This window comes from Salipiger marinus (genome assembly GCF_900100085.1).
GTDB lineage: Bacteria > Pseudomonadota > Alphaproteobacteria > Rhodobacterales > Rhodobacteraceae > Salipiger > Salipiger marinus.
Map to the genome: position 1 here is coordinate 111,610 of NZ_FNEJ01000004.1, position 55,401 is coordinate 167,010.

The following is a 55,401-nucleotide window of genomic DNA, read 5'->3' on the forward strand; positions in this document are numbered from 1 at the left end:
CGCATCGTCGGGTCCGAAGGGCTGGCCGAGGTCGACAGCCAGCAGCGCGGCTATTTCGCCGCCCGCGCCGATGCCCCCGGCGCGCTGGAGGGGAACCCTTTCGGCGTTCTGGAACATGACCATCCGCTGTTCGGCCCCGTCACCGACGGCTATGTCTTCGAGGCGATCCGGCATTTTCTGGACGTGCTTGCGGCATGGCGGGACGGGGGCTCGGCCCGGGCGCTGGCCGGTCGCTATCCCGATGCCGCCTCCGCGCTGACGGCGATCCGTCTGGCCGAAGCGGTGGACCGCAGCCTTGCCAGCGGCGGCATCGAACCGGTCTGATCCCCGCCGCGTCTTGCGCGCCCCCTAAAGTCATGGTGCCGATCCGGGCCGGGTGTGCCGCCCCGCAGATCGGTCTTGTGCCGCGCCGCGAATCGTAACATATAAAGTTACATGAAAAGAGACAGCCGCCTTTCCTCCGTCCTTCACGCGCTGCTGCATATGGCAGAGCACCGGGCGCCCATGACCTCGGACCAGCTGTCGCTCTGCCTCGGGACCAACCCGGTGGTGGTGCGGCGCAGCATGGGCTTCCTGCGCCGGGCCAAGATCGTGTGCTCTGACCGGGGCCATGCCGGGGGCTGGCGGATCTGTCGCGACCTTGCCACGATCACGCTGCGCGACCTTTACGCCGCGCTGGAAGAGCCGGAGGTCTTTGCCCTCGGCCATCGCAGCGAGGCGCCGGAATGCCTTGTGGAACAGGCGGTCAATGCCGCGCTGGATCAGGCCTTCGCCGAAGCCGAGGCGCTGCTGCTGCAGCGGATGGGAGAGGTCACGCTGGCCGATCTTGCAGAAGATTTCACCCGGCGCCATGCGGCCCGCAGCGCCCGACAGGGGGAGCACACACATGACACATGATCTGATCGTCATCGGCGGCAGCTATGCCGGGATGGCGGCCGCGCTGCAGGTGCTGCGCGCGCGGCGGCGGGTGCTGGTGATCGACGCAAGCCTGCGCCGCAACCGCTTTGCCCGCCATGCGCATGGCTTTCTGGGGCAGGATGGCGTGCCGCCAGAGCAGATCGTCGCCAAGGCCCGCGCGCAGCTTATGGCCTATCCCGGCCTGACATGGCTGGAGGGCGAGGCGGTGGCGCTGCACGGCGCCCGCGATGCCTTCGAGGTCGTGCTGGGTCAGGGGCAGCGGGTCGCGGGGCGCCGGATCCTGTTTGCCACCGGGGTCCGCGACGCGCTGCCCGCGATCGAGGGACTGGAGGATCGCTGGGGGCGGTCGGTGTTTCACTGCCCCTACTGCCACGGCTACGAGCTCGACGGCGGCGCCATCGGTGTGCTCGGCAGCAGCCCGATGTCGGTGCATCAGGCCGAACTGCTGGGCGACTGGGGCCCGGTCACCTTCGTGCCCAACGGCGCGGTGCCGCTGACCGAGGAGATGCGCGCGACCCTGTCGCAGCGGGGCGTCACGCTGGACGAGACGCCGGTGCTGCGGGTGGAGGGCGAGGCCGACCTGCGCCTTGCCGATGGCCGCCTCCTGTCCTTCGCGGGGCTTTTTGTCGCCACCACCGTATCGCCCGCAAGCCCGCTGCCGGAACAGATCGGCTGCGAGATCACGCAGACCGCCATGGGCAGCATCCTGCGCACCGACGGCTCCAAGCAGACCTCGATCCCCGGCATTTACGCCTGTGGTGACGTGGCCCACCTGCCGCATTCGGTGTCGCTGGCCGTGGGCGATGGCGCCATGGCCGGGGCGCAGGTGCATCGCTCGCTGGTCTGGCCCGACATGTGACGCCAGACCGGTGACCCCGCCCGGGTCAGGAGCGGACGAGGCCCATGGCGCGGATCGGCATGGCGGCCCGGGCAACGGACAGCGCCGCCTCTGCCGCCTCCATCCCCTTGATCCGGAAATGGTTTTCGAAAAACCCGATGTGATCCGGGGTCGGCTGGAAATGATGCGGCGTCAGCGAGACCGACAGCACCGGCGTGCCGGTTTTCAGCTGCACCTCCATCAGGCCGGAAATCACGGCGGCGGCGACAAAATCGTGCCGGTAGATGCCGCCATCCACGACAAGGGCAGCGGCGACGATAGCATCGAACCCGCCCGCCTGCGCCAGACCCTGCGCGCGCAGCGGCAGCTCGAAAGCGCCGGGGACATCGAACACCTCGACCGTGGCCTCCTGCGAGGTCTGGGCGAGCCGTTCGTGGAAGCCGTCAAGCGCGCGGTCCACGATGCTGGCATGCCAGTTGGCCTTGACGAAGGCGAAGCGGAACGGAGCGGCGGGCATGGAAAATCTCCTTGTGCGAGGATGTTACGCGGGAAGGGCAGGGGGCCAGCCCCGGCTGTCCGAGCGGGCGAGCGCGCCCAGCAGGTCAAGCAGGACGCGCGCGTCCTCCTCGGCGAGGCGGCCCAGCAGATCGGCCTCGGCGGCCCGGATCGCGGCCACCACCCGGATCAGGGTATCGCGCCCCGCTTCGGTCAGGTGCAGCGCCGGATCGGGCGCGTCCGGCTGCGGATCCATGCGGACCAGCCCGCGTTCGGCCAGCGCCGCGCAGTCGCAGCGCCCCACCTCGGCCCCGCGCTGCGAGGCCAGCGGCAGGACATGGGCCAGCGGCAGGCCGTCGCGATGCCCCAGAAGTGTCAGCACCGCATAGTGCGGATCGGTCAGGTCCAGCTTCGCCCGCGCCTCGGCAGAGGCGGCGCGCAACTCGTGAAAGCTGCGCGACAGCAGCCAAGCCAGATTGCCCGCGCCCAGCGTTTCGGGGCGTTCGGGCGCGGCGGGGGTCGCGCGCTGCCGCACCAGCCGCCCGTATCTGCCGCCATGGAACAGCAGCGGTGCGGCATCAGAGCGCTGAAATCCGGTGACCTCTCCGACAAAGATCACGTGATCGCCGCCGTCATAGCGATAGACGGTGCGGCATTCGAACCGTGCGGCGCAGTGCCGGAGCAGCGGAATGCCCTCCGCGCCGCGCTCGGTCTCGAGCCCGGCAAAGCGGTCGGCGGATTTGCCGGCAAAGCGCCCGGACAGCTCGTCCTGATCCGCCGCCAGCACATGCACCGCAAAATGCCGCGCCTCGGCAAAGGCGGCATGGCTGCTGGAACTGCGCGCGAGGCTCCACAGGATCATCGGGGGATCAAGCGAGACCGAGCTGAAGCTGTTGGCGGTGCGGCCGATATCCTCTCCGGCCGCACTGCGTGTCGTGACGATGGTCACGCCGGTGGCGAAACTGCCCATCGCGTCGCGAAGGGCGCGCTGCGGCGTGGCTTGCGGATCGGCCATGGCAGTCTCTCCTGTGCTTCGGTCAGAGCGGGATGTCGATGTCGAGCACCGGCGCGTGCTGCTGGCAGCCATAGACATCGGTGTCGCCGATATCTCCGGCGGGAACGGCGCGCGGGAAGGTGATCTTGAACGCCGCCGCCGGGTCATAGGGAGTAAAGAGGATGTCCGCCTCCTCCACGCCGTAAAGCTGCGCGAACAGCGCGGGCGTCAGCACCCCCGTCGCCTTTACGGCGCGATACATGTCGTGATCCTCGAACAGGATGTCGACCGTGACGTTGAAGGGCCCGGCATTCTTGCTTTTGCAGATCTGGGCGATGTTCTTGATAAGCGCCATGGCTTAGACCTTTTCATGTTCGATGGGGAACATCGCGCAGGGATCCTGCACCGCGACGGTGTGGAACACCGAAAAGCGGTACATTGCCCCCATGGCGATGTCAGACGGGCTGAACGGGAAGGCCATGTTGCCCTCCTTGCAGAGCCGCCCCGGGAAATCCGCGTGCAGCAGCGAGGTGCGGGCCATGGCCAGCACGGCATCCGCGATCTCCTGCGTGTCGGCGACCACCTCGACCACGAAGCCCAGTTCATGCGCGGCGCTGTCCTGCTTCGGCTCCCACGGGCCCATGACGCCGTTCTTGCCATAGGCATGCACGATCATGCGATAGGCGCCGGGCGGCACGCCAAAGCTTTCCGCCTTGGCCGCCACCTTGGCCCGGTGGGTGTCCAGATAGCTGTCGATCTGGCCGATCAGCACCGGGTCGCGCGTGCCGCAGATGGTGATGGCGCGGTACCCGGCAAGCTCGACGCCCTCAAGCTTCACGGTATACTGCTCTGCCGGGGTCCATGTCATGCCGTCGATCTTCACGGCGCGGTCGCTGACGGCGGTGAAGCGGCAGGCGGAGGTGTCCAGCAGCCCCCCCGGTTCGGTATGGTGAATGGGGCTTGCGTTTTCATGCAGGGCGAAGTTCGACACCGCCAGCGGGGTGGAACGGCGGATCGGGTTCGGCGGTTCGCAGATGACGTGATCGTCGCGCACCCGCAGGAAGATGCAGTCCGGTTCTTTCGGCACGCTGGGTTCGGCGCCGCATTCCAGCATCTTGCCTGCATACCACGACGGCGCCGGAGCCATGCCCGCGCGGATCGCCGGAGCCGCCCATTGCGCGGGATCGCTGCTGCGCCCGGTCAGGATCACCTGCGCGCCTTCGTCCAGCGCCTTGGCGATGGGTTCCGGCCCCATCATGCCGACGATGCGGGTGGCGCGGCGGATCGTCGCCTCGTCCAGCGGCGGCATCTTCACCAAGGGCGCGGTCAGCCCCTGCGCCACCCAGTCCACCAGCGCATCGGCGGGCTGTTCGGAATGGATCAGCGCCATGTTGAAATGCAGCCCCTCCTCGCGCGCGATCTCGCGCACCAGCGCGGCGGTGTCCTGCAGATGCGGCTCGCCGCCCGCGCCGCCGGAGGTGCCGATGATGCAGGGGATCCCCGCCTCCACTGCCGCCATCAGCATCAGCCGCAGGTCGCGCTTGACCGAAAGGCGCGAGCAGAACGAAGTGCCCGATCCAAGGTAATGCGGGCCGGGATCGGTGCTGCCGCCATCGCAGCCGATCACATGCGGCTGCCATGACATGCCGATTTTCAGCGATTCCTCGGCATAGCCATAGCCAAGGATGCCGCTCGTCGAGAGCATTCGAAATTCGTCCAAGATTGTCTCCTCCTGCAACGCGGTCCGGGGCTCAGAGCGCCGGAAGTCCAAGATTTTCGCGCAGCGTCGTGCCGGCGTAGTCCTTGTGGTAGACGCCGCGGCGCTGAAGTTCGGGCACCACGAAGCGGGTGAAATCCTCGAACGCGCCGGGGGTGTGGGTGGCGGCCAGCACGAAACCGTCGCAGGCGCGGGCCTCGAACCAGTCCTGCATCTGGTCGGCGACTTCAGTGGGCGTGCCGCAGAAGATGGGAAATTCCGCGATGGTGCCGCGCTTCGAGAATTCGACAAAATCGCCGACGGTGGGGTTCTCCTTGCCGCTCAGCGCCACGACCCGCTCGCGGAACCCGGTCCACGAGATTTTCGCCAGCTCTTCCTCGGTGAATTCTTCCTCCAGCGACTTGCAGCCGAAGTCGAAATTCAGCGCCTCCGACAGCAGGCAAAGCGCGTCGATGGGCTTGGCGAGGTTCAGGATGAAATCGCGCTTCTGTTCGGCGATCTCGCGGGTTTCGCCCACGCAGACATAACAGGCGGGGCAGATCGCCACCTCGTCGGGGTTGCGCCCGGCCTTGGCCACCTCTTCCTTCACGGCGGCATATTGTTTCTGGCCCAGATCCTTGTTGGGATAGACCACGAAGATCAGGTTGCCCCATTTGCCCGCGAATTCGCGCCCGCGCCCGCTTTGGCCTGCCTGAATCAGCACCGGCTGGCCCTGAGGGGAGCGCGGCACCGGCAGCGGGCCCTTGCAGCTGAAATACTTGCCCTTGTGATCCAGCCTGCGGACCTTGTCCGGATCGGCGAAGCGTCCGCCTTCCTTGTCGAGCACGATGGCGTCATCGTCCCAGCTGTTCCAGAGCCCGGTCACCACATCCAGAAACTCGTCGGCGCGGTCATAGCGTTCGGCATGGGCCAGATGGCCCGCGCGCCCGAAATTCGCCGCCTCGCTGTCGTTGAGCGAGGTCACGACGTTCCATGCGGCGCGGCCCCCGGTCATCAGATCCAGCGTGCCGAACAGCCGCGCGACGTGGAAGGGTTCGTAATAGGTGGTGGAATAGGTGATCCCCAGCCCGATGCGGCTGGTGGCCATGCCGATGGCGGTGATGATCGACACCGGATCCATCTTGACCACGCGCACGCCGTTTTCCACCGCCTCGCGGTGGTCGTCGTTGTAGATGTCGGGCATGGCCAGCCGGTCGTCAAAAAACGCGAGGTGGAACTTGCCCTCCTCCAGAACCCGGCCCACGCGCTGGAAATAGTCGGGGGTCAGAAAATCGGTCGCCCCCGCAGGATGACGCCAAGACCCCGGCGCGATCGAGCAGTTCTGAGCCTGCAGGAATCCCACCATCTTCATCTGTCTGCCGGTCGCGGCCATATGTCCTGATCCTCCCTTGAATGCGGCGGTGCGCCGCGTAAGTTGCGCACACGTTTGCGCACTGTGTTCAAGCAATCCGACTGGTGTATAAAAGTCAAGGCTCGGTTATGGGATTTGGCGGTCGAAATGCGGCGCGCGCGGTGCTGCGGCCATCGCCGGAGGGGAGAAGACGCTTGAAACGCAAAGCTTTGCAGCACCCCGCAGGCAGTTCCGGGCTGCCCGGATGAGCCGCTCTGACGAGGAGGGTGGCACCCGCAGGCCCACCGTGGTCACGCTGTCGAAGCTGGCGGGGGTCGCGCCGTCGACGGTGACCCGGGCGCTGCGCGGCGATTCCCGCATCTCCAAAAAGACCCGCGACCGGATCCTCGCGCTGGCCAAGGGCGCGGGCTACACGCCCAACATCATGGCGCGCACCCTGTCCTCGGGGCGCAACGGGCTTTACGGGCTGGTGCTTGGCCCGCAGGACAACCCGTTTTACGCCCAGATCCTGTATGAAGCGACGGCCCAGGCCGAAGACCTTGGGTTCCGGCTGCTCATCATCCATGCCGGGCCCGGCCCGATCGAGGAAAGCACGGCGCAGGCGCTGCTGAACTATCAGGTGAATGGCTGCCTGATCTCCTCCGCCATGCTGTCCTCGCAGGCGGGGCGCATCTGCGAGGAGAACCGGGTGCCGCTGGTGATGGTCAACCGCGTCGCCTATCAGCAGGGCTGTGCGGTGACCTGCGACAATCGCGGCGGCGGGGCCGAACTGGCGCGGCATCTGCTGTCCCGGGGGCGGCGCAGCTTCGGCATCATCCGCACCTCGAATTTCAGCTCCACCGCGCGCGACCGCGAGGAGGGCTTCGCCGGGGCGCTGGCCGAGGCGGGGCTGGAGGTGATGCTGCGCTATGACGGCAAGTCGAATTATGACGGCGGGTTTGCGGCGGGCGAAGAGATCGCAAGACTGCCCGACAGCCAGCGTCCGGATGCGTTTTTCGCCCTCAGCGACATCATGGCCATGGGGCTGATGGACGGGCTGCGGCTGAACGGCCTGCGCGTGCCAGAGGATGTGGCGGTGGTGGGCTTTGACGGGCTGCCGCAGGCGGCGCGGCGCATCTATGACCTGACGACCATCGAACAGCCGCTGACGCTGATGCTGCGCCGCGCCTTCCAGATGGTGGAGGCGCGGATGGAGGATCGCAGCCTGCCGGAAGAGGTGGTCACCCTTCGCGGCAGGCTGATCGCGCGCGCCAGCGGGTAGCGCGCGCGCAGGCTCAGCTGGCGAAAGGCAGCCAGAGCACGATGGCCGGGAAGGCGTAAAGCACCCCCACCATGGCCAGCATGATCAGCGCATAGGGCACGACGCCAAGGATCACCTCCTTTAGATCGGCGCGGGCCACGGACTGGATGACGAAGAGGTTCATCCCCACCGGGGGCGAGATCAGCGCCAGTTCGATCATCAGCACGAAGAAGATGCCGAACCAGATCGGGTCGATGCCATGCACGCCAAGCGAGGGCAGCAGGACCGGCAGAACGATGAGGATCATCGCGATCCCTTCAAGGAACAGCCCCAGCACGATCAGCAGCAGCATGACCACAAGGATGAACATGCCCGCCGAGGTGATGTTGGCGGCGATCCATGTCGAGATGTCGAAGGGAATCCGGTAAAGCAGGATCGCCTTGCCAAAGACATTGGCGCCCCCCACGATCAGCAGCAGGTTCGCCGTGGTGGTCCCCGACTGGACCACAGCACCGCGCAGGCCGCGCATGTCCAGCGACCGGCGCAGGAACATCACGTAGATCACCGTCATCGCAAGCCCCACGGCGGCGGATTCCGTCGGCGTGAAGATGCCCGCATAGATGCCGCCGATCATGGTCAGCGCGATGGCCACGGTGGGCAGCGCCTTGAGCGAGACGCGCCAGCGCGAGCCCAGTTCGGCGGCGGAATCCTCGTGCACCGGCGCGCCGCCCATGAAGGACTTGATCACGCAATAGACCAGAAAGGCGCCCACCAGAACGATGCCCGGCCCCACACCGGCCAAGAACATGGCGGCGGTCGACTGTTCGGTGACGGCGGCATAGACGATGAGCGGAATGGAGGGCGGGATCAGGATGCCCAGCGTCGCCCCTGCCGCCAGCGTGCCCATGACAAAGCGCTGGTTGTAGCCGCGGCGGGTCATTTCGGGAATGGCGACGGTGCCGATCATCGCCGCCACGGCCACGGACGAGCCCGAGATCGCGGCGAAGATCGCACAGCTGAGGATGGTGGAGACAGCAACGCCGCCCCGGATGCCGCCGACCCAGCGCTGCACCGCGTCGAACAGATCGCGCGCCACGCCCGCCCGCAGCAGGATGTTCGAGGTCAGCAGGAAGATCGGCACGGCAAGCAGGATGAAGCTGTTGAAAGATCCCAGAAATTCCTCCGGGATGCCCGCCAGCGGGATGCCCTTGAAGAGATAGAGCGCGGCCCCCATCAGGGTCAGCGCAAGCCCCACCGGCACACCGGCAAAAAGGCAGGCGAACAGGGCCGTAAGAATGGCGACGGTCTGCATGTCAGATTTCCTCTTGGCCGAAGCCGGGCTTGAGACGGTGGCCGGTCAGCAGCATCGCCCCGATTTCGGCCAGCGCCTGCAGCAGGAACAGCACGAAGCCCAGAACGATCGGCAGGTAGAAGATCCAGTAGGGCAGCGACAGCGTGGTGTTGGTGCGCCGGTTGACCGAGATGGTCTGGATCATCGACTCGATGCCGTACCACGCGATCACCCCTGCCAGCAGCGTGAAAAGCACAAAGATCACAAGCTCTTGCATGAAGCGCGCCCGCGGGCCAAGCGCTTGGGAGACGATGGTGATGGTGATCAGCTGACGGCGGCTGAGGCAGGTGGCGAGGATCAGGAACGTGCCCCAGACCATGCCGAGCCGCGACATCTCTTCGACCCAATGGGTCGGGCTGTTGAACACGTAGCGCGAGACCACTTCGTAGACCACGCAGACGCCGATGATGAAATAGATCCACGATCCGATCTCGCCGGCGGTGTGGGACACCCGTTCGCACATGCGCAAAAGTCGCGGGTGCGGACCGGTGGGAGGGGAATGGGGGTCGGTGGGCATGGGCTGCTCGCTTGGAAAAGGGAAGGGAGCCGCGCTGCACCCGGTGCGCGCTGGTCCCCGGCAGCCACGGGGGCGCCGGGGACAGGGCTGCAGCAGGCGCGCCGTGCGGCGTGTTACTGGATCTTCTCGGCTTCCTCGAAGACCGTAACGGAGACGGGATCGGCGCCTTCGACAAACTGCCGGGCGATCGGGGCGGTGGCCTCTTTCCACGCGGCCTTTTCTTCGGGCGTCAGTTCGACGACCTCCATCTTGCCGTCCAGCTCCGCCTTGACCTCGTCGACCACGGCAAAGACCTCGTCCAGCAGCTTGCCTTCCAGATCCTGACCAACCTCGCGGAAGACCTCCTGATGCTCGGGCGACAGGCTTTCCCATGTGCTCTGCTTCATCAGGGCGAAATGGGTTTCATACATGTGGTCGGTGGTGACCACATATTGCGCCACGTCATAAAGCCTGCGTCCGGTGATCGAACTCCAGCCGGTCAGCCCGCCATCGACCAGCCCGCGCTGCAGCGCAAGGAACTGCTCGCCCCCGCTGGTCACGACCGGGGCCGCACCAACGGATTCGATGAATTCGCTGACGGTGGCGCCGAAGCTGCGGATCTTCTTGCCCTGCATCTGGTCGGGGGTGCGCACCGGATCGTCACGCATCACCATGGCGATGGCGCCATAGGGAATCCAGAACACGGCGTTCAGGCCGACATTGCGGATTTCGGCATCAAGCGTGTCCCGGATGGGCGTGCCGACGCTGACGGAATTGTCCAGCTTCTCGCGCGTGTCGAAATAGAACGGCACCGCAAAGATGTTGAGCGCGGGAATGGTCCCGGCAAGGATCGAGGCGGAGCCGACGCCAATATCGACGATGCCGCTGGCCACGGCCTGATCCATCTGCTGGTCGGTGACCAGCGACTGCGCCGGGTAAATCTCGAACGCGATGTCGCCGCCGGTCCGTTCGGTGACCTGATCGGCGAATTCGGCGATGCTGACCGTCAGGTAATGATCCTGCGGCACGCTGGTCGCGATGCGCAGGGTCCGCTCCTGCGCCCATGCAGCCGTCGATCCGACCGCAAGCACAAGGGCAGCCCCCAAGGTGACATGAGTTTTCATATTTCCTCCTCCGTTGTTGGTGGTCCGAAGTCCCGTGCCCAGCGTCTGGCCGCGCGCCGGGTCTCCCCTCCCGGGCGAAAACGGCTGGCGTTTATGCAAGCGTTTGCGCACTTCGATCAGAGAAGAAAAAGTTACATCCGTCAACCCGGTTTATGGGGGAGGCGGCGAAGTTCTTGTGGCAGCCCCCGCCCTGCCGCGCCGCTGGCAGCGGCCGCAGCGCCCGCAGTCCCGGCACGGTGACCGCCGCAAAGGGCGGGCCACGCGGCAGGGCTGCGGTCAATCCGTGACGGGCTGGGGCAGGTGGAACAGGTCGACAAAGCGGCGCAGCAGATCCGGATCGCCAAGGCAGCGCACCCCCGCCTGATCCGGCGGAACCTTGCCGTAGACCATCGCCGCAAGCGCAGGCGCGGCAGGCGCCTCGATCCGCAGGTCGGGCGAGGCCGCAGCGCCCCGCTCCACCGGCATGCCCCCCCCGGCCAGCCGCGCGGTGAACTGCGTGCGGTCGATCTCGAACACCACCGTCGCCGTCAGGGCCCGCGCCGCCCCGCCGTCAAGCATGGTGCGCAGCGACAGCATGAAGGCGGCAGGGGAAAGCGGCAGCGTCGGGTCATGCAGCGGCGAGGCGGCGGCCCAGCGTCCCAGATCCTGAATGATGGGCTCGGCGGCGTAGCCCCATGCGGTCAGCCCGTAAAGCTGCGCCGGGGCGGGGTCGGGGGCCGCATGACGGCGCAGCACGCCGCTCGCCTCCAGCCCCGACAGCCGCTCGGTCAGCACCTTGGCGCTGAGGCCGGGCAGCTGCGCGCGGATGTCGCTGAAGCGGCGCGGCCCGAACATCAGTTCGCGCACGATCAGCAGCGACCAGCGCTCGCCAAGGACTTCCAGCCCGAAGGCCGTGCCGCAGGCATCACCATACCAGCGGCCATGGGGGGTTTTCGCCTGCTCAGTTTCTTTTTGTAACTTCATGGTTGCTTTTTGTAATCGACTCCGCCTAGCCTGTCCATATCGAAACCGTGGCGTGCCCGGAGGCCAACATGTCGAGACTGATTTTCGTGAACCTGCCCGTGACCGATGTGGCGCGCGCCACCGCTTTCTACGAAGCCATCGGCTTCGAGAAGATCGCGGCCTTTTCCAACGAACAGGCCAGCGCGATGCGCTGGTCCGACGCGATCCATGTGATGCTGCTCGATCAGGCCTATTACGCCACCTTCACCTCCAAGCGCATCATCGATGCCAAGACGGAAAGCGGGGCGCTGCTCTGTCTGTCCTTCGACAGCCGCGAGGCGGTGGACAGCATCCATCAGCGCGCCGCCGCCGCAGGCGGGCACGAGACGCGCCCGATCGAGGATCAGGGCTTCATGTATGGCGGCGCCTTCGACGATCCCGATGGCCATGGCTGGGAAACGGTCTGGATGTCCCCCGCCGCCATGGAAAACGGCCCGGAGGCGGCGCAGGCCAAGTGATCCCGCCCTCCGCCCCGGCGGGCGGCTGACGTCCCGGGCCAAGACCCCGATCCCACAGGAAGGACCGATCATGCGCAACGAACACGGCGATTTCATCTGGTATGAACTGATGACCGACGATGCCCCCGCCGCGACGGCGTTCTACAGCCGGATCGTGGGCTGGCGCGCGTCTCCCGCCGATGCCTCGGCGGCGGAGGGCTACCAGCTGTTCCGGGCAGACGGCCCGCCCGTCTGCGGCCTGCTGCCCCTGACCCAGCAGATGCGCGCCTCGGGTGCCCGGACCGGCTGGCTGGGTTATATCGGGGTTTCGGATGTGGACGCCACCGCCGAGGCCGTCCGCCACGCCGGGGGCGCGGTGCTGATGCCGCCGGTCACGATGGAGGGCGTCGGGCGGCTGGCGCTTGTGCAGGATCCGCAGGGACTGCCCTTCTACATCATGCGCGGCGCGGTCGACATGCCCAGCCAGTCCTTCGCGCAGGATGCCCCGCGCGACGGGCATTGCGCGTGGAACGAACTGGCCACCCCCGATCCGGAGGGCGCGCTGGCCTTTTACGGCAGCTGCTTCGGCTGGGAGGTCGCGGACAGCCTCGATATGGGGCCGATGGGCGCCTACCGCATGCTGCGCAACCCGCCGCACCGGACCCTGCTGGGCGCGGTGATGAAGGCGCAGGAGGCGCCGCCGGGCTGGAGCTTTTACATGCGTGTCCCCGACATCGACGCCGCCGCTGCCGCAATCGCCGCGCAGGGGGGCAGCCTCTTGGCGCCGCCCGGCGAAATCCCCGGCGGCGAATTCACCCTTGCCGCCCGCGACCCGCAAGGCGCCGCCTTTGCGCTTATCGGCCCCCGGATGGCCTGAGGAGAAAGCCATGACCCAGCCGAAAGCCGCCGTCTTTCTGTGGTTCGACAGCGACGCCGAGGAGGCGGCGCGGTTCTATTCCGCGACCTTCCCCGACAGCGCCATCACCCAGATCATCCGCATCCCCGAAGGCCATCCCACCGCCGCGCCGGGGTCGGTGCAGGTGGTGGAGATGGTGCTGCTTGGCCTGCCCTATGTGCTGCTGAACACCGGGCGGCCGATGCCGCCCAATGACGCCTATTCGCTGCAGGTCTATACCGAGGGTCAGGCCGAGACCGACCAGCTCTGGGATGCGATCCTGAGCAATGGCGGCGCCCCGATCATGTGCGGCTGGTGCAAGGACCGCTGGGGATACCGCTGGCAGATCACCCCGCGGATTCTGATGGCGGCGCTGTCGCATCCGGATCCCGCCGCCTCGGCCCGGGCGCAGGCCGCGATGATGCAGATGCAGAAAATCGACATCGCGGGGATCGAGGCGGCGCTTGCGGGCGCGTCCTGATCCCGTGCGCGCGGCGGTCAGTCCGGGAACAGCTCCACATGGGTTTCGGCGGTGCGCCCGAAATAGACCACGCGGCGCCCGGGGAAGGACACCAGATAGCCCGCGCAGCCCGCAGCCTTGGCCCGTTCGGAAAAGCGGGCATAGCTATAACCGTCGGGCTGCGCCTGCGCCCAGCGGACAAGGCGCGCCATCTCGGCGGCATCAAAGCGCGGCGCGACCGGCGCCTCCGGCTGGTCCATTGCCAGCACAAGGCTGTCGCCCTCGGGCAGATAGAAGGTCTGGCTGGTGCGGCGGTAATCCACCATGTAGCCGTCAAATCCGGCGGCGATCAGCCTGCCGATGATGTCGGGAAAGCTCAGGCTGCCATCATGGGCGGCCTTCAAGCAGGTTTCGGCAACGGCACTCCGGTCCGCATCCATGGCGGGTCCTTTCGGTCTGGGGTGTGGGGGGGGCAGATCCGGCGGGTCAGTCCACCGGCGGTTTCGTCAAGCCCCGGCGTTCAGCAAGGGCCCGCAGGATCCGGTCAAGCGCGTCACGCTCCTCCGCGGTCAGCACGCCGAAATGCGCGGCGTCATTCTCGTCGGCGAGCCGCGCCAGCACGGGCAGCTTCGCCCGCCCTTCCGGCGTCAGCGTCAGGCTCTGACCGCGCCCGCCGGTGGCCGAGCGGCGCAGCAGCCCTTTCGCCACCAGCCGGTCAGCGAGCTTGCTGATCGCGCCGCGCGTCATGCCCATCCTGTCCGCCAGCGCGGTCGGAGAGGTGCCGTCCTCGCCATAGACAGCCCGCAGAAACGCCCATTCCGCAACCGTCACCCCCTCTGACGTGACCTTGCGGGCAAATTCCTGCGACACCGCATTGGACACCATGCGCAGCCAGTATCCGGTGTGGTCGGTCAGGTCAGAAAGGGGCATCGCGACTCGCTTCATCTTGTTGACTAGGAAACTAACCCGCGCGTGTTTCCTAGTCAACATGAAGAACCGCGCCACGGACCGCGGCCCGGATGCCTTGACCGCGCGCTTGGGGGCGTGTCACCTCGGACCAGCAACGGAGAGATCATGACGCAGAGCACAGAAATGGTGGCCGGGATGCCGGTCCTGTTCGTGATGGCCGCCGAGGCGGAATATGGCCCGGCGCTGCGCGCCCGGATCACACCGCTGATGACCGGCGTCGGCCCGGTGGAGGCGGCGGTGGTGCTGACCGCGACGCTGGCGGCGCTGCCGCAGCCGCCGCGTCTCATCGTCTCGCTGGGATCGGCAGGCTCGCGCCATCTGGAGCAGGGGCAGGTCTATCAGGTCTCCGCCGTGGCCTATCGCGACATGGATGCCTCGGCGCTGGGGTTCGAGCGGGGGCGAACGCCGTTTCTGGACCTGCCTGCGCGGATCGACCTGCCGCACCGGCTTCCCGGTCTTGCCGCCGCCAGCCTGTCCACCGGAGCGAATATCGTCAGCGGTCCCGCCTATGAGGCCATCGCCGAAGAGATGGTGGATATGGAAACCTTTGCCCATCTGCGCGCGGCGCAGCGTTTCGGCATTCCGCTGATGGGGCTGCGCGGCATTTCTGACGGCGCCGAAGAACTGCGGCACCTGTCCGACTGGACGCAGTATCTGCACGAGATCGACCTGCGGCTGGCCGAGGCGGTGGATCTGCTGCGCGACACGATCGCCGCAGGCGGGCTGCGGCCCTGATCCCGCGCCTAGCGCTGCGACCAGTCCTCCAGCGCTGCGACCACGCCCGCGCCGATGCCATGCGGCTTGGCCGTCAAGAGCGGGCAGGGGGAGGACAGGCGGTCCCGCGCATCGTCCATGTGAAAGCCGTCGGCGCGGTCCAGACCGGCCAGTTCTGCCCAGCTGACCGGCAGGGCCACGGCGGCCCCGGGCCGGGCGCGCAGGGCATAGGGCGCAATGGCGGTGGCGCCGCGTTCGTTGCGCAGCCAGTCGATGAAGATGCGGCCCTTGCGCTTGGCCTTGGACATGGTCGCGGTATAGCGGTCGGGATGGCGTTCGGCGAGGATGCGGGCGAAGGTCTGCGCGAAGCCCTTCACGGTGTCCCAGCCCGCGACGCGGCGCAGCGGCACCACCACATGCACACCCTTGCCGCCCGTCACCATCGGCGCGCTGTCGAGCCCCACCGCCGCCAGACCCTCACGCAGTTCCCCGGCTGCGGCGACAACATCGGCAAATCCCAGCGACGGGTCGGGATCAAGGTCAAAGACCAGCCGGTCGGGCCGCTCCAGCCGGTCGCGGCGCGCGCCCCACAGGTGGACCTCCAGCGCCCCCATCTGCGCGGCCCCGACCAGCCCTTCGGCTGTGGTCACATACATGTAATCGGCGGTCGTGCCGTCCTTTTCGCGGATCGGCACCGGCTTCACCGCATCGGGAAAGCCCTTGCCGGCGTGACGCTGGAAAAAGCACTCCGCGCCGATGCCATCGGGACAGCGCAGCAGCGACAGGGGCCGGTCCGCGGCGTGCTGCAGCATCCGGTCGGCGATGTCGGCATAATACTGCGCCACCTCGCCCTTGGTGACGCCCGCCCCGGGATAGACCACGCGCCCGGCGCTGGACACGCGCAGGCCCGCGATGTGGCGGGTTTCCGTCTCGCTGTCGGCTTCGGCTTCAGCCATGGCGCTGACCTCCTCTGCTGGCTTGTCCTCGCGCAGCCCCCGGAACACGCCGTGGCGCAGACGGCCCTCGCCGGTGAAATCGGCATAGGACACCTCCACCACCAGCCGGGGGGTGATCCAGCGCGCGCCGCGTGCCTCTTCCGGCAGGGTGCCGCCAAAGGGCGCGGTCTTGCGCGAAAGCGGCGCCATGGCCGCCGTCAACGCCTCAAAATCCCGCTCGGTAAAGCCCGATCCGACCCGCCCGCGATAGACCAGCGCGCCACCCTCGTAACTGCCAAGGATCAAAGAGGAAAACGCCCGCCCGCGCTTGTCCGACGGCGACCAGCCCGCCACCACGAATTCGGCGCGGCGCAGACATTTCGACTTGATCCAGCTGCCGCTCCGCCCGCCGCGATAGGGCGCGTCCAGCCGTTTTGACACCACGCCCTCGCCGCCCGCCGCGCAGACCGCTGCCAGCGCCGCCGCGCCATCCCCCGCCAGCACCGGACTCAGCCGCAAGGGGCCGCGCGGGGGCAGCGGCTGCATCAGCCCCTCCAGGGCGCGGCGCCGGTCCGACAGCGGTCGGGTGGTCAGGTCGACACCGTCCAGCGACAGGCAGTCAAAGGCGTAATAGGTCAGCGGCGCGCCCGACCTCAGCGCCTCCTGCAGGGCGCCAAAATCACCGCCATGGCCCGCGACCACCTCGCCATCGATCAGCGCCGCCGCGCAGGGCAGGGTGGCGGCAGGGGCGCAGAGCACGCCGAAGCGGTCCGACCAGTCCTTGCCGTTCCGGGTGTAAAGCCGCACGCCGCCCTTTCCGACCGCGATCAGGCAGCGGTAGCCGTCGAACTTCGCTTCGTGCTGCCAGCTCTCGCCCGCAGGCGGCGCCTCCTTCAGCGTCGCCAGCTGCACCGCGCGGAACCGCGGCGCGGGCTTGGTATGGCGGGCCTCAGCGGGGGGCTGCGCCTGCGCGATGGCCCGCATGGCGCGCCCGGTGGTGACGCTGGTCCGGTGGCGGCGGGTAAGCCCGTCCGGACTGCGCCCGGCAAAGCGGTCGCGTTCCTTGATCAGCAGCCAGTTCTCGGCCCGCTCGCGCGGCTTGCTCCGCATCCGCACCAGCGTCCAGCCGCCCTTCATCCGCGCGCCATGCAGGCGGAACTTCAGCTTGCCCGCCGCAAGCCCTTCGCCCGGATCGCCAAGCGGCTCCCACCAGCCGCTGTCCCACAGCATCACCGTGCCACCGCCATACTGGGATTCGGGAATGGTGCCCTCGAAAGCGCCATAGGCCAGCGGGTGATCTTCGGTGCGCACCGACAGGCGCTTCTGCCCCGGATCCGCCGAAGGCCCCTTGGTGACCGCCCAGGACAGCAGCACGCCCTGCCATTCCAGCCGGAAATCGTAATGCAGGCGGCTGGCATCATGCTTCTGCACGACAAAGGCAAGCTCCGTGCCCGCGGCCTCTGCCAGGTCGGCGCGGGGTTCGGGCGTCGCCGCAAAATCGCGCTTCGCCTCATAGGTCTCCAGCGATCTCATGACGCTTTCTTGCGGCGCGCGCCGCCCTGGCTGTCCTTGAGGCTTTTCTTCAGCGCATCCATCAGATCGACGACGTTTTCACCCTCGCCACCCTTGTCCTTGTCATCCGCCTTGGCGCGCGGCGTCTTGCGGGATCTGCGCTTGCGGTCGATCAGATCCTGCAGCGCCGAGGCATAATGATCCTCAAACGCGGTGGCATCAAACGGCGCCGTCTTCTTTTCGATCAGCTGTGTCGCGACCTCCAGCAGCTCGTCATCAGAGGCGGCATCGGCGATGCCTGAAAACATCGGATCCGCCGCGCGCAGGTCTTCCTTGTAATGCAGCGTCTCCATCAGCAGCCCGTCGCCGCAGGGCCGGATGGCACACAGATGCTCCCGCCCCCGCATGGTCAGCTGTCCGAGCCCGCATTTGCGGGTCTTGCGCAGCGCGTCGCGCACCACGCGATAGGCATCTTCGGCCAGCTCATCCGTGGGCACGACGTAATAGGGCCGGTCGAACCAGATCGGCGCGATCTCGGAGCTTTCGACGAACTGCACCAGCTCCAGCGTCTTTTTGGTGTCAAGCTTGATGGCGTCGATCTCGTCCGGGTCCAGCAGGATATACTCGCCCTTGTCGGTCTCGTATCCCTTGAGGATGTCGGCGCTGTCGACCGGGCCCACGCCCTCCACCGTCTTCTGGTAGCGCACCGGCTTGCCGGACGGCCCGTGGATCTGCCGAAAGGACACCCGCGCGCCGGAATTGCGGGCAGAGTAGATCTCGACCGGGATCGACACCAGCGACAGGCGCAGCTGACCTTTCCAAAGCGCTCTTGGGGCCATGTTCACGTCCTTTCCGCAGGCGGGGCCGGGCGCGCCCGGCCAGACACCTGTTCCAGACGTGAACCCGCAACCCGGCAGAAGGTTTCCGGAACCCTGCGGCGCGGGGGCGCGCTATTCGCGCCACGCCCGTTCGCTGACGGTGTAAAGAAAGGTCGCCGACCATGTCAGCACCATGAACCCGCCCAGCGACTGCATCATGCTGACAAGGCGGATCGGGCCGCTGGTTTCGATCTGCGTATATCCCAGCGTGGCGAAGTTCATCCCCGAGAAATAGACAAGCTGCCCCCAGTCCATCTCCTGCCCGGTGCCGATGCTGCCAAGCGCGCCCCAGTGCAGCAGGCCGCGATAGATCGCGGCAAAGGCCACGATTTCCAGCATATGCAGCGCCAGCAGCCCCAGAAACGCGATGGCGATGGCGCGCTGCGGCGCCTCGTTCGGGTTCGGTTTCAGCGCGCGCACGCCCCGCAGGCCAAACTGATGCGCAATCCCAAGCGCCGCAACAAGCAGGAAGCCGATGATGAGTGCCATGTCCGATCCTTTCGCGCGGGGCTGCCGCTGCGCCCCTAGCGGGTCGCGTTCGGGTCGGTCAACCGTAGGGCTGTCGCGTAGAGCGTTGCAGGGGTGGGAGGCGGCTGGCTCAAACTGGCGCGCACAGGTCATATGGACTTTACTTTACGGCCATATGGCCTATGCTTGCCCCAAAGGAGATCAAGATGCAGCTTGTCGCCGAAACCCGTGACTCCGCCCGGATCACTGCCGTCGCGCTCAAGGCCTATGCGCGCATAGTCGAGGCTTGGGCGCTGAGCCTGAAAGAGGCGGCGGCGCTGGCGGACATGTCCGAAAGCACGTGGAAGCGCGCCAGAAAGCCCGATTTTTCCGGAGACCTGACCAAGGACCAACTGCTGCGGCTTAGCGCGGTGGTGGGAATCTACAAATCGCTGGAGCTTTACTTTTCCGACCCGCTTGCCCGGACATGGATCACCCGGCCCAACACCGGCCCGCTTTTTGGCGGGGCACGCCCGCTCGACAGCGCGATCGAAGGCGGCCTGCCGCAGATCCTCGCGATCCGGACCTATCTGGACGCCCTGCGGGGCGGCGCATGACGCAGACCCAGATTTCGGACCGCGGGCTTGTCCGCCTGCTGCCCGCGACCTATCACAAGCCGCCCGCGCTGCGCGGTCTGGTCGACAGTGATGACGAACTGGCGATCCTTGCCGAAATCGAAGGCATGACCAGCGGGCGGCTGCAGGCCGAGCGGGGCCGCAACCCGCATCTTGACCCGCGCGAACTGGCATGGCGGCGGCGCAGCCAAGACCTGCGCATCTATGGCGACACCCATGTCAACGCCGCCTTCACCTATACCCGGGCGGGCGGCAACCGCTTCAACAGCGAAGAGCGTGGCGCATGGTATTGTGCGTGGGATGTCATGGTGTCGGTCAACGAAGTCGCGTGGCACCGCACGCGGGAGCTGACCTATACCGGCAGCCTGCAGGACAGCGCCCGTTATGTGGAACTGCTGGCGGATTTTATCGGCGGGTTCGAGGACATCACCGCCGAGCCCGGCCATCCCGCGCTGCATCCCGACCCCGCGATCGGCTATCCCGAGGGCCAGAGCCTTGCGCAGCATCTGCGGCGGCAGGGCGCGCGCGGGCTGATCTATCCCTCCGTGCGCGCGCCCGTACCGGGCGGCACCTGTCTGGTCTGTTTCGAACCCCACGCCATCCAGAACGTCCGGCCCGGGGCGTCATGGGATCTCGTCTGGGACGGCACGCCAGACTATTCGATCATCGCCGTCGCCTGAGGCTCCGGCTCCGGCAGCGGCATTCCCTTGCGCCTGCGCAGGGGAGGGCGCTCAGGCGCCCTCCTCCTCCAGCAGCTTGTCCAGCGTCAGCGGCAGATCCCGCAGGCGCGTTCCGGTGGCGTTGAACACCGCATTGGCGATGGCGGCGGCGACGCCGGTGATGGCGATCTCGCCGATGCCCCGGGCGCCAAGCGGCGATCTGGGGTCCGGAATGCCGGTCCAGCGCACATCGATCTCGGGAATGTCGAGATGGGCGGGAATGTGGTAATCGGCAAGGCCCGCATTCATGATCCGCCCGCTGCGCTCGTCAAACAGCACCTCCTCGCTCAGCGCCATGCCAAGCCCCATGATCATCCCGCCGCGCAGCTGGCTCGCGGCGGTGCGGGGGTTGAGGATGGTGCCCACGTCAAAGACGCCCAACAGCCGGGTGATGCGGATCTCGCCGGTCACCGCGCTGACCCGCAGGTCGCAGAAATTGGCCGACTGGCTTTGCATCGCGTATTTGAACATCTCCAGCGGGGCTGCGGCGCTTTCGGTCACCGTGATGTCCTCGCGCCCCGCCCGGGACAGGATCGCGTCAAAGCTGTCGCGGCGCGCGGGATCGGCAAGGCTGACCAGCCCGCCCTCCTGCAGCCGCACCTCGCCCGCGCGCAACCCGGCCAGCGGGCTGGCATTGCCCGCAAGCCGCAGCAGTTCGCCGGTCAGCTTGGTTGCGGCAGCGGCCACCGCCGCCACAATCGATACGGTCTGCCCCGATCCCCCGGCCATCGGCGCGGGCGGAAGGTCTGAATCCCCCATCTCGAAACTGACCGCCGCCAGCGGCAGGCCAAGCCGGTCGGCGGCGTGCTGGCTCTGCACCGTGGCGGTGCCCATGCCCATGTCCTGCGCCGAACAGGCAACGCTGGCCCGCCCGTCACGGGTCAGGCGGATGCGGACGGCACCTGCAGGCATCCGGACATAGGGAAAGCTCCCCGTCGCACAGCCCATCCCCAGCAGCCATTCGCCCTCGCGCCGGGTTCGCGGCGTGGCGTTGCGCGCGGCCCAGCCGAACGCCTCCGCCCCCTGACGGTAGGCCTCGGCCAGCGCCCGCTGCGAAAAGGGGATGCCGCTGAGCGGGTGAACCTCGGGATCGTTGCGCAGCCGCAGCTCGATCGGGTCCATGCTCATCTGATGCGCCAGCTCGTCCACGGCGCTTTCCAGCGCAAAGCTGCCCACGGCCTCGCCCGGCGCGCGCATGTAGGTGTTCGGCACCACGTCAAGGTCGAGATGTTTCTGCCCGAACCGGACGTTCTGCGCCCGATACAGCGCACGGCTGCCCAGCGTATACTGCTCGGGGCAGGCGCCATAGGGGGGCATGACCGAATAGCCGGTATGGATCAGCGCCGTGAACCGGCCCCCGGCCTCCGCCGCAAGTGCGACGCGCTGTTCGGTCGGGCTGCGGCCACCGACCATGCGGAACACCGCCTCGCGGCTCAGCACCAGCCGCACCGGACGGCGGACCAGCCGGGCGGCGGCCACCGCCAGCACGTGATGGTCCCAGAACCCCTTGGCGCCAAAGCCGCCCCCGACAAAGGGCGACAGCACGCGCACATCCTCGCGCCTGATGTCGAAAAGCTTGGCCAGCGCCGCCGCCGTTGGGGCGATGGCCTGCGTCGCGTCATGCAGCACCAGCCTGTCGCCGGTCCAGGCTGCGGTCACCGCATGCGGCTCGATGGCGGCGTGGTTGTGGCCGGGGGTGGTGTAAATGGCATCGACCTGAAACGCGGACTGCCGCAGCGCCGCCTCGGCATCGCCGACCGCTTCTTCGTTCCGCTCCACAAGGATCGAGGCGGGGGTGCGCGCCTGCGGTTTGGCCGCTTCAAACCGGGTGCGGGCTGGGGCCTCGTCATAGCTGATGTCGATCAGGCTTGCGGCAAAATCAGCCTGCTGCGGGGTCTCGGCAAGGACAAGCGCCACGACCTGCCCGTTATAGCGGATTTCGGGATCCTGCAGGATCGGCAGCGCGCTGTTGCCGACCGCCGTCATGTTGGTGATGCTGATCAGCGGCACGGGCTCCAGACGCGGCATGGTGCGGTGCGTCAGCACCAGAACCACGCCCGGAGCCGCCTCTGCCGCGCGGGTGTCGAGCGTGGCGATGCGCCCGCGCGCGACCGGGCTGTGGACCAGCGCGGCATGGCAGAGCTGCTCCAGCGGCACCTCGGCGGCAAAGCGCGCGGCCCCGGTCACCTTCAGCGGGCCGTCGAGATGGCCAAGCTGCCGCCCGACCTCGCCATGGCGCCCGATCAGCGGATCGGGCGACCCGCCCGGCAGCCAGCGTTCCGGCAGCCAGCCGACCACGGTGCGGACGGAGCCGATGACGGCGTTTTGAACCCGGCTCATGCGGCATCTCCGATCAGATCGGCCAGAACCGCCATGGCGGTGCGGCTGGCAAGTGGCAGTTTGAAGGCGTTTCCGTCCAACGGCTTGGCCTCGGCAAAGTCCAGCGCCAGCGCTGCCGCGATGGCCTGCGGCGTGGCGGGGGTGCCGCGCAGCGCCTCCTCGGCCCGCAGGGCACGCCATGGCTTGGGCGCGATGCCGCCAAAGGCCAGCCGGATGTCGGTCAGCGTGCCCCGGTCGACCGTGACGCAGGCCGCGACCGAGACCAGCGCAAAGGCATAGCTCGCCCGGTCCCGCACCTTGCGATAGGCGGACCGCATCGCGGCGGGCGGGGGCGGCAGTTCAAGGGCGGTGATGATCTCGCCGGGCTGCAGGACGGTGTCCAGATGCGGCGCATCGCCGGGCAGGCGGTGAAATTCCACCAGCGGCACCACCCGCAGACCGGCGGCACTGGCAAGGTGGACCTGCGCATCCAAGGCGGCAAGGGCCACGCACATGTCCGAAGGATGGGTGGCGATGCAGGCGGAGGACCCGCCAAGGATGGCGTGATAGCGGCTGAAGCCGCCCTGCGCGTCGCAGCCGCTGCCGGGGCTGCGCTTGTTGCAGCCACGGGTGGCGGCATCGGTGAAATAGGCGCAGCGGGTGCGCTGCATGATGTTGCCCGCCACCGTCGCCATGTTGCGGATCTGCGCCGAGGCCCCGGCAAGCACCGCGCGCGACAGCACCGGATACTCGCGGCGCACCGCCGGATGCCCCGCCAGCGCGGCGTTGCGTACGGCGCCGCCGATCATCAGCCCGCCCTGCGGCGTCGGGCGGATGTCATCCGACAGGCCGGTCACATCGACCAGCCTCTCCGGCTGCTCCACCCCCCGGCGCATCAGGTCGACAAGGTTGGTCCCGCCCCCCAGCAGGCGGTGCCCGGATGCGGCGGCGGCGGTGGCCTGCTCTGCGGTGCCGGCGCGGCTGTAGCTGAAGGGGATCATGCCGCGCGCTCCTCTGCCACCTGCAGGATCGCCGCGACGATCCCGGGATGGGCGCCGCAGCGGCAGAGATTGCCGCTCATCCTTTCGCGGATTTCCTCGGCGCTAAGCGGGGCAGGGGCCGTGATGTCAGCGGTGACATAGCTGGGCAACCCCTCCGCCAGTTCGCGCAGCAGCGCCTCGGCGGCGCAGATCTGGCCGGGCGTGCAGTAACCGCACTGAAACCCGTCCTGCGCGATGAAGGCCGCCTGCAGCGGGTGAAGCTGGTCTGCCTCCGCCAGCCCTTCGATGGTGGTGACCCGGCGGCCTTCGGCCTGCACGGCCAGCGTCAGGCAGGACAGCACGCGCGCGCCGTCCAGCAGCACGGTGCAGGCGCCGCAGCCGCCCTGATTGCAGCCGATCTTGGTCCCGGTGAGGTGCAGGTCGTCGCGCAGCAGATCGGCCAGCGACACGCGCGGGTCGTCCGGAAGCGCTACGTCTCTGCCGTTGATGGAAATGGCCATGTCTTCATCCCTTGCGATGTTGGGGTGAGCCGTCATGCAAGGAGATATTACTACGACATTCGGACTATTCAATCCTCGGAGGAAGAGATTTTCCCGATCAGACCGATAAAAACGGGCCGTTCCTCTGGCAGAAGCTGGTCCAGCATGGCGCGGAACATGGTCTGATGCGCGGCGCGCTGCGCTTCGGCATAGGCGACGCCCTCGTCGGTCAGCTGCAGCGCCACGGCGCGGCGGTCATCCGACGGGCGCAGCCGCTGCAGCAGTCCGCGCTTGGCCAGCCGGTCCGTGGCCGAGGAAATGGTCGTCAGCGCAATCCCGAAGGCGCGCGCCACATCCGAGGGCCCGCAGCCGGGCTGGGCCGCCACATGCTGGAGGATATGCTTGTCTATCTCGGCCAGCGGGCGCCCGCCCAGACTGGCATCCGACAGCTTGAATCGCCGCGAGAGCCTGTCCAGCGCGGCGGCGAGTTCCGCAACCTGATCGTTCGTAGGATCTTTCATCCCGCCAGTTTACGGCCCCGCGCGCCGCGGTGCCAGAGCTGTTCGCCGGGTGCGGAGTTTCTGCCGCGCGTGGGGCCGCGCGGGGGCCACACCATCCTGTGTTTTGCCGCGCAGGCTCTGCCCTTGCGTTGGCGCAGCCTTGGGCAGACCACCCCGGGCGCCCGGTTCAGGCCAGCGCCGCTGTCAGCCATGTGCGGAAGCTGCGCATTCCTTGCGTTTCCTTGCGGGTCTGCGGCCATGTCAGCCAGTAGCTGCCCATGTCCACCTCCGGCGCGAAGGGGCGGACAAGGCGCCCGGTCTCCTCCCAGAGCCGGAAGAGCCGGTGCGGCAGGATCGCGACCCCGTGACCCTGTGCCGCCATTTCGGCCAGCGCCAGCGAGCTGTCCAGCGTCGGGCCGCGCAGGGGCGGGCAGGGCAGCCCCACCTCCTCGAACCACCGCTCCCATTCCGAACTGCGGTAAGAGCGCAGCAGCGTCAGCCCGCGCAGATCCGCCGCCCCTTCCAGCCCTGCGGCAAGAGCGGGCGCGCACATCGGCGTCAGCGGCGCCTCCATCACCTTGACCGAGGCCAGCCCGTGCCAAGACCCGTCGCCAAAACGCAGCGCCAGATCCAGCCCTTCGCCGGTGATGGTGACGCGGTTGTTGTTGGTGAAGATCCGCAGGTCGACCTCGGGATGCGCGGCCTCGAATTCGGGCAGGCGCGGGATCAGCCAGCCGATCGCGAAGGTGCCGACCACGCCAAGGTTGAGCGCCTCGTGAAACCGGCCCCCGGAAAACCGGTCCAGCGTCTCGCCGATGCTGTCCAGTGCGGCGGTCACCACGGGGGCCAGCGCCACACCCTCCTCGGTCAGCACCAGCCCGCGCGGCACGCGGCGGAACAGCGCCACGCCCAGCCGGTCCTCCAGATTGCGGATCTGATGGCTGAGGGCGGCCTGCGTCACGCAAAGCTCCACCGCCGCATGGGTCAGCGTCAGATGGCGGGCGGCGGCTTCGAAGGCGCGCAGCGCGTTCAGCGGAAGGTTCGGGCGATCCATGACGACCTATTAGTTTTTCTACAGACTATCTCAAGAATTGATCTTTTGAAGCGGGTAATCCCCCAAGATAGGCAGGGACAGGCAAATTCAGTTCAAGTCAGGCGTGACGACACGCCCCCAGCGACAGGCGACAAACCCATGACATCCCCCTTTGTGTTCACCCTCGCGGCTGCGGTCTGCGCCGCCCCGGCTCTGGCCGCGCCCCTGTCCGACGCGCGGATCCAGCAGCTTGGCGACGCGGTCTTCGGCCCGGTGATGACCGAACATGACATCCCCGGCATGGCCATCGGCATCACCTACCGGGGCGAAAACCATGTCCTCACCCGTGGGCTGGCCGTGCGGGAGGGCGCGCAGCCGGTGACCGCCGACACGCTTTTCGAACTGGGCTCGGTCAGCAAGCTGTTCAACGTGGCGCTGGCCGGGCTCGCGGCAGAGCGTGGCCTGCTGTCGCTGGACGCCGCCGTGTCGGATCTGCGGCCCGACCTGCAGGGCAGCGCCTTTGACTGGATCACGCTTTACGATCTGGCCGCACATGCCAATGGCGGGCTGCCGCTGCAGGTGCCGGACACGATCACCACCGAGGCCGAGCTGTCCGACTGGCTTGCAGGCTGGACCACCGCCGCAGAGCCGCAGAGCCTGCGCGCCTATTCCAACCTGAGCATCGGCCTGCTGGGCCGCCTGACCGCAGAGGCCTTTGGTCGCGATTACGAGACGGCGCTGACCGAGGACCTGCTGCCGGAGCTTGGCCTGAGCCACACCTATGTCACCGTGCCGGACGCGGCGATGCCCGACTATGCCTTTGGCTATGCCCGGCCGGACGACAGCGCGGTGCGGGTCACTCCGGGGATGCTGGATGCCGAGGCTTATGGCATCAAATCCTCCGTCACCGACATGCTGCGCTTTCTGGACGCCTATCTTGGCGCATGGCCGGTGTCGCCGGAGGTGGAGGCGGCGCTGTCCCGCACGCGCGAGGCCCGTTACGACACCGCCCATTACGCGCAGGCGATGATCTGGGAGGACTATGCGTGGCCCGTCACCGCCGCGCAGCTGGCGGCGGGCAACAGCAGCGAGATGGCTCTGACCCCGCAGCCGATCACCCGCCGCGACAGAGCGCGCAGCGGGCCGGTGTTCCTGAACAAGACCGGGGCGACAAACGGCTTTGGCGCCTATGTGGCCATGGTCCCGCAGGAAGAGATCGGCGTGGTCGTTCTGGCCAACCGCAATTATCCCAACGCGGCCCGCGCCGAGGCGACGCTGGATCTGATCACCCGCATCCTTGCCGAAGACTGAAACCCGCGGCGGGGAGGGCTTTGCCTTCCCCGTCCGGACCCTTGCGCGTGAATCCTGTAATGATGATTATGTAATACTAGTGTTGAAAGGCTCGCCCCGTCAGGCGGCCCGCCTTTTGGCAAAAAGCGGCTTGCTCTGCCGCGCGACATGTTCGACGAAAAGCCGGATCTTCGGATCCTGCAGCTTCTTGTGCGGGTAAAGACAGCCGAAGATCGTCGGCAGCGGCGGCGTCTCGGGCAGCACCTCGACCAGACGCCCCGTCGCCAGATGATCCTGCACGTCAAAGCGCGGCTTGTTCACGATGCCCCGGCCCGCCAGCGCCCAGTCGGTCAGCACGTCGCCGTCATCCGCATCATATTTGCCGCGCACTTCCAGCTTCTGCGGCCCGGCGGGGGTCATCACGGTCCAGAAATATTCGGGCGACCGGGGATAGCGCAGCAGCAGGCAGTTATGCACCGCCTGCAGCAGATCGTCGGGCGTGCGCGGCGTGCCCGCGCGCGCCAGATAGTCGGGGGCCGCACAAAGCACGCGGTCGCAATCGGCGATCTTGCGCAGCTTCAGATTGGAATCGCCCGGCTCGCCGACAAAAAACGCGATGTCGAGCCCGTCCGCCAGCAGATCCACCTTGCGGTCGGAGAGGCGCATCCGCACCTCGGTTTCCGGGTATCTGTCGGAAAATCCGGGCACCAGCGGCGCCACGATCCGGCGCCCGACCCCCAAGGGCGCGGTGACGCGGATCGCCCCGCGCGGCACCTGCGAAAAGCTGGCTACCCGCGCTTCGGCGTTTTCCAGCGCCAGCAGCACCGCACGCGCCTCGTCATAAAAGACCCGCCCCGCCTCGGTGGGGTTGATCGACCGGGTGGTGCGGTTGAACAGCCGCACGCCAAGATGTTTCTCCAGCTCTTTCAGCCGCTTGCTGGCCACAGCCGGGGTCAGCCGCAGATCGCGCCCGCCCGAGGTGATGCTGCCCAGTTCCAGAACCCGGACAAAGACCCGCAGGCTTTCGATATAGGACATGGGCTGCCTCCCGCGCTGCCAGCTGCCCCCATTCTGCGCGCAGCGCCCGGCTTTTTCAACGATCTGTTGAAAGTATTTGCCGATACGAGCGATTTTTCGAGCCAATTTCGCGCCGTATGCTGTGCGTGGCCCCGGGATGCGTGACCCAAGACCCAAGGCCAAGCGGAGGACAGCATGACAGATCGCGACGACATTCGTTTCATACTCAACGGCAAAGAAATCTCGGTCCGCGATGTCGAGGCCAGCCGCACCCTGCTTGATTTCCTGCGGCTGGAGCGGCGCCTGACCGGCACCAAGGAAGGCTGCGCCGAGGGCGACTGCGGCGCCTGCACCGTGCTGGTCGGACGGCTGACCGCCACCGGGCTGGTCTATGCGCCGGTCAATGCCTGCATCCGCTTTCTGGCTTCGGTCGATGGCTGCCACGTCGTCACCATCGAACATCTGGCCGGGCCCGACGGGCGGCTGCACCCGGTGCAGCAGGCGATGATCGACCATCACGGCAGCCAGTGCGGCTTCTGCACGCCGGGCTTCGTGATGTCGCTTTACGCGCTGTGGATGCAGACGCCGGAGCCGACCGAGGCGCAGGTGGAAACCGCCCTGCAGGGCAATCTCTGCCGCTGCACCGGCTATGCGCCGATCATCCGCGCCGCCGTGGCGGTCAGCCGCTACGGCACCCCCGCCTCGGATCACCTGACCGCCGAACGCGAGGCGATGACGGCACGGCTTGCCGCGCTGCGCGACGGGCGGCGCGTGATCAGCGGGCCGCAGGACAATCTGGCCATCCTGCCTGCCGACGTGGACGATCTGGCCGACTGCCTGCTGCGCTGGCCGGGGGCGACGATCATCGCCGGGGCCACCGATGTCGGGCTCTGGGTCACCAAATTCCTGCGCCCCATCGGGCCTGCGATCTTCATCGGGCATCTGGACGCGCTGAAACGGGTCGAACGGCAGGGCGACAGCCTGCTGATCGGCGCAAGCGCCAGCTATACCGACTGCCAGAGCGTTCTGGCCGAGCACCTGCCGCATCTGTCGCGCTACTGGGACCGCATCGCCGGATGGCAGGTGCGCAACATGGGCACCGTGGGCGGCAACATCGCCAATGGCTCGCCCATCGGGGACACGCCGCCGGTGCTGATCGCGCTTGGGGCAGAGATCGTGCTGCGCCACGGCGCCGACCGCCGCCGCCTGCCGCTGCAGGACTTCTTCCTTGATTACGGCAAGCAGGACCGCGCGGCGGGCGAATTTGTGGAAAGCATCCACATTCCCCTGCCCGGCGCCGATGACCTTCATGCCGCCTACAAGCTGTCCAAGCGCCGGGACGAGGATATCTCGGCGGTGGCGGCGGGATTCCGCATCACCGTGGAGCAGGGCCGGATCACGCAGGCCCGGCTGGCCTTTGGCGGCATGGCGGCGACCCCCAAACGCGCCAGCGGTGCCGAACGGGCGCTGACCGGCCAGCCTTGGTCAGAAGCGGCGTTCGAGGCGGCGGCAGAGGCGCTGGCGCAGGATTTCACCCCGCTGGACGACTGGCGGGCCTCGGCGGCCTACCGGATGCTGGGCGCGCAGAACCTGCTGCGCCGCTTCTTTCTGGAACATGACGCCGCCACCACCGCCCCCATCCAACTTGAAACCGCGTAAGCCGGGAAAGGACAGCACGATGAAGGATACCCTGACCATCAGCGGCGCGGCCCATACCGACCGCACCCATGACAGCGCCGTCAAACATGTGACGGGCCGCGCCGATTACACCGATGACATCGCCCAGCCGGAAGGCACGCTGCACGCCTATCTGGGCGTGTCGGACGTGGCCCATGCCCGGCTGAACGGGCTCGACCTCACTGCAGTGCTGGCCTATCCGGGCGTGGTGGGGGTGCTGACCGCCGCCGACGTGCCCGGGGTCAACGACATCAGCCCCACCGGCCAGAATGACGAGCCGGTCTTTCCCACCGACCTGATCCAGTTCCATGGCCAGCCGCTGTTCGCGGTGGTGGCCGAAACCCGCGACATCGCCCGCCGTGCGGCAGCACTGGCACGGATCGACTGCGAGGTGCTGCCCCACGCGCTTGATCCGCTTGCGGCACAGGAGGCGGGCTATCCCCATGTGACCGCGCCGCTGAAGCTGGAGCGGGGCGATGTGGAGGCAGGCTTCGCGCAGGCGCCGCACCGGATCAGCGGGCGGATGCATGTGGGCGGGCAGGATCACATGTATCTGGAAGGCCAGATCGCCTTTGCCATCCCCGGCGAGGATGACGACATAGTGGTGCACTGCTCCACCCAGCATCCTTCGGAGGCGCAGCATATGGTGGCGCATGTGCTGGGCGTGCCGTCCAATGCGGTGGTGGTCGACGTGCGGCGCATGGGTGGCGGGTTCGGCGGCAAGGAAAGCCAGATGAACCTGTTCTGCGTCGTCGCCGCCATGGCCGCGAAGAAGTGGAACCGTGCGGTCAAGATCCGGCCCGACCGCGATCAGGACATGACCGCCACCGGCAAGCGCCATGATTTCGTGATTGATTACGACGTTGGCTTTGACGAGACGGGCCGCATTCTGGCCGTGGGCGGCACCTTTGCGGCGCGCTGCGGCTTTTCCGCCGACCTCTCCGGCCCGGTCACCGACCGCGCGCTGTTCCATGCCGACAACGCCTATTTCTATCCGCATGTGCGGCTGACCAGCCGCCCGATGAAGACCAACACCGTCTCCAACACCGCGTTTCGCGGCTTTGGCGGGCCGCAGGGGGTGATGGCAGCGGAACGGATGATCGAGGAGATCGCCTATGCCACCGGGCAGGATCCGCTCGACGTGCGCCGGATCAACTTCTACGGCGGTGCGGGCCGCGACCTGACCCCCTATCACCAGCAGGTAGAAGACAACATCCTTGACCGGCTGGTCACGGATCTGGAGGAAAGCAGCGCCTATCGCCAGCGCCGCCGCGACATCGTGGCCCATAACGCCGCCTCGAAGGTGCTGAAAAAGGGCATCGCGCTGACGCCGGTCAAGTTCGGCATCTCCTTCACCGCGACATGGTACAATCAGGCAGGCGCGCTGGTGCATGTCTATAGCGACGGCTCCATCCACCTCAATCATGGCGGCACCGAGATGGGCCAAGGGCTCAACACCAAGGTGGCGCAGGTGGTGGCCGAGGCGTTTCAGGTCGATTTCGAGCGCATCAAGATCACCAAGACCACAACGGAAAAGGTGCCCAACACCTCCGCCACCGCCGCCTCCTCGGGGACCGACCTCAACGGCATGGCAGCACTTGACGCGGTGGAACAGATCAAGGCGCGGCTGGTCAGCTTCGCGGCGGAGCGCTGGAGCGTCGCCCCCGACGCCGTGCGGTTTGTCGCCAATCAGGTGCATGTGGGCGACGAGGTGCTGTCCTTTGACGCCTTCATCCGGCAGGCCTATCTGGCGCGGATGCAGCTGTCGGCGGCGGGCTTCTACAAGACGCCGAAAATCCACTGGGACCGCGCCAAGGGACAGGGCCGCCCCTTCTATTACTACGCCTATGGCGCCGCCTGTTCCGAGGTGACCATCGACACGCTGACCGGCGAATACCGGGTGGACCGCACCGACATCCTGCATGATGTGGGCCGCTCGCTGAACCCGGCGCTGGACCGGGGGCAGGTGGAAGGCGCCTTCGTGCAGGGCATGGGCTGGCTTACCACCGAAGAACTGTGGTGGGACAAGGCCGGGCGGCTGCGCACCCACGCGCCCTCCACCTACAAGATCCCGCTCGCCTCTGACCGGCCGCGCATCTTCAACGTGCGGCTGGCGGACTGGTCGGAGAACCGCGAACTGACCATCAAGCGGTCCAAGGCCGTGGGAGAGCCGCCCTTCATGCTGGGCATCTCGGTTTTCGAGGCGCTGTCCATGGCGGTGGCCTCGGTCGCGGATTACCGCGTCTGCCCGCGCCTTGACGCGCCCGCCACCCCCGAACGGGTGCTGATGGCCGTGGCGCGGCTGCGGCGCGGGGACTGAGGCCATGGCACGGCAGGTCACCGAGCTTGCCCGGTTCCTCGGGGCGCAGGGCGCGGTGATCCGCGTGGCGCTGACCCGGGTGCGCGGCTCCTCGCCGCGCGAGGCGGGCACCGAGATGTTCGTGGCCCCGGCAGCAGTTTACGGCACCATCGGCGGCGGCCAGCTGGAACACCGCGCCATCGAGGCGGCGCGCGCCATGCTGCGCGACGGCGTGCTGACCACGGCCATGGACGTGCCCTTAGGGCCAGAGATCGGCCAGTGCTGCGGCGGGCGGGTGGAAATGGCGCTGACCCGGATGCGCGGGTCGGACAAGCGCGCCGCCCTCCGCCGCGCCGGGGCCGAGGCGCGCGCCCTGCCCCATGTCTATGTGCTGGGCGCGGGCCATGTGGGCCGCGCCATCGCCCTGCAGCTGCAGCACATGCCGGTGCGCTGCATCCTGATCGACCCGCGCGCGCAGGAACTGGCGCTGTGCGAGGCGGCGGTGGAAACCCGGCTGTCGGTCATGCCGGAAATGGACATCACCGCCGCCCCGCCCGGCAGCGCCTTTGTCGTGCTGACCCATGACCACGGGCTGGATTTCCTGCTGACCGCCGCGGCGCTGGCCCGGGGCGATGCGGCCTATGTCGGCATGATCGGTTCCGCCACCAAACGCGCCAAGCTGAAAAGCTGGATGCGCGCGCAGGGCGGGCTGGCCGGGTTCGACCAACTCATCTGCCCTATCGGGGCAAGCGGCAGCCGCGACAAGCGGCCCAGCCTGATCGCGGCCTTTGTCGTGGCCGAGATCATGGCTGATCTGACCTCTGAAACTGTCGCAACCAGCCCCGCTCAGGCGGGACAGGGGCCCGAGGCGGGCCATTACCACGACCAGAAGGGAGCGTCGGCCCGGTAGCGGACGGCGGAGCTGGTCAAAGCGGAGGAGGAGACCGTCATGGACGGGACACGTTACAGCTACCGGGTGTTTTCACCCGGCGATACCAGTGCCTTCTGGGCACTGTTCACCGACAATCTCGTGAACCTGCTGATCCTGTCGGGGATCTGCCAGTTCGTGTTCGGCATGCCCGCCGAGATCGTCTTCGGGCGCATCGTGCCGGGGGCGGCGGTGGCCATCCTTGCGGGGGTCGCGGTCTATACCGTCATGGCGAAGGTCACGGCGACCCGGCAGGGCCGCGACGTCACCGCCCTGCCCTACGGCATCTCGACCCCGGTCATGTTCGTCTACCTCTTCGGCGTGATCGGCCCGATCTACTGGGCGACGCAGGATCCGCTGCTGGCGTGGCAGGTCGGCATCGGCGCGGGCTTCATGGGCGGCATCGTCGCGGCCATGGGCGCCATCATCGGCCCGTGGCTGAAGCGGATCACCCCGCGCGCGGGCATGCTGGGCACGCTCTGCGGGATCGCGCTGATGTTCATCGGTGCGGTGCCGCTGTCGCAGATCTTCGAACATCCGGTGATCGGCTTCACCTCGCTGCTCTTCATCCTGTGGGGGCTGATCGGGCGGTTCCGCCTGCCCGGCAACATCCCCGCCGGGCTTGCGGCCATCGCGGCGGGCACGCTGATCGCGCTGTTTCTGGGGGAGTCGCGGATCGACACCTCGGGGCTCGGGTTTTATGCGCCGGTGCCCTATTTTGGCGATCTGATCGCGGGGATCCAGTATCTCTTCGCCAATCCCGAACTGTTCCTCGTTCTGGTGCCGGTGCAGATCTACAATTTCATCGAGACGATGAACAACGTGGAATCCGCCGAAGCGGCGGGGGACAGCTATCCGGTGGGGCTGTGCCAGCTGACCGACGGGGCAGGCACCATGATCGGCGCGGTCTTCGGCTCGCCCTTTCCCACCACGGTCTATATCGGCCATCCCGCCTACAAGCGGCTTGACGCGCGCGCGGGCTATATCATCGGCGTGGCGCTGGTGATCGCGGCGGCGGCGTTTCTGGGCTTCCTGTCGCTGCTGGCAGGGCTGATCCCGGTGGCGGCGGCAGCGCCGGTGCTGGTCTTTGTCTCGGTCAGTCTCATCACCAACACCGCATGGGCGGTGAAACCCGCGCATATGGCGGCGGTGTCCTTTGCGATCCTGCCGCATGTCTCGTCGCTGCTCATCACCAAATGGGGCTCGCTGATGAACGCGCTGCGCGCCTCGGGGGCGGAAAACCTGCCCGCGCTGGGGGAGGACGGCCTGACCGCCGCCCTGCTGATGGAGGGCGCGCATTACGAGGGCCATCTGGCGCTGAGCCAGGGCGCGATCCTGACCGGGCTGGTCTGGGGTGCCATCGTCGCCGACGTGATCGAAGGGCGGTTCCGCCGCGCGGGCGGCTTTGCGCTGGCAGCGGCGGTGATGTCTTCGGTGGGGGTGATCCATGCCGCGGCCCTGCAGGTGCCGCAACTCGACGGCATCACCATCGGCTATCTCATCATCGGCGGGTTCCTCTGCCTCTATCCGCTGGTGGCCCCGCGCGAGGATCTGACCCAGCGCGTCATCGTCCCCGACGAGCCCGACATGATCGACGACACAAGCCCCGCGCAGCGGGCCTGATGTCCCCGGGGGCGGCGGCGCCGCCCCCTTCCCTTTCTGACAGACCGGAGACCGCCCATGACCGAAACCCTGCTTCGCGGACGCCTGCTGACCTTCCATCGCGACCCGGCCGGTCCGGACGATGCCGAGGCCTATACCTATCTTGACGATGCGGGGCTTCTGTTGCGCGACGGGCGGATCGCCGCCTCCGGCGCTTTTGCCGATGTCGCGCCGCAGGCCCCCCATGCGCCGGTGGTGGATCACCGCCCGCATCTGATGATGGCGGGGTTCATCGACACGCATATCCATTTCCCGCAGGTGCAGGTCATCGCCTCGTGGGGGGCGCAGCTGCTGGACTGGCTGAACGGCTATACCTTCCCCGAAGAGCTGCGCTTTGCCGATCCCGACCACTGCGCGCGCATGGCGCAGGCCTTTCTCGACCAGCTCACCGTCAACGGCACCACCACCGCCGTGGCCTTCTGTTCGGTCCATGCCGCCAGCGCCGAGGCGCTGTTTGCCGAGGCCACGCGGCGCGACATGCGGATGCTGGGCGGCAAGGTGATGATGGACCGCAACGCGCCCGACGGGCTGCGCGACACGCCGCAGCAGGGCTATGACGACAGTGCCGCGCTGATCGCGCGCTGGCACGGGCGGGGGCGCAACGGCTATGTGATCACCCCGCGGTTCGCCATCACCTCGACCCCCGACCAGCTGGAGATGGCAGGCGCGCTTGCCGCCGCGCATCCCGGCTGTCACATCCAGACGCATCTGTCGGAAAATCTGGCGGAAATCGCCTATACCGCCGAACTTTACCCCGAGGCGCGCGATTACCTCGACATCTACGAACGCTTCGGCCTGCTTGGCCCCCGGACCCTGCTGGGCCATGCCATCCACCTGCGCCCGCGCGAGATCGACGCGCTGGCCGCGACCGGGGCGCACCCGGTGTTCTGCCCGACCTCGAACCTGTTTCTTGGCAGCGGGCTTTTTGACGAAGGCGGGCTGCGGGCGCGCGGCATCACCAGCGGCATCGCCACCGATGTGGGCGCGGGCACCAGCTATTCCATGCTGCAGACCCTGAACGAAGGCTACAAGGTGCTGCAGCTGCAGGGCCAGCCGCTGCATCCGCTGCGTGCCTTCCACTGGGCGACGCGCGGCAATGCCGAAGTGCTGGGGCTGGCGGACCGCATCGGCACGCTTGATCCGGGCACAGAGGCGGACATCACCGTGCTCAACGTGCGCGCGACCGAGGCGATGGCGCTGCGTGCCGAACGCGCCAGCACTCTGGCGGAGGAACTGTTCATCCTGCAGATGATGGGCGATGACCGCGCCATCGCCGAGGTCTATGTCGCCGGCACCCCGCGCAAGGCCGCGGCGCGCGGCGCGGCGCGGATGCGGCATCCCGAACCGGCCTGATCCCGGCCAAGCCGGCGGCGGGCGCCCCCGCCGCCGGGATTTTCAATATTTTCGGAAAAGAGCTGTCCGATCTTTATGGGTTTCACTGGAAATGGCGCCGCGCCATACCTTTCCGGACAGCCGCGACCTTCAGGAGATTTGCATGTCCGCGACCTATTACGCCCCCCATGGCGGCCTGCCCGGCCAGGACCAGCTCCTGACCGACCGCGCCATCTTTACCGAGGCTTACGCGGTCATCCCCAAGGGCACGATGCGCGACATCGTCACCAGCTTCCTGCCCGGCTGGACCGGCACGCGGCTTTGGGTGATCGCGCGCCCGCTGTCGGGATTTGCCGAGACCTTTTCGCAATACATCATGGAAGTGCAGCCGGGCGGCGGATCCGACACGCCCGAGACCGACCCCGAGGCCGAAGGCGTGCTGTTCGTGGTCGAGGGCGAGGCGGAGCTGGAGGTCAATGGCGACACCCACCGCCTGACCCCCGGCGGCTATGCCTATCTGCCGCCCTCCGCCGACTGGCGCCTGCACAACCGCGGCCCCGAGGTGCTGCGCTTTCACTGGGTGCGCAAGGCCTATGAGCCCGCGCCGGGGCTCGACGAGCCCGATGTGCTGATCCTGAACGAAAACGACATCGCCCCCACCCCCATGCCCGACACCAATGGCGCATGGGCCACCACCCGCTTTGTCGATCCCAACGACCTGCGCCATGACATGCATGTCACCGTCGTGACCTTTCAGCCGGGCGGGGTCATTCCCTTCCTTGAGACCCATGTGATGGAGCACGGGCTTTACGTGCTGGAGGGCAAGGCGGTCTACAAGCTCAACAATGACTGGGTCGAGGTCGAGGCGGGCGATTTCATGTGGCTGCGCGCCTTCTGCCCGCAGGCCTGCTACGCAGGCGGGCCGGGGCGGTTCCGCTACCTGCTCTACAAGGATGTGAACCGCCACATGGCGCTGCGCCCCGGCGCGCAGGCCCTGCCCCGCAGGACGAACAACCGGTAAACCGGGCGCGTCTAGGGCCCGGCCTCAGACCGCCTGCCGCAAGCTGACACGGCCCCTCCTGAGGCAAGGGTCGAACCCGCGCCCGGCAGAGACCGGGCGCGTCAGAACCTCTTCAGCAGGAAATGGTGGTTCGGTCGAAGCTGAACTCTGCAGGGGCGGCGCAGCGATCCAGAGTGTAGGGCACTCTTCCCGTTTGAAGCGCAAAAGGATCAGCAGGCAGGGCTGAGACGACCGTGCGCCGCGCAAGAGCCAAGCTTTCACACGCAAACGTCCCGCCCTGTTTGCGGGTCACTGGATTGAAGCTGTTCGGGAGATGGCGCCAGCACATTGCCTCTTGTCCGGCCACGACATCCCTTTTGTAGTCTTCCGGCACGCCAAGCCTGTTGCCGGGATACCAAAGCCACGCCTTTCCTTCAGGCGCGAGATAATTCACCTGAAACCCATGCGCGCGGGAAAAGGACAGATAGGTCGTGTCAGGCTGAGGATAAGTCGGGACACGGTTCTGGCGCGCACTTACCTCTGCAATCGCATGTGCCGAAACCGGTGGCGGCTGTTGATCGGAACAGCCGCCGAGCAAGACAAATAGGGCCGCAATCGCTCCCCGCGTCATGGTGGGATCCGTCAGCACTCCAGTGAAACGGACCAGCCCGCGAAGCGGCCTGACACCTTGGTGCGCAATGCGGCAAGGTCAGTTGTCGCAATGTCTCCCCCCAGAAAAGCCAGAATGCCCGGGTCGAAGGTGCCCGCACATCCCGTGGCCGTGCGCGATGCCGCTTCTATATCCGCGGCGAAATACGGCGTGGACGGTCCCACAAGGTCCACAAGCGCTTGATCGCGTTCGGTCACATGGGCGACGCGAAACGTTTTGCCATTGACCGTCACCGTTTTGGCTTCGGACAGCGCAGCGTCTGTTTGCGCAAGCTTGGCCTCTCGCTCTGCCCTTTGTTCCGGCGGAAGCTGCGAGCCGCCACACGCCGACACCAGCGATGCGAGAATAACGATAGAAACTGCAATGCGCATGATCTGCCCCTCATATCTATTTCCCAAAAGTATCCATCTGACCGCAGGGAAGAAAGGGAAATCCGCAAGATAACCTGCAAACGTCTGAATGCGCCAGAAACCCCTATTGATATGTCTCGAGGCTTGGAACTGACATTTGCCCGACCGCAGCGGAATTGCGCTTCGCTGATCTTCTTGGGTGGTGGGCCAAGGTCGCAGATAAATCGGCCCTGCTGACCCACCAAAATCGTCTCCCTTGTCGCGTGGCTGTCGCCAGCGGGGCTCAGACCCGCGGCGGAGTGACCTTTCCGCCGATCGCTTCCGTCAGCATGCGGGCCGCCTCGACCACGGGGCGGCTCAGCTTGTGCAGCGCCTCCGCCGTCACCCGGCTGGTGGGGCCAGACACCGACAGTCCGGCGATGGCCTCGCCGTTGATGTCAAACACCGGCGCCGCGATGCAGCGCATGCCGATATTGCGCTCCTCGTCGTCGCAGGAATAGCCGCGCGCCCGGATCTGCCGCAGATCCGCCATCAGCCTGTCCCGGTCGGTCACCGTCTTTTCGGTGAAGGCGTCAAGCCCCCCCTCCAGCCTGCGCGCCAGCCGCGCGTCATCCATCTGCGCCAGCAGCGCCTTGCCGATGCCAGAGGCGTGCATCGCCGACAGCGTGCCCGGCGGAAAGAAGGCGCGGATATTGGCATGGGTTTCGACCTGACTGAGGAACAGCACCTTTCCCTCTTTCTCGACGCCCAGATTGGCGGTCTCGCCCGTCGCCTCCATCAGCGCGCGCATCACCGGGCGGGCGCGGTCCACAAGGCTGGTGCGGCGCAGGAACCGCGACCCGATCATGAAGGCGCGCGGGCCGATATGCCAAAGCTGCTCTTCGGCGTCGAATTCCACCAGCCCCCGTCCCTCCAGCGTCACCAGCACGCGATAGATGGTGGAGGGCGACTGCCCCATGTCATCGGCGATGGCGCTCAGCGCGATCCCCTGCCGTTCGCTGAGAAATTCAAAGACCTCCATCGCCCGGTCCAGCGACTTGATGGTGTTCTGCGCCGTCTTGTCCTCCCAGTCGCGCGGCCGTCCCCGGGCCTTGCGCGGACCGCGCGCGGCATTGTCTTGGAATTCCATGAGATGCCTTCTGTTTTTAATGAAAAGTGAATTCACGATATGAAAAATATAAACCCCTGTAAACGGATGATTTTTCCGGATCACCCCCAAAATGAAAAAGCCATTCAAAAAAATATGCGGCACGGGCAGGGCTCCGTAAGGTGACGGACATGACGGAAGGAGACACGCCATGAGCTTTCAGAACCCGGTTTTCATTCCCGGTCCGACCAACATCCCCGAGCGGCTGCGCAAGGCCTGCGACATGCCGACGATCGACCACCGCTCGCCGCTCTTCGGCCAGATCCTGCATCCCGCCCGCGAGGGCGTGCGCCGGGTGCTGAAAAGCGACAGCGCGCAGATTTTCATCTTTCCGTCCACCGGCACCGGGGGCTGGGAAACCGCGCTGAGCAACTGCCTGTCCGCCGGGGATACGGTTCTGGCCGCCCGCAACGGCATGTTCAGCCACCGCTGGATCGACATGTGCCAGCGCCACGGGCTCGGGGTCGAGATCGTGGAAACCCCGTGGGGTCACGGCCTGCCCGCCGACCGCTACGAAGAGATCCTGACCGCCGATACCGGCCACCGGATCAAGGCGGTTCTGGCCACCCATAACGAGACCGCGACCGGCGTGAAATCCGACATCGCCGCCGTCCGCCGCGCGCTGGATGCCGCAGGCCATCCGGCGCTGCTGTTTGTCGACGGGGTCAGCTCCATCGCCTCCATGGACTTCCGCTTCGACGACTGGGGGGTCGACGTGGCCGTGACCGGATCGCAGAAAGGCTTCATGCTGCCGCCCGGCCTTGCCATCACCGCCTTCAGCGCAAAGGCCATGGCGGCCACCGACACCGCCACCCTGCCCCGCACCTTCTTCGACGTGAAGGACATGGCGAAGGGCTATGCCAACAACGCCTATCCCTATACCCCCGCCGTGGGGCTGCTGAACGGGCTGAACGAGGCCTGCGGGATGCTGCTGGCCGAAGGGCTCGACAATGTCTTCGCCCGGCACCACCGCATCGCCGAAGGCGTGCGCGCCGCCGTCCGCGCCTGGGGGCTGGAGCTGTGCGCGGTGTCGCCGGAGGTCTATTCGGACACGGTCAGCGCCATCCGCACCCCCGAAGGCTTCAACGCCACCGACATCGTCTCCCATGCCGCCAGCGCCTATGGCGTTGCCTTCGGCACCGGGCTGGGCGAGGTTGCGGGCAAGGTGTTCCGCATCGGCCATCTGGGGTCGCTCACCGATGTCATGGCGCTGTCGGGCCTTGCCACGGCAGAGATGGTCATGGCCGATCTGGGACTGGACATCCGGCTGGGATCCGGCGTGGCGGCGGCGCAGGACTATTATCGCGGCTGCCGCATCGAGACCCGGAAGGCGGCCGCCTGAGATGAAGGACAGCGCGATGATCATCCCCACCTTCGAGGACATGCTGGCCGCCCATGAGCGGATCAAGCCGCATATCCGCCGCACCGAGGTCCGCAGATCTGCCTTTCTGAACGAGCTGACCGGGGCGGATCTGTTCTTCAAATGCGAAAACTTTCAGGAGCCGGGCGCCTTCAAGGTGCGCGGCGCCGCCAACGCGGTCTTCGGGCTGGACGAGGCGCAGGCGAAGCTGGGCGTGGCCACCCATTCCAGCGGCAACCATGCCTCCTGTCTCAGCTATGCCGCGATGCGCCGGGGCATCCCCTGCAACGTGGTGATGCCGCGCACCGCCCCGCAGGCCAAGAAGGACACGGTGCGCCGCTATGGCGGCGTGATCACCGAATGCGAGCCCTCCACCTCCAGCCGCGAGGCGACCTTTGCCGAGGTGCAGGCCGCGACGGGGGGCGATTTTGTGCACCCCTACAACGATCCGCGCGTGATCGCGGGTCAGGGCACCTGTTCGCGGGAGTTCATGGAACAGACCGACGGTCTGGACATGGTCGTGGCTCCCATCGGCGGCGGCGGCATGATCTCCGGCACCTGCCTGACGCTCGCGACGCTGGCGCCGGAATGCCGGGTGATCGCCGCAGAGCCGGAACAGGCCGATGACGCCTATCGCAGCTTCAAGGCCGGGCATATCATCGCCGATGACGCGCCCAAGACCATCGCCGACGGGCTGCTGATGCCGCTCAAGGATCTGACATGGCATTTCGTGTCCCGCCATGTCAGCGAGATCTACACCGCCTCGGATCAGGAAATCATCGACGCGATGAAGCTGATCTGGAAGCATCTGCGCGTGGTGATGGAGCCGTCCAGCGCCGTGCCGCTCGCCACCATCCTGAAACAGCCCGACGCCTTCAGGGGCAAGCGCGTGGGCATCATCATCACCGGCGGCAATGTCGATCTTGACCGGCTGCCGTGGACCCAGTGAGGGAGACAAGACAATGAACGCACCCGTGAATTTCGACCAGCTCGAAGTGGGCTTCGACATCCCCGCCCTGCCCGGCATGGACGAGGCCGACATCCAGACGCCCTGTCTGGTGCTCGACCTTGACGCGCTGGAACGCAACATCCGCAAGATGGGCGACTATGCCCGCGCCCATGGCATGCGCCACCGCGCCCATGGCAAGATGCACAAATCCGTGGACGTGCTGAAGCTGCAGATGGAGCTGGGCGGCGCGGTCGGCGTCTGCTGCCAGAAAGTGTCCGAGGCCGAGGTCTTCGTGCGCGGCGGCATCAAGGAAGTGCTGGTGTCCAATCAGGTGCGCGACCCCGCCAAGATCGACCGTCTGGCCCGCCTGCCCGAGCAGGGCGCCGATATCATCGTCTGCGTCGATGACGTGGCCAATGTGGCCGAACTCTCGGCGGCGGCGCAGCGTTACGGCACCCGGCTGGGCATCTTCGTGGAAATCGACTGCGGCGCGGGCCGCTGCGGCGTGACCACGACCCCCGCCGTGGTGGAGATCGTGCGCGCCGTCGAGGCGGCCCCGAACCTCAGCTATCGCGGCATTCAGGCCTATCAGGGCGCGATGCAGCACATGGACAGTTTCGAGGACCGGCAGGCCAAGATCGACGCCGCCGTGGCACAGGTCAAGGACGCGGTGGACACGCTGAAATCCGAAGGCATCGACACCGAACTGGTCTCGGGCGGCGGCACCGGTTCCTACTATTTCGAGTCGACCTCGGGGGTCTATAACGAGCTTCAGTGCGGATCCTATGCCTTCATGGACGCGGATTACGGCCGCATCCTCGACAAGGACGGCAAGCGCATCGACGCGGGCGAATGGGAAAACGCCTTCTTCATCCTGACCTCGGTCATGAGCCATGCCAAGGCGGACAAGGCGATCTGCGATGCGGGCCTCAAGGCGCAGTCGGTGGACAGCGGCCTGCCGGTGATCTTTGGCCGCGATGACGTGGAATATGTCAAATGCTCGGACGAGCATGGCGTGATCAGCGATCCCAAGGGCGTGCTGAAGGTCAATGACAAGCTGCGCCTCGTGCCCGGCCACTGCGACCCCACCGCCAATGTCCATGACTGGTATGTGGGCGTGCGGAACGGCAAGGTCGAATGCGTCTGGCCGGTGTCGGCGCGCGGCAAGGCCTACTGATCCCCACAGGGGGGCCGGTTCGGGAGGAGCCGGAAGTCGCCCGCCGTGTATGCCATCCCCCCGGCAGCGGCACGCGGGCGCACGAAACATCATCCACGGAGAGACCCATGCTGATCGTGCCCGAACGCGAGATCGCCGACCTGATGACCCGCGACGCGGCCTTTGCGGCTGTGGAACAGGTCTTTGCCGCCATGGCCGCCGACAAGGCCTATAACTTCCCGGTGGTGCGCGAGGCCATCGGCCATGAAGACGCGCTTTATGGCTTCAAGGGCGGGTTCGACCGCGCCGGGCTGACGCTGGGCCTGAAGGCCGGGGGCTACTGGCCGAACAACATGGACAAGCGCGGGCTGATCAACCACCAGTCCACCGTGTTCCTGTTCGATCCCGACACCGGCAAGGTGCGGGCGATGGTGGGGGGCAACCTGCTGACCGCGCTGCGCACCGCCGCCGCCTCCTCGGTGTCGATCCGGCATCTGGCCCGCAAGGACGCAAAGGTGATCGGCATGATCGGCGCCGGGCATCAGGCCACCTTCCAGCTGCGCGCGGCGCTGGAGCAGCGCGGCTTTGAAAAGGTGATCGGCTGGAATTACCACCCCGAGATGCTGCCCAACATCGAAAAGGTGGCAACCGAGGCGGGCCTGCCCTTCGCGGCGGTGGATCTGCCCGGCATGGCCGAGGCCGATGTCATCATCACCATCACCTCGGCCTTTGCGCCCTCGCTGCTGGCGGAGCATGTCAGCCCCGGCACCCATATCGCCTGCATGGGCACCGACACCAAGGGCAAGCAGGAGGTGGAGGCGGCGCTGCTGGCCCGCGCCACGGTCTTTGCCGACGAGATCGCGCAGTCGGTCAGCATCGGCGAGGCGCAGCACGCCATCGCCGAGGGGCTGCTGCAGGAGGCGGACATCGCCCAGCTGGGCGCGGTGATCAACGGCACCCATCCGGGCCGCAAAGACGCCGCCGAGATCACGCTGTTTGACGGCACCGGGGTCGGCCTGCAGGATCTGGCGGTCGCGGCGGCGGTGGTCGATCTGGCCGTGGCCCAAGGCCGCGCGATCGAGGTCGATTTCTAGACCCCCCCCTCACCTTTCGACAGATCACCGGGCTGCGGCGGATGCGCCGCAGCCTGCCTCTCCGCTCATGTCCGATGCAAAGGCCCGCGCCATGCTGCTGCCCCTGTCTCTGCTGTTTGTCGGTGCCGTGCTGGTGCTGAACGGCCTGTGGATGGCCGGGCGCATCGACGACCGCGAGATCGTGCTGATCAACGGCGCCACCGCCGCGATCACCGCCGCCGTCGCCGCCGTGTCGCTGGTGCAGGCGCGGGACGTGGCCGATGTGCGCGCCGTGGCGATGACCCTTCTGTTCAGCGTCACCTATCTGTGGGTGGCCTTCAACCGGGTCAGCGGATCGGACGGGCGCGGGCTGGGGTGGTTTTCGCTGTTCGTGGCGCTGTCGGTGCTGCCAGAGGCGGTGCGGACCCTGCGCGCCGCCACCACCGCGATGGAGACATGGCTGGGCCTGTGCTGGCTCGCGTGGGCCGGGCTGTGGTTCCTGTATTTCCTGACGCTGGCGCTGCAGCGCGGCTTCCGGCGGCAGACGGCGCTGGCCACCCTGTGCAGCGGCGTGCTGACCGCGTGGCTGCCCGCGCTGGTGCTGATGTATGGGGGCCGCGCATGACCCGCCCCGTGCGCATCTTTCTCAACGGTTTTGGCCGGATCGGCCGGACGGTGTTTCGCCAGATCGTCGCGGCGGGGGCCAAGCTGGACATCGTCGGGATCAACGACATTGCCCCGCTCGACACCTGCGCCTATCTGCTGCGTTATGACAGCGTCTATGGCCCCTTCCCCGGCACGGTCAGCACCGGCAGGGGCTGGATCGGGGTGGACCGGCGCCGCATCGCCTTCACGCAGGCGCCCGACCTGCGCGCGCTGGATCTGCGCGACGTCGATGTGGTGCTGGACTGCACCGGGCAGGCGCAGGCGCGACCCATGGCCGAGGCGGGGCTGGTCGCGGGCGCGCGCTCTGTCCTGATCTCGGGGCCCTCGCCCGCCGCTGACGTGACGGTGGTGCTGGGCGCCAACGATCAGGAACTGGGGGCGGCGCGCATCGTGTCCAACGCCTCCTGCACCACCAATGCCATCGCGCCGCTGCTGCGGATGCTTGATCTTGGGCTCGGCATCGAAAAGGCCCATTTCACCACGGTGCACTGCTATACCGGCAGCCAGCCCACGGTGGACCGGCCCGGCCCCTCGCCCGAACGCAGCCGCGCCGCCGCCGTGTCGATGATCCCCACCACCACCAGTGCCGCCGGGCAGGTGATCGGCGTGCTGCCGGAATTTCAGGGACGGCTCAGCATCGCCGCCCTGCGCGTGCCCTGCCTGTCCGTCTCGGCCATCGATGCGGTGATCCGCACCTGCGAGGATTTCGAACAGCCCGTCACCGATTTCCTGCGCGAGGCCTTTGACGGCTCGCCGCTGGTGGGGCTGACCGACGATCCCTGCGTGTCGACGGATTTCCGGGGCCGCCCGGAATCGCTGGTGCTGGCGCTGCCCGAAACCATGACCACCGGCACCCGGCAGCTGCGGCTGATGGGCTGGTATGACAACGAATGGGGCTTTTCGGCCCGCCTGATCGAGATGGCGCAGCGCATGGCCGCCCGCCCCGATCCAGCGGCCTGAGCCACCCCACCCCGACAGGAGGAGAAACGCATGGATCCCGAAGCCTCGCGGCAGCAGCTGGAACGGCAGGCGGCGCTTGACTATCACGCCCATCCGCGCCCCGGAAAGCTGGAGATCCGCCCGACCAAGCCCATGGCCACGGCCCGCGACCTGAGCCGCGCCTATTCGCCCGGAGTCGCCGAGGCCTGTCTGGAGATCGCGGCCGATCCGGCGCTGGCCACGCGCTACACCGCCAAGCGCAACCTTGTCGCGGTCATTTCCAACGGCACCGCCGTGCTGGGTCTGGGCAATATCGGCGCGCAGGCCGCCAAGCCGGTGATGGAGGGCAAGGCGGTGCTGTTCAAGAAATTCGCCGGGATCGACTGTTTCGACATCGAGGTGGACGAACCCGATCCCGAGGCGCTGGCCGATCTGGTCTGCCGGCTGGAGCCGACCTTTGGCGCCATTAACCTTGAAGACATCAAGGCGCCCGACTGTTTCACCGTGGAGCGGATCTGCCGCGACCGCATGGGCATTCCGGTCTTTCACGATGACCAGCACGGCACTGCCATCGTGGTTGCCGCCGCCGTGCAGAACGCGCTGCGCCTTGCGGGCAAGCGCGCGCAGGACATCCGCATCGTCGGGCTGGGGGCGGGGGCTGCCGGGGTGGCCTGCCTGACCATGCTGCACAAGATGGGCGTGCCGCTGGACAACATCACCGTCTTTGACCGGTCGGGCGTGCTGCATGCCGGGCGCACCGGGCTCGCCCCCGAACAGATGGTCTTTGCCACCGCCCCCGCCGGGCTGACGCTGGAACAGGCGCTGAAAGGCGCGGACATGTTTCTGGGCCTCTCCGGTCCCGGCGCGCTGCCCACCGCAAGCGTGCGCGAGATGGCCGAGACGCCGATCATCTTCGCGCTCGCCAATCCGACCCCGGAAATCATGCCCGATGCGGCGCGCACCGCAGCCCCGGGGGCGATGATCGCCACCGGCAGGTCGGATTTCCCGAACCAGGTCAATAACGTGCTGTGTTTCCCGTTCATCTTCCGTGGCGCGCTTGATGCCGAGGCGACAGAGATCAACGACGCGATGAAGCTGGCCTGTGTGGATGCCATCGCGGCGCTGGCCCGGCAGACCACCTCTGCCGAGGTGGGCGTGGCCTATGAGGGCGAGCGCCTGACCTTCGGCCCCGACTACCTGATCCCCAAACCCTTCGATCCGCGCCTGCTGCCAACCGTCGCCGTCGCGGTGGCGCGGGCGGCAATGGAGTCGGGCGCGGCGCGTCTTGGATCTGGAGGATTACCGGCAGGTGCTGGAGGCGGAGGTGTTCAAATCCTCGCTGGTGATGCGCGGGGTCTTTGCCGCCGCCCGCCTGTCGCGCCGCCGCATCGTCTTTGCCGAGGGCGAGGATGACCGCGTGCTGCGCGCGGCACAGGTGATGAGCGAGGACAGCACCGATCACGCCATCCTCATCGGGCGCCCCGAGGTGATCGCACAGCGCATCGACCGGGCCGGGCTGTCGATCCAGCCGGGGCGGGATTTCGAGATCGTGAATCCCGAAAGCGACGAGCGGTACCGCGATTACTGGCAGAGCTATCATCAGGTCATGCGCCGCCATGGCGTGACGCCCGATCTGGCCAAGGCGGTGCTGCGCACCAACACCACGGCGATTGCCGCCACCATGGTGCATCGCGGCGATGCGGACAGCCTGATCTGCGGCACCTTCGGCCAGTATCTGTGGCATCTGAACTATGTCAGCCAGATGCTGTCGACGCCGGATCTGTCGCCTGCGGGGGCCCTGTCGCTGGTGATCCTTGAAGACGGGCCGCTTTTTGTCGCCGACACCCATGTGCATGTCGAACAGGGCCCCGAGACGCTGGCCCGCACCGTGCTGGCCGCCGCCCGCCATGTCCGCCGCTTCGGGCTGGAGCCGAAGATCGCGCTCTGCTCGGGGTCGCAGTTCGGCAATCTGGACAACCGGTCGGGCCGGGCCATGCGCGGCGCGCTCGCGATCCTCGACGGCCAGCCGCGCGATTTCCAGTATGAGGGCGAGATGCACACCGATGCGGCGCTGGATCCGGCGCTGCGCGAGCGGCTGCTGCCCGGCAACCGGCTGGAGGGTGCGGCCAATGTGCTGGTCTATGCCACCACCGACGCGGCAGGCGCCGCGCGCAACCTGCTGAAAAGTGCAGCGAACGGGCTGGAGGTGGGCCCGATCCTGATGGGCATGGGCAACCGCGCCCATATCGTCACGCCCGGCGTGACGCCGCGCGGCCTGCTGAACATCGCCGCTCTGGCTGGCGCCGACGTCGCCACCTACGGCTGAACGATCCCGCGGCGCGCGGTCAGGGAGGGTCGCGCGCCCCCGCCACCGCAGGGTGGCACCCTTTGGAGGAGGAAAACATGTCAACAAAAGATCTCGTGGATCCGGTCAATGAACGGCTGCCTGCGGGCAAGCTCTTTACGCTTGGCCTGCAGCATGTGCTGGTGATGTATGCGGGCGCCATCGCGGTGCCGCTGATCGTCGGGCGGGTGCTGCAGCTGACGCCGGAACAGGTGGCCTTCCTGATTTCGGCGGATCTGTTCGTCTGCGGTCTGGTCACCATCATCCAGTCGATGGGGGCCACGAAATGGTTCGGCATCCGCATGCCGGTGATGATGGGGGTGACCTTCGCCTCGGTCGGGCCGATGGTGTCCATCGCCGCCAGCAACCCGGGCACCGATGGCGCGCGGATGATCTTTGGCGCCATCATCGGGGCGGGCATCATCGCGATGCTGATCGCGCCGCTGGTCAGCCGGATGCTGCGGTTTTTCCCGCCCATCGTCACCGGCACGATCATCCTTGTGATCGGCGTCACGCTGATGCGGGTGGGGATCAACTGGATCTTCGGCGTGCCGGTGGGCGCCACCGCGCCGCAGGTCGTCGATCCGGCCCATGCCGACTGGCTGCAGCGGCTGGCCAGCCTGCCCGAGGGCACCGTGCCCGCCATGCCCGAAGGCCTGCGGCTGGCCGCCACGCTGGACAACGTGAATTATGCCACCCCGCTCAACATGGCGATTTCGGCGGTGGTGCTGACCACGATCATTCTGGTGATGAAATTCGCCCGCGGCTTTCTGGCCAACATCTCGGTGCTGCTGGGGATCATCGTGGGCGCGGTGCTTGCCGCCTCCATGGGTCTCATGCATTTCGACCATGTGGACCGCGCCGACTGGTTCGAACTGATCACCCCCTTCCGCTTTGGCCTGCCGATCTTTGATCCGGTGATGATCCTGACCATGACGCTGGTCATGATCGTGGTGATGATCGAATCCACCGGCATGTTCCTTGCGCTGGGGGATATCTGCGGGCGCACCATCGAACGCCCGTCGCTGTCTGCGGGCCTGCGCACGGACGGGCTGGGCACGCTGATCGGCGGGCTGTTCAACACCTTCCCCTATACCTCGTTCAGCCAGAATGTCGGGCTGGTCGGCGTCACCGGCATCCGCTCGCGCTATGTCTGCGTGATGGGCGGCGCGATCATGATCGTGCTGGGGCTGGTGCCCAAGATGGGCGCGCTGGTGGAATCGCTGCCGGTCGCCGTGCTGGGCGGGGCCGGGCTGGTGATGTTCGGCATGGTCGCGGCCACCGGCATCCGCATCCTTGGCGGGGTCGATTTCAAGGCCAACCGCTTCAACGGGCTGATCGTGGCGATTTCGCTGGGGATGGGGATGATCCCGCTGATCGCGCCGCAGTTTTCCATGTGGCTGCCGCACGCCATCGAACCGCTGATCGACTCTGGCATCCTGCTGGCCTCGATCACCGCCGTCGCGCTGAATGTCGTGTTCAACGGCGCCCGCGAGGTCAGCGAGGACGACCTGCGCCACGCCGCGCTGCAGGCGGAAGGCGGGCACTGACCCGGCCCTTGCCCCTGACAGACCCGCCCCGGCTGTCGCACGGCCGGGGCTTTTGCCGTAAGGACAGACGACAGACCGCAGGAGCAGACCATGCCGCACGCCCCATCCCACGTCGTCACGGTGATCCTGCGCCGGATGCGGCAAGAGGCCCGGCCCGAGGTGATCGCCGCCCATGCCCGGCTGCGGGCCGCCGCAGCGCAGGCCGAAGGCTTCCTTGGCGCACAGGACAGCTGGCTGCCGCCGCATGGCGACGAGATCGATCTGGTGACGGTGTTCAGCTTCCGCTCCCGCAGGGATCTGGAGGCATGGGACCGCGCGCCGGAACGGCAGCGGCTGATCGCGGATCTGGACCGGCACTGTCTCGACATATCGGAACGGGCGGCGTTTGACGGGCTGGCGCTGCTGCAGCCCGACCGGGTCAGGGTCAGCAAGCCCGAGACGGTGGCGATCCTGATCGGGCTGATCCTGACGCTGGGCTGGCTTGCGGATCTGCTGCTGCCGCCGTTTCCGGAACCGGGGCGGACCGTGCTTGCCGTGTCGGTGAATGTCTGCCTGATCAGCTATGGTTTCCTGCCATGGTCGATCCGGCTGCTGGACGCACTAAAACGGAAGGCCCGCTAGGGCCCTCCGTCCTGCAACCTCCGGTAAGCGTGGTTCAGACCCGGTCGGGGGCGGTCGTGGATTTGCCGCGTCCGGCCATGCCGCCCGACACCTCTTCGGTGGCTTCGTCCGCAAGCTCCTGCGGCAGGATGAGGTTGAGCGCGATGGCAATGACCGCCGCAGGCAGGATGCCCGAGGTCGCCAGCACCATCATCGTGCCCGGCAGATATTGCAGCGCGGCGGGTTCCAGCTGCAGGCCAAGGCCCAGCGACAGGGCGATGGCAAAGATCACCATGTTGCGGCGGTTCCACGTCACGTCCGACAGCATCGAGATGCCCGCCGCCACGACCATGCCGAACATCACGATGACGCCGCCGCCCAGCACCTCGATCGGCACCGAAGAGATCACCGCGCCGATTTTCGGCACCAGCCCGCAGAGGATCAGGAAGACCGCGCCGATGGTGACCACCGTGCGGCTCATGACGCCGGTCATGGCGATCAGCCCGACATTCTGGCTGAACGAGGTGTTGGGCAGCGCGCCGAACAGGCCCGACAGCGCGGTGCCCAGACCATCGGCAAAGGTCGCGCCCTGAATTTCGGTATCTGTGGCCTCGCGGCCCGCGCCGCCCTTGGTGATGCCGCTGACATCGCCCACCGTCTCCACCGCCGAGACAAAGCCCAGCAGGCAGAACCCGATGACCGCCGCCACCGAAAATTCCAGCCCGAAATGCAGCGGATCGGGCAGCGCGAACGACGCCGCACTGCCGACGCTGGCAAGGCTCACCTCGCCCAGGGCAAAGGCCAGCACATAGCCGACCAGCAGCCCGATCAGCACCGCCGACACCGACAGCATGCCGCGCGCGAAAAACTTCAGCCCCAGCGTCACGATGATCACCGTCGCCGCCATCAGCCAGTTCCGCCCGGATCCGTATTCCGCCGTGCCGATGGCGGGGACACCCCCCGCCGCATACTGGATGCCGGTCTTGACCAGCGCGAGCCCGATCATCGTGACCACCAGCCCGGTGACCAGAGGCGGCAGGGCAAAGCGGATCCTGCCGATGAAAAAGCCAAGGCAGGCATGGAAAAGACCGCCCACCAGAATGCCGCCCATCAGCACGGCCATGGCCTCCACCCCCTTGCCCGCCACCAGCGGAATCATGATCGGGATGAAGGCGAAAGAGGTGCCCTGCACGATCGGCAGGCGCGCGCCCACCGGACCAAAGCCGATGGTCTGGAACAGCGTCGCGATGCCCGCAAAGAACATCGACATCTGGATCATGTAGATCATCTGCGGGAAGTCGGGCGAATTGGAGCCGTAGCCGAAGCCCGCCGCCCCGCAGACGATGATCGCAGGCGTCACGTTGGACACGAACATGGCCAGCACATGCTGGATCCCCAAGGGCACCGCCTTGATCAGCGGCGGCGTGTAATTCGGATCGCGGAGCTGCTCCGGCGTGCCGATGGATCTGTCTGCCATTCGTCGTTCCTCCCTTGGGGTGCGGGTGCCAGCTCCTCTTCCGACGGCCCTTTTTACGTTTCGATCAGGTAAGGCTCCGTGAACCAGTGTTCTTCAAGGTTCGGCCCCGCGCCGATGCGGTCGACCACCGCAAAAAGGCCGGGGGCGGAGAGCGGGCAGAGCACGCCGTGCCAGACCCCGCGATGATAGTTCACGCCCTGCCCTGCTTGGGTCAGAAAGGCGCGCGGCCTGCCGGGGGTGCCGCCCTCGTCGGGGGCCACCACCACCAGAAACGGCGCCTCGCTCATCGGGAGGAAGGCCTGACTGCCGTCGGGATGGCGTTCCACCATGTCCAGCACCAGCGGAAGCGTGCGCGGCTCCGCCCGGAACAGGCTGATGCCCGCGCGGCCATCGGCAAAGTCCAGCGCGGCGCGGTCGTGAAACCGCCCGCACAGGCCTTGGTTGATGATCCGGTCGGGCGCACCCGAGGTGTCGAGCACGTCGCCGAACGGGGCGAAGGCCTCTGCGGTAAGCGGCTGCAGCGCGATCCGGGTCATGCGCCCAGCTTGTCGATCAGGCGCAGTTCCGCGATGCGTTCCACCTGACGGCAGGCTTCGGCAAACTCGGTGGCGCGGTCATTGTCGATGCGGCGCTGGAAGGCGTCCAGAATGCTCGCCTTGGTGTTGTCCTTCACCGCGATGATGAAGGGAAAGCCGTGCTTGGCGGTATAGGCGTCGTTAAGCTGCGTGAAGGTGGCGCGTTCCTCGTCGGTCAGGAGGTCAAGCCCCGCCCCCGCCTGTTCGGCGGTCGACTCGGCGGTCAGCCTTCCGGCGGCGGCGAGCTTGCCGGCAAGGTCGGGGTGGGCGGTCAGCACGCTCAGCCGCTGTTCGTCAGAGGCGGAGCGGAACACGCGGGCCAGCGCGTTATGCACGCCCGCCGCACTGTCGCTGTAGCTGCCCAGTTCCAGCGCATGCGCGCCTTCGGCGATCCACGGGCTGTGTTCGAACACGCCGCCAAAGGCCGCCACGAAGCTGTCGCGGTCCATCTCCGAAGGGCGCGGGCCGGATACGGGCGGATGCGTCGCCGCCCAGTGATCGGCGATCTGCGCGCGCGTGGCGAACCAGACGCCGTCATGACCGGCCATATAGTCCATCACCCGCTTCAGCGCGGCGGCGCGGCTGGGGCGACCGATCAGGCGGCAGTGCAGGCCGATGGACAGCATCTTGGGCGCGCCCGCCTGCCCTTCGGCATAAAGCACGTCGAAGGCATCGCGCACCATCACCTCGAAATCGTCGCCGCGGGTGAATCCCGCCTGAATCGCGAAGCGCATGTCGTTGCAGTCCATCGTATAGGGCACGATGAGCTGGTCCTTGCCGCCCGCCTTCATCCAATAGGGCAGGTCATCGGCGTAACTGTCTGCGATATAGGCGAAATCGCCCTCTTCGGCAGCCAGATCCACGGTGTTCATGGAACAGCGCCCGGTATACCAGCCACGCGGTGGCGCGCCCACCACCTCGGTATGCAGGCGGATCGCCTCGCGGATCTGCGCGCGCTCTTCCTCGGCGGGCATGTCCTTGTGTTCGACCCATTTCAGCCCGTGGCTGGCGATTTCCCAGCCCGCGTCCTTCATCGCCTTGAGCTGCGCAGGCGCCCGCGCCAAGGCGGTGGCCACCCCGTAGACGGTGATCGGCGTATCCTTCAGCAGCGCATGCACCCGCCAGAACCCGGACCGCGATCCGTATTCATAGATCGTTTCCATGTTCCAGTGCCGCTGCCCCGGCCAGGGCTGCGCGCCCGTGATCTCGGACAGGAACCCTTCGGACGCGGCATCGCCGTGCAGGATGTTGTTCTCGCCGCCTTCTTCGTAATTCAGCACGATCTGGACGGCGATCTTCGCGCCGTTCGGCCAGTCTGCCGCAGGCACGGTCTGCCCGTAGCCTGCCATGTCTCGGGGATATCTGTTCACCTGCGTCACCTCCGCTTTCGCAGATTGATAATCCATAAAATTCCCGGAGATTATCAAAAAAAAGAAGAAGGAGCCTTTGGTTACTGAACCTTTGTCACCAGAGCGCGCCAATGCCTATGAAGGGGGCAGAGTTCAGGAGAGCCACATATGACCGGATATCTGACGACGCACGTTCTGGACACGGCGCGGGGCTGCCCCGCCGCAGGCCTGAAGATCGAGCTTTACCGCCTTGAGGGCGAAAGCCGCACCCATCTGAAAACGCTGGTCACCAATGAGGACGGGCGCACCGACACGCAGATCCTGCCTGCGGCGGAATTTGCCACCGGCACTTACGAGCTGGTCTTTCACGCGGGCGCCTATCTGGATGCCAGCGGCACCCCGCCCGAGACGCCGCGGTTTCTGGACGTGATCCCGCTCCGCTTCGGCATGTCGGAGGCACAGCATTACCATGTGCCGCTGCTGCTGTCGCCCTTCGGCTATTCCACCTATCGCGGCAGCTGACCGCCTTACCGGATCGGATCGGCCTGCTGAAAGGCCGCGCCGATCCGGTCGATGACAAAATCCATGAAAATCCGGGTCTTCGGATCCTGCCTGCGCCGATGGGTGAACAGGCAGGCCATCTGAATGGCCTCGGGCGGGGTGCGGACCGCGACCGGCACCAGCGCGCCAGACCGCAGATGCTCCGACACCTCGAACACCGGCTTCAGCACGATCCCGTGCCCGGCCAGCGCCCAGTCGGTCAGCACGTCGCCATCATCGGATTCGTAGCGCCCGGCCACGGCAAAGCGGCGCGGCCCGTCGCTGGTTTCCAGCCGCCACTGGAATTCCGACACGCCGGGAAACCGCAGGTTCAGGCATTCATGCCGCTCCGACAGCAGCGCGTCACCATCCGCAGGCATGCCGCGCCGCGCGATATAGTCGGGCGAGGCGCAGAGCACGCGCGGCACATCGGCGATCTTGCGGATGCGCAGGTTGCTGTCTTCGGGCTGTCCCAGAAAAAACGCGAGATCCAGCCCCTCGGTGGTCAGATCGACCTTCCTGTCGGTCAGGCGCAGGCGGATGCTGACATCCGGATATTCCGCCAGAAAGCCGGGAACCTGCGGCGCGATCAGACGCCGTCCCACCCCAAGCGGGGCTGCCACATAAAGCGCGCCCTTGAGATGTTCCGTCACGTTGACGATCTGCGCCTCGGCGCTTTCGATCGCCTCCAGAATTTCCGTGGCGCCGCGATAGAAGGATTTGCCATGTTCGGTGGGCGTCAGGCTGCGGGTGGTGCGCTGGAACAGGCGCACGCCCAGATGATCCTCCAGCTGCGAAATACGCGAGGAGGTGACCGCCGAAGAAATGCGCAGATCCCGGCCTGCGGCGGACATGCTGCCCAGTTCATAGACACGGACAAAGGTCCGGATGTTGTCGAAATAGGACATTGTTCCGATTTTTTTGATACTGCTTGGTCTTTCTTGCAAATAGCAGCAAATGCAAGGCTCCGCTACTGTCCGGCCAACACGAGACTCGGGAGGACACCATGTACGACATGGCTATCATTTGGGACTGGATCGCCTTTTCGGTCCGCTGGCTGCATGTCATCACCGCGATGGCGTGGATCGGCGCATCCTTTTACTTCATCGCACTGGATCTGATGCTGAAGCCCAATCCGGCCCTGCCCCATGGCGCCCATGGCGAGGAATGGGAGGTGCATGGCGGCGGTTTCTACCACACGGTGAAATACCTCGTGGCGCCCGCGCAGATGCCGGAGCACCTGACATGGCACAAATGGCAGAGCTATTCGACGTGGCTCTCGGGTGCCGCGCTGCTGATGATCATCTACTGGGTGGGCGGGGAGCTGTTCCTGATCGACCCGACCAAGGCCGATCTGGCGCTGTGGCAGGGCATCCTGATCTCGGGCGGATCGCTGACCATCGGCTGGCTTGCCTATGACGCCATGTGCAAGTCGAAGCTGGCGGATCACCCGACCCTGCTGATGCTGCTGCTGTTCGTGATCCTCGTGATCATGTCATGGGGCTATCACCAGATCTTCACGGGCCGCGCCGCGCTGCTGCATCTGGGCGCCTTCACCGCCACGATCATGACCGGCAACGTGTTTTTCCAGATCATGCCGAACCAGCGCATCGTGGTCGAGGATCTGAAGGCCGGGCGGACGCCTGATGCCAAATACGGCAAGATCGCCAAGGTTCGCTCGACCCATAACAATTACCTGACCCTGCCGGTCGTGTTCCTGATGCTGTCGAACCATTACCCGCTGGCCTTCGCCACGCAGCACGCCTGGATCATCGCGGCGCTGATCTTTCTGACCGGCGTCACCATCCGGCATTATTTCAACACCATGCACCGCACCGGGCGCGGCCCGAACTGGACATGGCCGGTGACCGTGGGCATCATGATCCTGATCGCGTGGCTGTCCACCCAGCCCGGCATGGACAGCTATGAAGAGAGCGAGGCGCGCGCCCTTACGGCGCATGAGACCCGCTTCGCCTCTGCCGCAAGCTTCGA

54 protein-coding genes and 1 pseudogene (2 of these 55 cut by a window edge) are annotated in these 55,401 nt (G+C 67.0%); 28 read left to right on the forward strand and 27 right to left on the reverse strand.

Translation table 11 applies throughout. The features are described 5' to 3' along the window. The 3 genes from BLR51_RS05695 to BLR51_RS05705 all read left to right on the forward strand — a co-directional run. Positions 1-324: the final stretch of a Gfo/Idh/MocA family protein gene (locus tag BLR51_RS05695; RefSeq protein ID WP_207543564.1), read on the forward strand. The gene continues 813 nt to the left of window position 1, outside the view; only the last 324 of its 1,137 coding nucleotides appear in the window; its start codon lies beyond the left edge, outside the window; its stop codon occupies positions 322-324. A gap of 111 nt (positions 325-435) precedes the next feature. Beyond that, the gene (locus tag BLR51_RS05700; protein ID WP_089844862.1) at positions 436-897 is read left to right on the forward strand and encodes an Rrf2 family transcriptional regulator; all 462 of its coding nucleotides are present in this window, start codon (positions 436-438) and stop codon (positions 895-897) included. Beyond that, on the forward strand, positions 887-1,777 hold the full coding sequence (locus BLR51_RS05705) for an NAD(P)/FAD-dependent oxidoreductase (protein WP_089844864.1): 891 nt from the start codon (positions 887-889) through the stop codon (positions 1,775-1,777). Before BLR51_RS05700 ends, BLR51_RS05705 begins: the two co-directional genes overlap by 11 nt. A 25-nt stretch (positions 1,778-1,802) precedes the next feature. Here the strand turns inward: BLR51_RS05705 and BLR51_RS05710 are convergent, their stop codons facing one another. Genes BLR51_RS05710 through BLR51_RS05730 form a run of 5 tightly spaced genes read right to left on the reverse strand, consistent with a single transcriptional unit; the run spans position 1,803 to position 6,334 of the window. Further along, positions 1,803-2,273: a 6,7-dimethyl-8-ribityllumazine synthase gene (locus BLR51_RS05710; protein ID WP_089844866.1), complete on the reverse strand. Its 471-nt coding sequence runs from the start codon at positions 2,271-2,273 to the stop codon at positions 1,803-1,805. 24 nt (positions 2,274-2,297) lie between these two features. Next, on the reverse strand, positions 2,298-3,266 hold the full coding sequence (locus BLR51_RS05715) for a flavin reductase (RefSeq protein WP_165616743.1): 969 nt from the start codon (positions 3,264-3,266) through the stop codon (positions 2,298-2,300). A 22-nt stretch (positions 3,267-3,288) separates the two neighbouring features. Next, complete coding sequence (locus tag BLR51_RS05720) at positions 3,289-3,600, reverse strand: DUF4387 domain-containing protein (RefSeq protein ID WP_089844870.1); 312 nt, start codon at positions 3,598-3,600, stop codon at positions 3,289-3,291. 3 nt (positions 3,601-3,603) lie between these two features. Then, positions 3,604-4,965 carry an acyclic terpene utilization AtuA family protein gene (locus BLR51_RS05725; protein ID WP_207543565.1) on the reverse strand — a complete coding sequence of 454 codons (1,362 nt, stop codon included), beginning with the start codon at positions 4,963-4,965 and terminating at the stop codon, positions 3,604-3,606. A 31-nt stretch (positions 4,966-4,996) separates the two neighbouring features. Then, entirely contained in the window at positions 4,997-6,334 is a 1,338-nt protein-coding gene (locus BLR51_RS05730; RefSeq protein WP_089844874.1) for an LLM class flavin-dependent oxidoreductase, read from the reverse strand. A 223-nt stretch (positions 6,335-6,557) separates the two neighbouring features. Between BLR51_RS05730 and BLR51_RS05735 the strand changes: the two genes are divergently transcribed. Further along, the gene (locus tag BLR51_RS05735; protein WP_089844875.1) at positions 6,558-7,574 is read left to right on the forward strand and encodes a LacI family DNA-binding transcriptional regulator; all 1,017 of its coding nucleotides are present in this window, start codon (positions 6,558-6,560) and stop codon (positions 7,572-7,574) included. A gap of 13 nt (positions 7,575-7,587) precedes the next feature. On the opposite strand, the gene BLR51_RS05740 is transcribed toward BLR51_RS05735, so the two are convergent. The 4 genes from BLR51_RS05740 to BLR51_RS05755 all read right to left on the reverse strand — a co-directional run bounded on the left by BLR51_RS05740 (position 7,588) and on the right by BLR51_RS05755 (position 11,487). Beyond that, the gene (locus tag BLR51_RS05740; protein ID WP_089844877.1) at positions 7,588-8,865 is read right to left on the reverse strand and encodes a TRAP transporter large permease; all 1,278 of its coding nucleotides are present in this window, start codon (positions 8,863-8,865) and stop codon (positions 7,588-7,590) included. 1 nt (position 8,866) lies between these two features. Further along, positions 8,867-9,355: a TRAP transporter small permease gene (locus tag BLR51_RS05745; protein WP_165616744.1), complete on the reverse strand. Its 489-nt coding sequence runs from the start codon at positions 9,353-9,355 to the stop codon at positions 8,867-8,869. A gap of 179 nt (positions 9,356-9,534) precedes the next feature. Then, positions 9,535-10,524 carry a TRAP transporter substrate-binding protein gene (locus BLR51_RS05750; protein WP_089844882.1) on the reverse strand — a complete coding sequence of 330 codons (990 nt, stop codon included), beginning with the start codon at positions 10,522-10,524 and terminating at the stop codon, positions 9,535-9,537. 276 nt (positions 10,525-10,800) lie between these two features. Then, positions 10,801-11,487 (reverse strand): winged helix-turn-helix transcriptional regulator, encoded by a 687-nt coding sequence (locus BLR51_RS05755; protein WP_089844884.1) that lies wholly within the window; start codon positions 11,485-11,487, stop codon positions 10,801-10,803. A gap of 68 nt (positions 11,488-11,555) precedes the next feature. Here BLR51_RS05755 and BLR51_RS05760 point away from each other — a divergent pair, with 68 nt between their 5' ends. The 3 genes from BLR51_RS05760 to BLR51_RS05770 all read left to right on the forward strand — a co-directional run bounded on the left by BLR51_RS05760 (position 11,556) and on the right by BLR51_RS05770 (position 13,339). After that, a complete protein-coding gene (locus BLR51_RS05760; RefSeq protein ID WP_089844886.1) occupies positions 11,556-11,984 on the forward strand; it encodes a VOC family protein in 429 nt (142 codons plus the stop codon). A gap of 70 nt (positions 11,985-12,054) precedes the next feature. Further along, positions 12,055-12,840 (forward strand): VOC family protein, encoded by a 786-nt coding sequence (locus BLR51_RS05765; protein ID WP_089844888.1) that lies wholly within the window; start codon positions 12,055-12,057, stop codon positions 12,838-12,840. Between the two features lie 10 nt (positions 12,841-12,850). Continuing rightward, the gene (locus tag BLR51_RS05770) at positions 12,851-13,339 is read left to right on the forward strand and encodes a VOC family protein (protein ID WP_089844889.1); all 489 of its coding nucleotides are present in this window, start codon (positions 12,851-12,853) and stop codon (positions 13,337-13,339) included. 17 nt (positions 13,340-13,356) lie between these two features. Here the strand turns inward: BLR51_RS05770 and BLR51_RS05775 are convergent, their stop codons facing one another. Both BLR51_RS05775 and BLR51_RS05780 read right to left on the reverse strand, forming a co-directional pair. Further along, complete coding sequence (locus BLR51_RS05775) at positions 13,357-13,758, reverse strand: DUF1398 domain-containing protein (protein ID WP_089844891.1); 402 nt, start codon at positions 13,756-13,758, stop codon at positions 13,357-13,359. A 46-nt stretch (positions 13,759-13,804) separates the two neighbouring features. Further along, positions 13,805-14,248 carry a MarR family winged helix-turn-helix transcriptional regulator gene (locus tag BLR51_RS05780; RefSeq protein WP_207543566.1) on the reverse strand — a complete coding sequence of 148 codons (444 nt, stop codon included), beginning with the start codon at positions 14,246-14,248 and terminating at the stop codon, positions 13,805-13,807. A 144-nt stretch (positions 14,249-14,392) separates the two neighbouring features. Between BLR51_RS05780 and BLR51_RS05785 the strand changes: the two genes are divergently transcribed. Further along, entirely contained in the window at positions 14,393-15,022 is a 630-nt protein-coding gene (locus BLR51_RS05785; RefSeq protein WP_089844894.1) for a 5'-methylthioadenosine/S-adenosylhomocysteine nucleosidase, read from the forward strand. An 8-nt stretch (positions 15,023-15,030) separates the two neighbouring features. On the opposite strand, the gene ligD is transcribed toward BLR51_RS05785, so the two are convergent. From ligD to BLR51_RS05800, 3 genes are all read right to left on the reverse strand, one after another. Beyond that, positions 15,031-17,469 (reverse strand): DNA ligase D, encoded by a 2,439-nt coding sequence (gene ligD, locus BLR51_RS05790; RefSeq protein WP_089844895.1) that lies wholly within the window; start codon positions 17,467-17,469, stop codon positions 15,031-15,033. Further along, on the reverse strand, positions 17,466-18,287 hold the full coding sequence (gene ku, locus BLR51_RS05795) for a non-homologous end joining protein Ku (protein WP_089844897.1): 822 nt from the start codon (positions 18,285-18,287) through the stop codon (positions 17,466-17,468). The genes ligD and ku overlap by 4 nt, the downstream gene beginning before the upstream one ends. Positions 18,288-18,398: 111 nt before the next feature. Further along, on the reverse strand, positions 18,399-18,815 hold the full coding sequence (locus BLR51_RS05800) for an ion channel (RefSeq protein ID WP_089844899.1): 417 nt from the start codon (positions 18,813-18,815) through the stop codon (positions 18,399-18,401). Positions 18,816-19,000: 185 nt separating this feature from the next. On the opposite strand from BLR51_RS05800, the gene BLR51_RS05805 reads away from it, so the two are divergent. Both BLR51_RS05805 and BLR51_RS05810 read left to right on the forward strand, forming a co-directional pair. Continuing rightward, entirely contained in the window at positions 19,001-19,390 is a 390-nt protein-coding gene (locus BLR51_RS05805) for an MbcA/ParS/Xre antitoxin family protein (RefSeq protein WP_089844901.1), read from the forward strand. Next, a complete protein-coding gene (locus tag BLR51_RS05810; protein WP_089844903.1) occupies positions 19,387-20,088 on the forward strand; it encodes an RES family NAD+ phosphorylase in 702 nt (233 codons plus the stop codon). The genes BLR51_RS05805 and BLR51_RS05810 overlap by 4 nt, the downstream gene beginning before the upstream one ends. 51 nt (positions 20,089-20,139) lie before the next feature. Here BLR51_RS05810 and BLR51_RS05815 read toward each other — a convergent pair whose 3' ends face one another. The 5 genes from BLR51_RS05815 to BLR51_RS05835 all read right to left on the reverse strand — a co-directional run bounded on the left by BLR51_RS05815 (position 20,140) and on the right by BLR51_RS05835 (position 25,480). After that, the gene (locus BLR51_RS05815) at positions 20,140-22,467 is read right to left on the reverse strand and encodes a xanthine dehydrogenase family protein molybdopterin-binding subunit (RefSeq protein WP_089844905.1); all 2,328 of its coding nucleotides are present in this window, start codon (positions 22,465-22,467) and stop codon (positions 20,140-20,142) included. Beyond that, positions 22,464-23,447, reverse strand: a complete 984-nt coding sequence (locus BLR51_RS05820; RefSeq protein ID WP_089844907.1) for an FAD binding domain-containing protein — start codon at positions 23,445-23,447, stop codon at positions 22,464-22,466. The genes BLR51_RS05815 and BLR51_RS05820 overlap by 4 nt, the downstream gene beginning before the upstream one ends. Next, entirely contained in the window at positions 23,444-23,947 is a 504-nt protein-coding gene (locus tag BLR51_RS05825) for a (2Fe-2S)-binding protein (protein WP_089844909.1), read from the reverse strand. Before BLR51_RS05825 ends, BLR51_RS05820 begins: the two co-directional genes overlap by 4 nt. 68 nt (positions 23,948-24,015) lie before the next feature. Beyond that, positions 24,016-24,447 carry a MarR family winged helix-turn-helix transcriptional regulator gene (locus BLR51_RS05830; protein WP_089844910.1) on the reverse strand — a complete coding sequence of 144 codons (432 nt, stop codon included), beginning with the start codon at positions 24,445-24,447 and terminating at the stop codon, positions 24,016-24,018. Positions 24,448-24,613: 166 nt separating this feature from the next. Then, a complete protein-coding gene (locus BLR51_RS05835; RefSeq protein ID WP_089844912.1) occupies positions 24,614-25,480 on the reverse strand; it encodes a LysR family transcriptional regulator in 867 nt (288 codons plus the stop codon). Positions 25,481-25,618: 138 nt separating this feature from the next. Here BLR51_RS05835 and ampC point away from each other — a divergent pair, with 138 nt between their 5' ends. Continuing rightward, positions 25,619-26,770, forward strand: coding sequence for a class C beta-lactamase (gene ampC / locus BLR51_RS05840; RefSeq protein ID WP_089844913.1), 1,152 nt, complete (start codon positions 25,619-25,621; stop codon positions 26,768-26,770). A 99-nt stretch (positions 26,771-26,869) separates the two neighbouring features. Here the strand turns inward: ampC and BLR51_RS05845 are convergent, their stop codons facing one another. Further along, on the reverse strand, positions 26,870-27,787 hold the full coding sequence (locus BLR51_RS05845; RefSeq protein ID WP_089844915.1) for a LysR family transcriptional regulator: 918 nt from the start codon (positions 27,785-27,787) through the stop codon (positions 26,870-26,872). 174 nt (positions 27,788-27,961) lie between these two features. On the opposite strand from BLR51_RS05845, the gene xdhA reads away from it, so the two are divergent. The 6 genes from xdhA to BLR51_RS05875 all read left to right on the forward strand — a co-directional run bounded on the left by xdhA (position 27,962) and on the right by BLR51_RS05875 (position 36,685). Then, on the forward strand, positions 27,962-29,425 hold the full coding sequence (gene xdhA, locus BLR51_RS05850; protein WP_089844917.1) for a xanthine dehydrogenase small subunit: 1,464 nt from the start codon (positions 27,962-27,964) through the stop codon (positions 29,423-29,425). Between the two features lie 19 nt (positions 29,426-29,444). After that, positions 29,445-31,763 carry a xanthine dehydrogenase molybdopterin binding subunit gene (gene xdhB / locus BLR51_RS05855; protein WP_089844919.1) on the forward strand — a complete coding sequence of 773 codons (2,319 nt, stop codon included), beginning with the start codon at positions 29,445-29,447 and terminating at the stop codon, positions 31,761-31,763. A gap of 4 nt (positions 31,764-31,767) precedes the next feature. Further along, complete coding sequence (gene xdhC, locus BLR51_RS05860; RefSeq protein ID WP_089844921.1) at positions 31,768-32,652, forward strand: xanthine dehydrogenase accessory protein XdhC; 885 nt, start codon at positions 31,768-31,770, stop codon at positions 32,650-32,652. Between the two features lie 39 nt (positions 32,653-32,691). Then, entirely contained in the window at positions 32,692-34,293 is a 1,602-nt protein-coding gene (locus tag BLR51_RS05865) for a xanthine/uracil/vitamin C permease (protein ID WP_089844923.1), read from the forward strand. 57 nt (positions 34,294-34,350) lie between these two features. Continuing rightward, the gene (gene guaD, locus BLR51_RS05870) at positions 34,351-35,685 is read left to right on the forward strand and encodes a guanine deaminase (protein WP_089844925.1); all 1,335 of its coding nucleotides are present in this window, start codon (positions 34,351-34,353) and stop codon (positions 35,683-35,685) included. A 142-nt stretch (positions 35,686-35,827) separates the two neighbouring features. Next, on the forward strand, positions 35,828-36,685 hold the full coding sequence (locus BLR51_RS05875; protein WP_089845184.1) for a bifunctional allantoicase/(S)-ureidoglycine aminohydrolase: 858 nt from the start codon (positions 35,828-35,830) through the stop codon (positions 36,683-36,685). Between the two features lie 112 nt (positions 36,686-36,797). Here BLR51_RS05875 and BLR51_RS27360 read toward each other — a convergent pair whose 3' ends face one another. The 3 genes from BLR51_RS27360 to bhcR all read right to left on the reverse strand — a co-directional run bounded on the left by BLR51_RS27360 (position 36,798) and on the right by bhcR (position 38,813). After that, positions 36,798-37,295: a hypothetical protein gene (locus tag BLR51_RS27360; protein ID WP_131821792.1), complete on the reverse strand. Its 498-nt coding sequence runs from the start codon at positions 37,293-37,295 to the stop codon at positions 36,798-36,800. An 11-nt stretch (positions 37,296-37,306) separates the two neighbouring features. Next, positions 37,307-37,705, reverse strand: coding sequence for a hypothetical protein (locus BLR51_RS27365; RefSeq protein WP_131821793.1), 399 nt, complete (start codon positions 37,703-37,705; stop codon positions 37,307-37,309). Positions 37,706-37,967: 262 nt separating this feature from the next. After that, positions 37,968-38,813 (reverse strand): HTH-type transcriptional regulator BhcR, encoded by an 846-nt coding sequence (gene bhcR / locus BLR51_RS05880; protein WP_089844927.1) that lies wholly within the window; start codon positions 38,811-38,813, stop codon positions 37,968-37,970. Positions 38,814-38,982: 169 nt separating this feature from the next. Here bhcR and bhcA point away from each other — a divergent pair, with 169 nt between their 5' ends. The 9 genes and pseudogenes from bhcA to BLR51_RS05925 all read left to right on the forward strand — a co-directional run bounded on the left by bhcA (position 38,983) and on the right by BLR51_RS05925 (position 49,489). Next, positions 38,983-40,173, forward strand: coding sequence for an L-aspartate--glyoxylate aminotransferase BhcA (gene bhcA / locus BLR51_RS05885; protein ID WP_089844930.1), 1,191 nt, complete (start codon positions 38,983-38,985; stop codon positions 40,171-40,173). Between the two features lies 1 nt (position 40,174). After that, a complete protein-coding gene (bhcB, locus tag BLR51_RS05890) occupies positions 40,175-41,140 on the forward strand; it encodes a beta-hydroxyaspartate dehydratase BhcB (protein ID WP_089844932.1) in 966 nt (321 codons plus the stop codon). A 13-nt stretch (positions 41,141-41,153) separates the two neighbouring features. After that, the gene (bhcC, locus tag BLR51_RS05895) at positions 41,154-42,317 is read left to right on the forward strand and encodes a 3-hydroxy-D-aspartate aldolase BhcC (protein WP_089844934.1); all 1,164 of its coding nucleotides are present in this window, start codon (positions 41,154-41,156) and stop codon (positions 42,315-42,317) included. 107 nt (positions 42,318-42,424) lie between these two features. After that, entirely contained in the window at positions 42,425-43,390 is a 966-nt protein-coding gene (gene bhcD / locus BLR51_RS05900) for an iminosuccinate reductase BhcD (RefSeq protein ID WP_089844936.1), read from the forward strand. 67 nt (positions 43,391-43,457) lie between these two features. Then, positions 43,458-43,994, forward strand: a complete 537-nt coding sequence (locus tag BLR51_RS05905; protein WP_242656650.1) for an AmiS/UreI family transporter — start codon at positions 43,458-43,460, stop codon at positions 43,992-43,994. Then, positions 43,991-44,995, forward strand: coding sequence for a type I glyceraldehyde-3-phosphate dehydrogenase (locus BLR51_RS05910; protein WP_089844937.1), 1,005 nt, complete (start codon positions 43,991-43,993; stop codon positions 44,993-44,995). The genes BLR51_RS05905 and BLR51_RS05910 overlap by 4 nt, the downstream gene beginning before the upstream one ends. Before the next feature lie 30 nt (positions 44,996-45,025). Continuing rightward, positions 45,026-47,300 (forward strand): annotated as a pseudogene (locus BLR51_RS05915) (NADP-dependent malic enzyme). A gap of 77 nt (positions 47,301-47,377) precedes the next feature. Continuing rightward, on the forward strand, positions 47,378-48,868 hold the full coding sequence (locus tag BLR51_RS05920) for a nucleobase:cation symporter-2 family protein (RefSeq protein ID WP_207543567.1): 1,491 nt from the start codon (positions 47,378-47,380) through the stop codon (positions 48,866-48,868). Between the two features lie 90 nt (positions 48,869-48,958). Then, the gene (locus BLR51_RS05925; RefSeq protein WP_089844941.1) at positions 48,959-49,489 is read left to right on the forward strand and encodes a putative antibiotic biosynthesis monooxygenase; all 531 of its coding nucleotides are present in this window, start codon (positions 48,959-48,961) and stop codon (positions 49,487-49,489) included. A 34-nt stretch (positions 49,490-49,523) separates the two neighbouring features. On the opposite strand, the gene BLR51_RS05930 is transcribed toward BLR51_RS05925, so the two are convergent. The 3 genes from BLR51_RS05930 to puuE are packed head-to-tail and all read right to left on the reverse strand — an operon-like array spanning position 49,524 to position 52,890. Next, the gene (locus BLR51_RS05930) at positions 49,524-50,945 is read right to left on the reverse strand and encodes a uracil-xanthine permease family protein (protein ID WP_089844943.1); all 1,422 of its coding nucleotides are present in this window, start codon (positions 50,943-50,945) and stop codon (positions 49,524-49,526) included. 53 nt (positions 50,946-50,998) lie between these two features. Continuing rightward, positions 50,999-51,481, reverse strand: a complete 483-nt coding sequence (locus BLR51_RS05935) for an ureidoglycolate lyase (protein WP_089844945.1) — start codon at positions 51,479-51,481, stop codon at positions 50,999-51,001. Further along, entirely contained in the window at positions 51,478-52,890 is a 1,413-nt protein-coding gene (puuE, locus tag BLR51_RS05940) for an allantoinase PuuE (protein WP_207543568.1), read from the reverse strand. Before puuE ends, BLR51_RS05935 begins: the two co-directional genes overlap by 4 nt. Before the next feature lie 147 nt (positions 52,891-53,037). Here puuE and uraH point away from each other — a divergent pair, with 147 nt between their 5' ends. Continuing rightward, on the forward strand, positions 53,038-53,391 hold the full coding sequence (gene uraH, locus BLR51_RS05945) for a hydroxyisourate hydrolase (RefSeq protein WP_089844947.1): 354 nt from the start codon (positions 53,038-53,040) through the stop codon (positions 53,389-53,391). A gap of 5 nt (positions 53,392-53,396) precedes the next feature. On the opposite strand, the gene BLR51_RS05950 is transcribed toward uraH, so the two are convergent. Next, entirely contained in the window at positions 53,397-54,317 is a 921-nt protein-coding gene (locus tag BLR51_RS05950; RefSeq protein ID WP_089844949.1) for a LysR family transcriptional regulator, read from the reverse strand. 98 nt (positions 54,318-54,415) lie between these two features. Here BLR51_RS05950 and BLR51_RS05955 point away from each other — a divergent pair, with 98 nt between their 5' ends. Further along, positions 54,416-55,401: the 5' portion of a urate hydroxylase PuuD gene (locus BLR51_RS05955; protein ID WP_089844951.1), read on the forward strand. Its footprint extends 256 nt past the window's final position; 986 of the gene's 1,242 nt are visible here — the first part of the coding sequence; it begins with the start codon at positions 54,416-54,418; its stop codon lies off the right edge, out of view.

Excerpts from the sequence above, each read along its gene's own strand:
- BLR51_RS05700 (WP_089844862.1), top strand. The coding sequence starts at position 436 with ATGAAAAGAGACAGCCGCCTTTCCTCCGTCCTTCACGCGCTGCTGCAT.
- BLR51_RS05705 (WP_089844864.1), top strand. The coding sequence starts at position 887 with ATGACACATGATCTGATCGTCATCGGCGGCAGCTATGCCGGGATGGCG.
- BLR51_RS05710 (WP_089844866.1), bottom strand. The coding sequence starts at position 2,273 with ATGCCCGCCGCTCCGTTCCGCTTCGCCTTCGTCAAGGCCAACTGGCAT.
- BLR51_RS05715 (WP_165616743.1), bottom strand. The coding sequence starts at position 3,266 with ATGGCCGATCCGCAAGCCACGCCGCAGCGCGCCCTTCGCGACGCGATG.
- BLR51_RS05720 (WP_089844870.1), bottom strand. The coding sequence starts at position 3,600 with ATGGCGCTTATCAAGAACATCGCCCAGATCTGCAAAAGCAAGAATGCC.
- BLR51_RS05730 (WP_089844874.1), bottom strand. The coding sequence starts at position 6,334 with ATGGCCGCGACCGGCAGACAGATGAAGATGGTGGGATTCCTGCAGGCT.
- BLR51_RS05735 (WP_089844875.1), top strand. The coding sequence starts at position 6,558 with ATGAGCCGCTCTGACGAGGAGGGTGGCACCCGCAGGCCCACCGTGGTC.
- BLR51_RS05740 (WP_089844877.1), bottom strand. The coding sequence starts at position 8,865 with ATGCAGACCGTCGCCATTCTTACGGCCCTGTTCGCCTGCCTTTTTGCC.
- BLR51_RS05750 (WP_089844882.1), bottom strand. The coding sequence starts at position 10,524 with ATGAAAACTCATGTCACCTTGGGGGCTGCCCTTGTGCTTGCGGTCGGA.
- BLR51_RS05755 (WP_089844884.1), bottom strand. The coding sequence starts at position 11,487 with ATGAAGTTACAAAAAGAAACTGAGCAGGCGAAAACCCCCCATGGCCGC.
- BLR51_RS05760 (WP_089844886.1), top strand. The coding sequence starts at position 11,556 with ATGTCGAGACTGATTTTCGTGAACCTGCCCGTGACCGATGTGGCGCGC.
- BLR51_RS05765 (WP_089844888.1), top strand. The coding sequence starts at position 12,055 with ATGCGCAACGAACACGGCGATTTCATCTGGTATGAACTGATGACCGAC.
- BLR51_RS05770 (WP_089844889.1), top strand. The coding sequence starts at position 12,851 with ATGACCCAGCCGAAAGCCGCCGTCTTTCTGTGGTTCGACAGCGACGCC.
- BLR51_RS05775 (WP_089844891.1), bottom strand. The coding sequence starts at position 13,758 with ATGGATGCGGACCGGAGTGCCGTTGCCGAAACCTGCTTGAAGGCCGCC.
- BLR51_RS05780 (WP_207543566.1), bottom strand. The coding sequence starts at position 14,248 with ATGCCCCTTTCTGACCTGACCGACCACACCGGATACTGGCTGCGCATG.
- BLR51_RS05785 (WP_089844894.1), top strand. The coding sequence starts at position 14,393 with ATGACGCAGAGCACAGAAATGGTGGCCGGGATGCCGGTCCTGTTCGTG.
- ligD (WP_089844895.1), bottom strand. The coding sequence starts at position 17,469 with ATGAGATCGCTGGAGACCTATGAGGCGAAGCGCGATTTTGCGGCGACG.
- ku (WP_089844897.1), bottom strand. The coding sequence starts at position 18,287 with ATGGCCCCAAGAGCGCTTTGGAAAGGTCAGCTGCGCCTGTCGCTGGTG.
- BLR51_RS05800 (WP_089844899.1), bottom strand. The coding sequence starts at position 18,815 with ATGGCACTCATCATCGGCTTCCTGCTTGTTGCGGCGCTTGGGATTGCG.
- BLR51_RS05805 (WP_089844901.1), top strand. The coding sequence starts at position 19,001 with ATGCAGCTTGTCGCCGAAACCCGTGACTCCGCCCGGATCACTGCCGTC.
- BLR51_RS05810 (WP_089844903.1), top strand. The coding sequence starts at position 19,387 with ATGACGCAGACCCAGATTTCGGACCGCGGGCTTGTCCGCCTGCTGCCC.
- BLR51_RS05815 (WP_089844905.1), bottom strand. The coding sequence starts at position 22,467 with ATGAGCCGGGTTCAAAACGCCGTCATCGGCTCCGTCCGCACCGTGGTC.
- BLR51_RS05820 (WP_089844907.1), bottom strand. The coding sequence starts at position 23,447 with ATGATCCCCTTCAGCTACAGCCGCGCCGGCACCGCAGAGCAGGCCACC.
- BLR51_RS05825 (WP_089844909.1), bottom strand. The coding sequence starts at position 23,947 with ATGGCCATTTCCATCAACGGCAGAGACGTAGCGCTTCCGGACGACCCG.
- BLR51_RS05830 (WP_089844910.1), bottom strand. The coding sequence starts at position 24,447 with ATGAAAGATCCTACGAACGATCAGGTTGCGGAACTCGCCGCCGCGCTG.
- BLR51_RS05835 (WP_089844912.1), bottom strand. The coding sequence starts at position 25,480 with ATGGATCGCCCGAACCTTCCGCTGAACGCGCTGCGCGCCTTCGAAGCC.
- ampC (WP_089844913.1), top strand. The coding sequence starts at position 25,619 with ATGACATCCCCCTTTGTGTTCACCCTCGCGGCTGCGGTCTGCGCCGCC.
- BLR51_RS05845 (WP_089844915.1), bottom strand. The coding sequence starts at position 27,787 with ATGTCCTATATCGAAAGCCTGCGGGTCTTTGTCCGGGTTCTGGAACTG.
- xdhA (WP_089844917.1), top strand. The coding sequence starts at position 27,962 with ATGACAGATCGCGACGACATTCGTTTCATACTCAACGGCAAAGAAATC.
- xdhB (WP_089844919.1), top strand. The coding sequence starts at position 29,445 with ATGAAGGATACCCTGACCATCAGCGGCGCGGCCCATACCGACCGCACC.
- xdhC (WP_089844921.1), top strand. The coding sequence starts at position 31,768 with ATGGCACGGCAGGTCACCGAGCTTGCCCGGTTCCTCGGGGCGCAGGGC.
- BLR51_RS05865 (WP_089844923.1), top strand. The coding sequence starts at position 32,692 with ATGGACGGGACACGTTACAGCTACCGGGTGTTTTCACCCGGCGATACC.
- guaD (WP_089844925.1), top strand. The coding sequence starts at position 34,351 with ATGACCGAAACCCTGCTTCGCGGACGCCTGCTGACCTTCCATCGCGAC.
- BLR51_RS05875 (WP_089845184.1), top strand. The coding sequence starts at position 35,828 with ATGTCCGCGACCTATTACGCCCCCCATGGCGGCCTGCCCGGCCAGGAC.
- BLR51_RS27360 (WP_131821792.1), bottom strand. The coding sequence starts at position 37,295 with ATGACGCGGGGAGCGATTGCGGCCCTATTTGTCTTGCTCGGCGGCTGT.
- BLR51_RS27365 (WP_131821793.1), bottom strand. The coding sequence starts at position 37,705 with ATGCGCATTGCAGTTTCTATCGTTATTCTCGCATCGCTGGTGTCGGCG.
- bhcR (WP_089844927.1), bottom strand. The coding sequence starts at position 38,813 with ATGGAATTCCAAGACAATGCCGCGCGCGGTCCGCGCAAGGCCCGGGGA.
- bhcA (WP_089844930.1), top strand. The coding sequence starts at position 38,983 with ATGAGCTTTCAGAACCCGGTTTTCATTCCCGGTCCGACCAACATCCCC.
- bhcB (WP_089844932.1), top strand. The coding sequence starts at position 40,175 with ATGAAGGACAGCGCGATGATCATCCCCACCTTCGAGGACATGCTGGCC.
- bhcC (WP_089844934.1), top strand. The coding sequence starts at position 41,154 with ATGAACGCACCCGTGAATTTCGACCAGCTCGAAGTGGGCTTCGACATC.
- bhcD (WP_089844936.1), top strand. The coding sequence starts at position 42,425 with ATGCTGATCGTGCCCGAACGCGAGATCGCCGACCTGATGACCCGCGAC.
- BLR51_RS05905 (WP_242656650.1), top strand. The coding sequence starts at position 43,458 with ATGTCCGATGCAAAGGCCCGCGCCATGCTGCTGCCCCTGTCTCTGCTG.
- BLR51_RS05910 (WP_089844937.1), top strand. The coding sequence starts at position 43,991 with ATGACCCGCCCCGTGCGCATCTTTCTCAACGGTTTTGGCCGGATCGGC.
- BLR51_RS05920 (WP_207543567.1), top strand. The coding sequence starts at position 47,378 with ATGTCAACAAAAGATCTCGTGGATCCGGTCAATGAACGGCTGCCTGCG.
- BLR51_RS05925 (WP_089844941.1), top strand. The coding sequence starts at position 48,959 with ATGCCGCACGCCCCATCCCACGTCGTCACGGTGATCCTGCGCCGGATG.
- BLR51_RS05930 (WP_089844943.1), bottom strand. The coding sequence starts at position 50,945 with ATGGCAGACAGATCCATCGGCACGCCGGAGCAGCTCCGCGATCCGAAT.
- BLR51_RS05935 (WP_089844945.1), bottom strand. The coding sequence starts at position 51,481 with ATGACCCGGATCGCGCTGCAGCCGCTTACCGCAGAGGCCTTCGCCCCG.
- uraH (WP_089844947.1), top strand. The coding sequence starts at position 53,038 with ATGACCGGATATCTGACGACGCACGTTCTGGACACGGCGCGGGGCTGC.
- BLR51_RS05950 (WP_089844949.1), bottom strand. The coding sequence starts at position 54,317 with ATGTCCTATTTCGACAACATCCGGACCTTTGTCCGTGTCTATGAACTG.